We start from the raw sequence: 57,671 nt of genomic DNA, 5'->3' as shown, positions 1-57,671 counted from the left end.
CTGCTAAAATTTCAGGAAGTTTGTATTTCTTAATATCTATCGCATGCAAATAAGCCGTAAAAAATTCAGTTTTTAGATTGCCTATGCCCTTACCCATACCGGCTAAAGACACGTCGATATATTGCGCGCCATTACTTAAGGCAGCAAGAGCATTCGCTTGCGCTAAACCTAAATTATCGTGGGCATGAAATCCAAAAGGAATCGAGTATTGCTGTGTGTATTTTTTATAAATCGCTTGAATCCTAGAGGGCAACATACTGCCGTTTGAATCTGCAAAATAAATCATGCCAGGCTGATGCTTAGAAATTGCTTCGATTGCCTCATCAAGTTCTTTTTCTTTGTAATAAGACATGTGAATAAAATTCACGGAGGTGCCTAAATCTAACTCCTTGGCCAAAGCAAGAGTGGGATAAGCAGACTCCACCTCGCCTTTGGCAATGCAAATTCTTAAAAGATCCACTCCGCACTCTTTTAATTCTTCGAGATCAGCTTTGTTAACATTCTTAGGATGAGCCATTACCGCAATTTTTGCTTTATTTATCAGTGACTGACAAAGAAGAAGATAGTCTTTTTCGCAAAGCCCAGCTCTACCTAAATTTTCAATTGGGCGGATAGAACCATTACGATAACCAATTTCAATGTATTCAAGACCTGAATGATCTAATAATTGTAAAATTTCCTTTAGATCTTTATTTTTAAAGTGAAAATTTGTTCGATGACCACCATCTCTTAAGGAAACGTCGAGAACTTTAATTATGTCCATTACCTACCACCAGTGCACTTTCTAGATCTAATTAAGTTAGATTATATAAATAACTTAATATAAAGCCTAAAAAGATTGCTAAAACAAAACCCCTTATATAAAAATTAGCCCTTTTATTAGTATATAGCATAGCTAGATAAGAAAGAGGATGGCGGTAGATAAAACTGCGCATTATCTTTTTGCTAACTCGGTTAGGAGGCCCACTCATCGGTATTTCATGAATCTTGATACTGGGGCAATTATTCATTTCAATGATGACTCCCCTCGAGGCTTCAATAGGTATACTAATATCCTCACATTCAACATCAATTCCGACAATATTTAAATTCAATGCCTGCGCAGCACGAATCATTAAACAGCTATTCTGTTTACAAATTTTCTTCCCGAGTGATTTAAAAGTCCCTCCCCTAGTTGCATTGGAGGTGTAGGCTAAGAAAACTTGCTCATCTTGCTGGGGAATATAATCGATGTCGAGTTTTAATTCTTTCAATTTAATATGACATTCTTCATCAATAACTATATTACCTAGTGCATCATTCAGTTTTGCTCGTTGCAAATTAGTCGACTGCACCAATTGCGCCAGAGTCTGTTTGCCATCGCCTACCACCTGTGCAGGATATCTTTGAATAACACCTATTACTTGGCGTTTAAATACTAGGACTCGATAAGAGTTCAAATTTGCATGGAACTCTTCAATGGTGATGAATTCATAAAGGGTAAATGCATGGCTTAGATAGTTCTTTAATTGCTCAATTGTTTGTATATTACACAACACATCACGGCCACGAGAACCATTTCTGGTTGGTTTTGCCACCAAGGGAAATTTTAGCTCCGCTATTTTTTCTTCAACCCCCCCCTCTTCAAACTCACTGCAATGTATAGCAATTGCTTTAGGTACAGGGAGGCCTTGTGATTCTAAAATTTTATTCATGCAATATTTATTGAGGGCAATATTAGCGCTACAGCTATCATTAAAAGGTGTTTCACCCCCGCGAAAATAATAAGTTTTTTTTCCTAGTTTTAGAGCAAATCCATCAATATCATCGATTTGCTCGGCAGGGAGGAATAAATCCAATGAGCTTTTGTAGTAAAGCTCCGCATTCTTGTCTATGGTTACATCCTCTTGAGAATTTAATACACTCAAGATAATCCTAGCATATTTCAATCGCATAAAAAAAATCTTGATCTCGCATTTACAAGATCAAGATTTTAAACGCTTAATTGGCTGATTTTGCAGGCTCTTGGCTAGATTGGATTGGACCAGAGCAGGCAGCAGCAATCGAATCGATTTGATCATAATACTCTTTATCGGCCATGTTATTAGAACTTTTAAGAAGCGATACTAATTTAGGTTGTGAACAATCGCAAAAACTGGTTGCTATTTGCCTCGCTTGATCGTTCATTTTAGGATAAATGAGATTCCACGTATCCTGACAGAATTGGCTTACATCCTTATCGCTCGCTTTTTCTAAACCGATTTCCTCTTCTAAAGAATCCATGGTAGTACGCAATAAAGTACGAGACATACAGACCTGAATTGCTTTATCCACAGCGGCATCAGTGTCGAGTGGTTGAGTGAGGGCGCAAGCACAATATTTTTCACCAAAATGTTTATAAGCGGTCATATTGGCTATATTAGTTTCTCTTTTCATCCATGACGAAAGGCAGATGGCTTGAAACGACTCCGCCTGATTACTATCCATCATATTTCCAGGAGCAGAATTGGATTTATTAGTATCATCTGTAGTAGGAGTAGCGGGTTGTTTAGTCGTAGTATTATCCGTAGCTGCAGGAGCAGGATTCTGATTGGTGGTATCATTTGTAGTCGCAGGGGCAGAGTTTTGATTAGTCGTATTATTTGTAGTCCCGGGAGCAGAATTTTGATTAGTCGTATTATTTGTAGTCCCAGGAGCAGAATTTTGGTTGGTCGTATTATTCGAAGTTCCAGGAGGGGTAGTTTGTTGTGTCGTATCATCCATCGTTGCAGCAGGAGGGGGAGGTACTTGTTTATTAGAATCCGTAGCAGCGGCAGAAGCCATGAATGAAAAGGCGCTAAAAACTACCGCAGCTAGCACCATTTTTAATCGATTAAAATGCATAACTAAATCCCTCCGTTGGATAATGGTCTATCTTAAGAATCTCCTTTCTATTCAAATCATCATAGCTTAAAGAATACAAATAAGCTAATTCAGGTGATTAGGGGTTTAAGCATGATGCAACATTTTCAACTGAGCCACCATTTCACCATAACCAGATTCAATATTGATATAGTTTTTCCTCGCCAGATAATAAGATAGCGACCCATCGTCCTGTGCTTTAGTTGCTTGTAGTGCAACATTGAAATTGAGTCTTTTCAAACGCTCATAATCCTCTCTTTTAGTGACAAAATAGAAGTTTCTATAACTTGTCCTAGGTCGATAATGAATTTCTTTCGCATCACCCGCTAAGGAATGCTTAGGAAAATATTCTTTGATAGAATAATCCCGATTATTATGCACCGCGATTACTTTTCCTTTGGGTAATAGAAATATAATTTTTTGGGCCAGTTTTTTAACCTCTCGGTGGGCTGCACGAGAGTAGGGCCCGAATTTTTTCAAGGTCCGTTTTATTCCCTTATCTGTAAAAATCCGATTAGGATCAAACTCATAACGAACCCCTTTTAAGTAAAATCGGACATTACGTTGACCAGAGTGTTTGAGAGCAATTAGGGTACCCCCTTCTCTTTTGATAAAACATTTAGCCGCAGCGAACGCAGTAAATTCACTTTCATGCAAGTGAACAAAGGTTTTCCCTCGCCCTCTTTCTTTTAATATTTTTACTGGGGTATCTCCCAATTTAACGACATAAGTTTGGGCATGAACAAAGCTAGAAATTAAGCTGATTAGGATTAAAAATAAATATAAAAAATATCTCATAACTTATTTTTTTAATTGAAAATTGGATAATTATTATACTTCGCCAAGAAGAGTTTAGGCAAATTTTTATTGGTTATTTGTATTTTTTCAATAAGTTAAAGTAGCAGCTCTCTCTCTGACAGCCCTTTTTGGCAATAACTGTGCGGATTATACAGTGACGCAGAATTGTTAATGGATTTACCGTAACTATTTTTAAACCTGTTGAGTGAAAAATGTAATTAATGTATAATAATTTTCACATATTAGTCAAAAAAGTAGCATGATGTATAAAATTATTGATATATTTAGTGCGTTTAATGATATAAAAGATGACTCGTACGAAAAGATTCAAGATTCAGTTAAGGAACTTATTGATCGATATTCTCATGCGGTGAGATTTCGAGAGTTAGAATATTTCGATAGTTGGGTAGAAAGTCATAGAAAAGCTAATTATTACAATGTGTTATATGCTCATTTATTAGGTTATGAATATCAAGATAATCCTTTTTCTATTAAAAAATTAATTTATATACGTCCAATCTCCGGTGAGAAATTTGAGTTACCTGTAATTGATGATGAGATAAGTGAAACTGAACTCTCTGATCTAATAAACAAATTTCTAAGCTCTATCCCTAGTTTAGTGGAAGCAGATAAGGCACCCCAAATAATAGAAGATCTTAGCTCTATTATCGATGCTTCAAGTGATGAACGTACAAAAAAAAGAGCACATCACCGCATACAAGATTTTGCTCTTCCTTATAAAGACAGGTACGCAACACATCAGCTTTTAATTGCACAACTTAATGTAAAAATTAAAAAAGCGATAGATAATCCAAGGTGGGATACAATGGGGGTTGGTTTTTTTGGTTGTAAAACACCAACTACAATAGCCCAACTAAGAGCTTTATTTAGCGAGGTAGAGAAATCCGAAAATGAACTGATGGATGGAGCTGAAAGAATTTTGGAGGATAGTTTAAAACGAACTCCTATGTTTCGATCAACCGAAGCGGCATTCGTCTATAGAAATCTTCTGAACAGTATCTCAGATTTTAGAAAAAATTATAGTTTCGCACAAAAATCAGCAGAAAATAACGCTGCGAGTGAGAACAGGTTCTTTTCATTTTTTACTAGTTTTTACGAAACAAATATTCGGCCTTACTTTGAGTCTGACAAAAATCATCGACCTGAAACGACGCTCTAACAACACCCTTAAAGTTCTGTTCATTTGGTCATTAATTTGGCCTTCCTGAGGAACTGCCGGATGAAAATTGATTAGCTCGAAGCAAATAAAGATTCCAACTTCTCAAGAACAGCTTCCACCTGAACTAACTTCATCGTTTCTTCACCATGAGCATGAGTACCCCAGATATTGGTTTCAGCAGTCTTATTGAGAATGGTGGTTACCGCTTCAGGATAGCAATCTACCGCCAAATGTCTAAATGTATAAGGTCCGGAGACATTTGCACTGGTTACGGCATGTAAAGCCACAACTGGTGTACCTACTGCAGTTCCCATATGCGAAGGGCCCGTATCAGGACATAATACCGCTTGCGCATGATCAATAACGGCAAGGAGTTGCTTTGGCTTGGTTTTTCCTACTAAATCAGTGCATTCTACCTGCTCTAATATTTCATCAGCTAAAGTTCTGTCATAAGCACCTGGTCCACCTGTTAAAACCACTTGTACCTGCCAGCGTTTTTGCGCTTCTTTTATCACTGCAATATAACGCTCGCTGGGCCAGCTTCGCTCAGGTTTACTAGCAGCTGGATTAACCACTAAGATAGGTTTTGATGTTGGTAAATGAGTCTTTGCCCATTCATGATCAGCTTGGCTAATGGGCAAATCCCAGCGCAGATCTTTTTTTGGCAGCCCTAAAGCCGTAGCGAATTTTAAAAATCCATCCAAGGTGTGATCCTGTCCAGGCTGGATGGTTTCGTTCACCAACCAATTATGGCCATCTTTGGCACGAATCTTATCATAGCCAATCTTTCGCGGGGCAGGAATTAAAGGATAGAGTAAATTTGCGCGAAAACTCGCCTGCGACGCCAATAATACATCAAACTTTCGGCCTTTTAGTCGTCTTTTAAAACGCCAATAATCCATTATGCTGTTCGGTTTGTTGATGACAATAAACTCAACACCGTCCATTCCCTCAACAAGATCATAAGCCGGGCGAGAAATAACCCAAGTAATCGCTGCCTCAGGTAAATTAGCTTGCAGAGTGCGCACCAAGGGAACAAACATTAGCACATCGCCTAAAGCAGATAAGCGAACTACGCAAATTGATTTGATCATTCTAAAACAAACTCAGACCCACAATAAGGGCAAACTTCTGTACCGGTTTTTTCGATAGGTAAGTATACCTTTGGATGAGCATTCCACAAAATCATCTCATCAGTTGGACAACTTAAAGGTAAATCTTTATGATGCACGATATATTTTTTTTTAGTACATGCTGGTTCTTCAACTCTATTTTCCATCTGTTTGTTTCCCCTACGAATTTCTATTTTTTATGCGTTTTCTCGCGCGCTTTATCAGAAGCAGGCCTATTATCTAATATTTCCCTGATGAGTGCTATGATTTCCCCAAGAACAGCAGATTTTTCGCAAGGAAAAACCGATGCCTTTGGCCAAGAACGAAGCCAAGTTAATTGTCTCTTAGCGAGCTGGCGCGTCGCGACAACCCCTTTATGGCGCAACATTTCGTAATCATAATCCCCTGCTAAGTAGTCAATGACCTGACGATAACCTACACAACGCATAGCAGGACAAGTTAAGGGCAGATGCCATTTTTGCAGTAATTGAGCTACCTCGTAAACAAACCCCTGTTCCAACATTTGTTCAAACCGGGCTTCAATACGGGCATGTAACCAATTGCGATCCTCTGGAAATAGAGCAATATTAACAAAATGATAGTTCTGATTTTCTTTCTGTTCAGACCAAAATGAAGAAAGTGGTTTACCTGTTAAATGATAGACCTCTAAAGCACGTTGGATACGCTGAGTATCATTGGGATGAATTCTTAAAGCAGACTGTGGATCAACTTGTGCTAATTGTTCATGCATATAAGCCCAACCCAACAATTCTGCTTGTTGAGTAAGCACAGCACGTAAGGTGTCATCCGCCTGGGGTAAAGGAGACAACCCCTGTTGCAAAGCATGGAAATACATCATCGTCCCGCCCACTAATAAAGGGAATTTATGACGACGATAAATTGCTTCAACAAGCTTCACTGCATCCTCACAAAATTGCGCAGCTGAATAGCTTTCTGGAGGGTCGATTATATCGATCAAATGATGCGGGGTAGTTAAAAGTTCTTCGGGCCTAGGTTTTGCTGTCCCGATATTCATTTCTCGATAAATCATTGCCGAATCAACGCTAATGATTTCAAATGGAAATGATTTGATAAGCTCAGAGGCTAAAGCAGTTTTACCTGAGGCAGTTGGCCCCATTAAGCAAAAAATAGTTTTAGGCATTTAGCAAACCTCGGCAGGTTTCTTTGGATAAATGCTTGCACCAGATGTTTAGTTTATCACTACCTAAGGTCCGTAAATAGTCACTTAGTATGCCAATTTCCTCTTCCCTTGCAGATTGAGCATCAAAAGATTGGCAGAAAGTCAACAATTCAAACAGCTTGCTTACAGATAATGGCGGAGACTCAAAGACCATAGTTAGAAATTGTTTTAGATCCAAGTTTGGAATCACAAGGGGTAAACTACGAATTAACACTGTCTGCTCCGTTGCCAAATCGAAACCTATACCAATTTGGCTTAAACTTTGTCGATATTCATCAATCTGTTCAAGATTAGACTGCTTTACGGCATAACTGACTGGAACGAGTAAAGGACGACTGGCTAAAGGTAGGGCTTCCCCTGCGAGAATTGACAAAAGCCAATGGCGCTGTAAAGCAACGATATCGATTAAATAAGGTTGCTCCTGCAAAAAAATTAAAACATAGGAGGTATTTAAAGCTATCCAACTTTTTTTCTCTGGCGAATCAACCTTTTTTTTCATGAAAAGGGGCGGAGAATAGGGTTCACAAACCTGTAATTGGGGCAGGTCGGGAAGAGTTTCTTGGGAATAATTCCCTGCTTGCAAACTCGGTTTATGCAAGACTTGATGAATCTGAGAACTGATAAAATCATGAACTAATCGCGGCTGCTGAAATCGTACCTCATGCTTTGTAGGATGCACATTGACGTCCACTTCCGCAGGGTTAATCGTTAAATATAATAAACAGGCAGGATAACGCCCTGGATGCAATAAATCGTCATAGGCTTGTTTGATTGCATGATTTAATAATTTATCTTTCACCATGCGTTTATTGACGTAAATCCATTGTTTATCATTTTGAGAACGCTGATAATCAACCGTACTAATCCATCCATATAACCGCAGGCCGGCATGCTCGATATCGAAATAGCGTGCCTGATCAATAAAAGTTTTTCCCAATAATTTGCGAATACGCGCCAATTGCGTTTTATCACAATGAGCAGCCGGTAAATTGAATTGTTGCTTACCATTATGGCTTAGAGAAATCGCTATTTCGGGAGCACTCAAGGCAAAACGTCTAACAACCGTTTCAATGGCTTGGAATTCCATACGCTCGGATTTTAAAAATTTTTTCCTCACTGGCGCATTAAAAAAAATATCGCGCACATCAATGGTTGTGCCTTGATTGCGCGCACAAGGCGCTAGATGAATAACCTCCCCTCCTGCAGTGGAGAGCGACATTGCATGTTGTTGATTGGCTGATTTAGAGCTAATGGATAAACGCGATATTGAAGCAATACTTGCCAAAGCTTCGCCACGAAATCCCATACTGGCAATAGAATATAAATCCTGAAGCTGAGTAATTTTACTAGTGGCGTGTGCAGCGATTGCGAGAGGTAAGTCATCGGCCACAATACCAATACCATTGTCACTTATTTTAATTTGATTTAAGCCGCCATAACCAATCTCAATATTAATTAAACTAGCTCGTGCATCAAAGGCATTTTCCAATATCTCTTTGACCACCGAAGCAGGTCGTTCAATCACTTCACCGGCAGCAATTTGATTTGCTACGGCGATGGGCAGTTGGTGAATTCTCATGCCATTCTACAACCAATGGATACCATTCATCTTTTCCTCAAGTCACCGAAGACGGAATGATCAATTTTTGCCCGGCTCGCACTAGAGAGCCCGACAAATGATTTGCCGCTTGCAAAGCCGCAACAGTGACATGATATTGCTTAGCAATCTTGGGCAACGATTCTCCTCTTTGCACGAGATGGGTATTCGCTTTTTGCGTTTGTATCATATTATTGCCACCGCCTGCTAGCATTTCAACACGTGTACCATGAGGAGGATAATCCCAGAAATAACGTTTAAGCCCTTGAAAAATAGCTTGTGTGAGCTTAGTTTGATAAGCCGCGGAAGTCAGATTTTTTTCTTCACGAGGATTAGAAATGAATCCAGTTTCAATCAAAATGGAGGGGATATCTGGTGATTTAAGCACCATAAATCGAGCCTGCTCGACTTTGTTATTATGCAAGGTAGTAATTGCATCTAAATGGTGTAAAACCCTATCCCCCATATGCAGACTCGAGCCGATAGTAGCCGTTTGGGACAAATCAATTAAAACTGTGCGTACTAACCCACTCTGGTCATCCAAATCGGCTAAATTAACACCACCTAATTCTGAATAGTTTTCCTTCTCAGCTAACCAACGCGCCGCTTCACTGGTTGCCCCAGACTGAGATAAAGCAAAAACTGAAGCGCCGTTGGATTGTTGATTAATAAACGCATCCGCATGAATTGAAACAAAAACATCAGCATTATATTTTCTTGCGATAGTTAAGCGCTCACGTAAACCAATATAATAATCACCCTTACGCGTTAAAACTGCGCGCATACCAGGTTGCTTATCAATAATTTGCTTTAACTTTAAAGCAATCGCTAAGGTCACATCTTTTTCAATGGCATTTCTTGGCCCACTAGCCCCTGGATCTTTTCCTCCATGACCAGCATCTAAGACCACAACGACATCACGTAAATTTCGACCTGGAGCATGGCGAACCGAAACCGGCAGCGATGAGACAGGCTTAGTGGGTTCTGCTGATTTCGCGATCGATGCTAGCTTAACTGGCCTGCTGGGTTTAACTGGCGGCCCACCGTGAGCTGATAAATCAAGCGTAAATCCATGTTTGGCCGCAGCAGACTTTAGTGGATTTGTTGTTGTCTGGACTACTTGGCTCACTTCAAAAACCAAACGTAAGGTTTTTGGATTAGGATGACCGCTTCGAATATATTTAATCAACTGACTACCCAAATTAACATGATTCAGATCGACCGCTAAATTCGTATCATCAAAATCAATGACCACTCGATTCGGATTAGTGAGCGTGAATACCCTATGAGCTACTGCGCTATCCAATTTAAAAAGCACGGAGGGGTGACCTGATTCCTGCTTAATATCTATCGATAGCAGTTTTGCCGCCATAACAGTAGAGCAACAGGCCATCAACAAACCAAAACAAAACGTTCGTATACTCATTGTTTACCTTCAAGGCAAGACAAAATTGTTAGACCAGCGGCGCTTAATGCATGTACAGTTAGTAAGCGTCCGCCCCCACTGATAGCAAATGCAAAATTAATATCAACCTGTTCTAGACTATGATTCGCACGCTCCGGCCATTCAATACAGCAGACCGAATTCGACGAAAAATAATCTCTAAAACCAATATACTCCAGCTCCGTCTCATCATGAATACGATACAGATCAAAATGATGTATTTGCAAGCCCCCACATTGATAACTCTCAATCAATGAAAAAGTTGGACTTTTAATCGCTGATTTCACGCCTAAGGCGCGCAGCATAGCGCGAATAAATGTTGTTTTTCCTGCACCTATTTCACCGCTGAAAGTAAGCACTAAAGGCGTGGTTAAACAAGCTGCTAACTGAGTTGCAAGCTGCTCTGAACTGCGTTCATTCGGTAAATCGATGGAACTCAGAGCTGTCATTCGTTTACCCAGTTTACTAAGCGGTGAAGCTGAGGCATGAGATCACTAGCAAGTAAACCTCTCTCCCCTTTCTTTGCAGCGGCGGCATCGCCGGCCGTCGCATGCAACCAAACACCTAATTTAGCAGCCTCAGAAAGCAGTAATCCTTGTGCGGCTAAACCTGCAATGATGCCACTCAAGGCATCACCCATCCCAGCACTAGCCATTCCTGGATTTCCCGCATTGCAGAGGTAAACTTCCGATTCATCGGTTGCTACCAGCGAGCCAGCACCTTTAAGTACAACATTACCCCCATATTGATCTTGTAAGCGAATCACTGCTTGATAGCGATCTTTCTGGATTTCAGCAGTCGTATCATCTAATAAATTCGCGGCCTCGCCGGGGTGAGGTGTGAGTATCCAATTATCATCATGTTGAGGGTTTTGGGCCAGAAGCCTAAGCGCTGAAGCATCGATGATCATTGGCAACTGTGAAGCAAGGGCAGCGGTAAATAAGGCTTTTGCCCATTCGTCTTCGCCTAAGCCCGGCCCAAGAATACAGACTGTTGCCTTGGCGATTAATGGAAGCAAATCAGCAATCTCATCAACTCCATGCAGCATGGCTTCTGGCAGCAGGGGTAAAACCTGCCTTGCATGTTCCGGCCGTGTGGCAACTGTGACTAAACCTGCTCCGACTCGCAAAGCAGCGTTTGTAGCCATGTAAACCGCTCCTGGCATACCATAATTTCCACCGATTACCAAAACATGACCAAATTTTCCTTTATGAGAATTTTTTAAACGAGGCGGCAGGAGTTGCTGTCTTAGTTGACCATCTAAAAGAAAGGCGACTGGTTGCACGGCAGCTAAGCATTTATCAAGCTGAAGATTATGACAAATAATTTGTCCGCAATGATCCGGCCCATCCAAAGTCATTAAGCCCAATTTATAACCAATAAAAGTCACTGTCGCAGTAGCTCGTACACAGACACCCATTACCTGTCCTGTGTCTGCATCCAAGCCAGAAGGCGTATCAATCGCTAAGATTGGCAGCTTGGAATCATTCATTTGATTAATAGCAGTCGCTATGGGTCCATGGACCTCGCCTTTTAAACCAATACCCAGCAAGGCATCCACAATTAGCTCGGCATCACTATCGATAGGATCATCTAAACATTGGCAAAGCACGCCTGCAGCCACCGCTTGCGAAGCAGCATGTCGAGCGGCAGGGGGTAAATTTTCAACGCTTTTATATTGATTAATAACAACAGAATAGCCTTTTTCCTGGGCAAGTCTTGCTAATACATAACCATCACCAGCATTATTGCCACTACCACAAAAAACGGCAATGGTTCTGACATCAGGATGCAACATTGTCAGAGTAGAAAAAGCGCTAGAACCCGCACGCTTCATCAATTCATCTTCAGGCAGACCCAAATCATCAATGGCCATTTTTTCACATGAACGAATTTGTGGAGTCTGATATAGGGCAATTTTTGCTGATGTCATCGCTTTAGTGCTCCCTTAGATAAGTGAAGCTTTAATAGTGAAAAGTTCAGAGGCAAAAATCAATGGGTTAGGTAACTTTGAGTTTTGATTTTCGCAGACGGACTAATCTGAGTTCATCATCAGGTTTGCCTGAGTACTTGCCATCAAGCCAAGATAGGATTTTTTCATCTTTAGCTCCGTTTGGGCTGAGGAGGTATTCACGCCGTCTCGAAACCTATTAGTTCCTGAAAACGTCGATACGGGCATGAATGCCTTCTAAGTCTGACCAGTCCGAACGGTTAATTAGCAACTATAACTTAGCTCGTCTTTCAACATCTATCCCATTGATCAAAGCATTTAATCTTTATTCTCTTTTTTCACCAGGGTTAATGCCGGTTTGTTTCGCCCTTTGCTAAAGGAGGTTTTTGGTGGGGGAGGTTCATCTCCATATTCTTCACCAAACTCCATCCCACGACCATTTTCTTTAGCGTAGATCGCAAGTACTGCTGCAGGGACAACAAAAATTTGCACACTTTGTCCAGAGAATCGCGCAGTAAAAACAATTCTATCATTCTCTAGATGCAAGCCTCGACAAGCTTTAGGTGAAATATTCAACACTATTCGACCACCATTAACATGTTCCTGCGGCACTTGAACATCGGGATAGTCTGTATTAACCAAAATATAAGGCGTTAAATCGTTATCCACTATCCAATCATAGATTGCACGAATCAGATAAGGCTTGTTGGAAGTCATGGTAGTCATCTTAGGCCGCTCTCAATTGTCTCTCAACGTCCGTTAAGCTCGCTTGGAATGAATCTCGTTTAAATAAACGCTGCATGTAAGCATTTAAACCTTTTAATTTCGTTGGAATGTCGATTCCTAATTGCGGCAATCGCCATAATAAAGGAGCAAGCGCACAATCCAGTAATGAGAATTCATCACTTAGAAAATAAGGTTTGTCAGCAAAAACAGGCTCAAGGCTTATCAAACTGTCGGCCAAATGCTGACGCGCTTCCTCAACTTCAATACCAGCTTTTATACGCTGTAATAATTGATACCAATCTTGCTCTACACGATACATCATTTTACGTGCTTCAGCACGAGCAACTGGATAAACAGGAAGCAATGGGGGATGAGGAAAACGTTCGTCTAAATACTCCATAATAATGCGCGCTTCATACAATACTAATTCGCGATCGAGAAGGGTTGGAACAGACCCATAAGGATTAATTGCATACAAATCGTCCGTAGCCTCCCCTTGCTTAGCGTGAAGGATTTCAACATTAACTCCTTTTTCCGCTAAAACTATTCGCACTTGATGACTATAAACATCATCATTGTCAGAATATAAAGACATGATCGTACGTTTTGCTACAATGGCCATCGTAACTCCTCTGAAAATCGATTAACTCATACTTTACAGTATGCCAAAAGGCACCATTCTATCACAACTTTAGAGGTCTGGTTGTCTCTCTTAGAATTTTTTCTATTCAACCTTGTGGGTAGAGTTTTGGCCTAACGGCGCTTCCTTAAAGATAAAATCCCTTCTGTCCACCTCCCGCGGCTTGTCCGGCGTTGTTGCAAACTCTACTCTCGTTCCTACCTACCGCGGCTTGTCGCGGGATCCAGGCGATCTTCTTTCATACTGAGATCTCTGGATCCCGTGAACAAGTCACGGGAGGTAGGGGTGGGTTAAAAGTAGTCAAAAAAACGCTTAAGGCAGCGCCATTTGGTCTTGGCTCAGCCATGTAAAATTTCATTTTTTCCAATAAAGTTTTTTAAGACTATAAGTAACCAATAAAAAAACACCTAAAAAGGCAAGCACTCCAATACCGATACGATAGCGGATTAATTGTGCCGGTTCACTCACATACACTAAAAAACCAACTAAATCTTCGAGTAGGTTATCAAACTGCTGTTGACTCATTTCACCTCTACCCTTAAGCAACAGATGAGGCTTTTGCTCGCCATTCTCTCTTACTAGAACCACCTCCCCTTCAAGAGGCGCTAGCACGTTAGGCATTGCTGCCTCAGGCACTAATAAATTATTAGTACCAAAGGGACGAGAGCTGTCTGCGTAAAAACTTTTTAAATAGGTATATAGCCAGGCTGCACCTCGTTCACGTGCAACTAACGATAAATCCGGTGGTACCAGTCCAAACCATTGTCGAGCATCCGTAGCTGGCATACTAATTTGAATAGGATCTTGAATTGTTGCCGTAGTAAAAATGAGATTGTTGATCAATAAATTCTTATCTAATTGCCCATCAAAGCTTAGCAAGCCTAAGTCTTTACCCATTCGGTTATAGCGTAAATAGCGCAAAGAATGGCAGCCCGAGCAATAATTCATAAAAATTTTTGCCCCTCGTTGAAGCCTTGCTTTGTCTTGAACTTCAACTTTGACTGGCAATAAACTCATTGGAGTACTCTGGGCAATTTTTAGCAGAAATATTGCCAACAAACCAATCAGAAATTTAATGAGCTGTTTATTCACCCTTTTATCCTCTCGGGCGGTTCTCGATAGCTTTCCCAATGACTATAAATCGGCATACATAGAAAATAAGCAAAATAGATGAATGCACAAGCGCGGGCTAAATACTGTTTTACCTGTGTCACATTAACGGTACCTAGGTAGCCTAAAATAAAGAAACAAAGCACAAATAAGCCCAACGCGTAGCGTGAATAATATCCTTTATAACGCATTGAGCGCACCGGGCTTCTATCCAACCAAGGCAATAAAAATAAAATTAGAATCGATAGCCCCATAGCAATAACGCCCAGCAATTTATCAGGAATTGCACGTAAAATGGCATAAAAGGGAGTCATATACCAAACAGGGGCAATATGCTCAGGAGTGATTAAAGGATTTGCCGGAGCGAAATTCTCATGTTCTAAAAAATAGCCTCCCATTTCTGGAAAAAAAAATACGACTGCAAAAAACGCAATTAAAAAAACGAGCACGGCCACAAAATCTTTAACGGTAAAATAAGGATGCAAAGGTAGGCCATCAAGCGGTTTACCCCGTTGGTTGAGCTGTTTTTTAATTTCAATGCCCTCAGGATTGTTCGAACCTACTTTATGTAAGGCAATAAGATGTAAAAAAACAAAAAATAGCAATAAAAGTGGAATAGCAATCACGTGGAGGGCAAAAAATCGTTGCAAAGTCGCATTTGCAACATTGTAATCTCCTCGTAGCCAAGTGACTAAATTATCACCGACATAAGGTATTGCAGACAGGAGAGAGGTAATCACCTGCGCCCCCCAATAGGACATTTGTCCCCAAGGGAGAAGGTAGCCAAAAAACGCTTCTGCTATTAACAAAATGAAGAGTACCACCCCTAAAAGCCAAATCAGTTCTCTCGGTTTTTGGTAGGAACCGTACAATAATGCTTTAAACAGATGTAAATAAACCACAATGAAAAAAGCAGAGGCGCCGGTAGAATGCATATAGCGCAGCAGCCAACCATAATTTACATCACGCATGATATATTCAATTGAGTTAAACGCTTGCTCTGCTGTTGGTACATAAAACATGGTTAGCCATAATCCAGTGATTAATTGAATAGCTAGGACAACCAAGGCCAAGGAGCCAAAAAAATAAAAAAAATTAAGATTTTTAGGAACATAATAGTCACTAAAATGTTCTTTCCAGGTACTTAACAGAGGAAAGCGCTCATCGATCCAATGGATTAATTTTTTCATGATGAAAACTCTTCTTCCTCTTCACCAATGACAATTGTACTGCTATTAATAAATCGATAAGGGGGAACTTCCAAATTAATCGGTGCCGGCACTCCTTTAAATACACGCCCAGCAAGATCAAAAGTTGAGCCGTGACAAGGACAATAAAATCCACCAGGCCAATGTGGGCCAAATTCATTTGCGGCCGGTCTATATTTGGGAGCACAACCTAAATGTGTACAAATGCCAATTAAAACTAAATATTCAGGATTGATTGAACGGTATTGATTTTTTGCGTAAGCCGGTTGTTGTTCAACGAGCGACTGAGGATCGCGCAATTGCGCGTCATGACCTACGAGTTGCGCTAGCATTTTCTTTGTTCGCCGTATTATCCAAACAGGTTTTCCTTGCCATTCCACAGTGACTTGCTGACCCGGTTCTAAGCGGCTAAGGTCCACTTGTACAGGAGCGCCTTCTGCTTGAGCTTTAGCACTGGGTAACCAAGATGAAATGAAAGGAGTTAAAGCACAAGCTGCACCAATCCCACCTAAAACACCCGTTGTGACTAACAAAAATCGCCGTCTTTGTTCATCAACTGTTTCAGTATCAGGATTATCCTCTTGGCTAGAATGTTTCTTATCAATTTGGGTCATTGCAAAATCTTACTCATGGAACTAGCGAGTCCAGGGAAAAATAGGCTCTGTTATAGCAAAGAATTAGTCTTTTGCAAACGTTTGATTCTTTACGAGGCCTTGATTATAGCTTGATTTAAAGGGTTGATGGGTGCCCGACGAATTAGGACAGCATCCCTCATTTAATAATTTATCTTCATTCCAGGGAATTTGTTCTCAAAAATATTTTTTAATTCAGATTTATCAGCATTGCCTAAATAATAAATAGAATCGCAAAGACTATTATCCATATGTCTGTAAAAAAAACGTGGTAGCTTATCTAAATTATCAACAATAAGGCGAAATACTATCTCTGAATCAGGTATTAGGGGATTATAGGCATCAATCGCTTGCTGTAAAATATTTTTTCCGTCCTTATCCTCCATAATCAAATATTTCCTTAATACAGGACTTGTGAAATACTCAGTCACGGTTTCGGTGTTACTGTTTTTTATTGCTTTTTGAAGAGTAGAACCATACGGTGAGACAAAAAGCCTTAGCTCGTCTTTTAGAACAAACCCACTCATCGCTAGAAAATGTTCAGCATTCCTATTGCCACTCACTCCGCTCAATTTTACATGAAATTTTCTTAGGTCTACGTCAGCTTGTTTTAATAACCTTAATACATTTAAGAACTCTTGAACTGTAGATTTATAATGACCAGTCTCATTAGAAAGATAAATAATTTTTCCTTGATCGACACGAATCGTTCCGAAAAATAAGCCAGGTTTTCCACTGAAAAAAGTTGAGTGATTATAACCATTTCCCACATTTTCAAGGCAATTGCTTACAAATATTCTACCATCTGCACTTATTGCTAATAATAATTCCTTATCAGCAATATGAGCTTCACTATAATAAGTATTCATACTGCATAATTTTTCATTACCATCAAGACAAAATAGTAATCCTTCTTTGACAAAAACTTCATAATTATTAGGATTTGTGAAATAAACCTTATTTAAATCATTCCATTTTCCAAGAACTGCCTTGTTTGTTCTTAGCTCTTGAAAAGTTACAATTGTTTTGGCAAATGCCCCCTCTTCCAATACCCAGCTTTTTAGCGATAAAAATCCATGAGTCCAAAATTCATCCCAGTATTCTGGACGAAGATTACGAAGTCCTGAATAACCATCTTGTACTAGCAGGTTCTTTATACGAGCCCATCTGATTAATGCCAAATTATCTGGAGTTAATTCTAGGGATTGCAACTCAGAATCAAGATTATTTTGTAAATTTAAAAGAGACGCTGCATTTTTTTGTATAGCAAGGACTAATAAAGCTTGATTAAGTTGAGCAGGATAAATACTAGAGTTAACAAGCGGTGATGGAAGGCCAGCTAAGTCTAATAATGCATTCCAATCTTTGCGCTGCTCAATTGAGATATTTAAAAAAAAAGCCTCACATTCGTCAACAATTAGGACTAAATTAGTGAACGTTTTTGCATTTTGAAATCTTCTTAAGCCAATTAGTATATTTTCTACTAATACTCTCTGTTTGCTATCCGTTTGATTTCGATTTTTGATATCAAACATTTCTTCTAATTCATTGTGAATATCTTCAATTGTTTTGCTATACATATCCTACACAAAGCATAATTGTAAATTACTCGGTCAATTATACCTATTTTTAGCCAAAGAAACAATTTTAAATCAAATTCTCCCTTATGAATGAGAAACTCTGATTACGCTGCCCCCCCATCAAGGCTACACTTACATGTTAGGAACCCGCTTTATGCATCTAGAATGACTCAACATGAGATTAAAGCTGCTCTTTATGCACCATTAAGACTTATAGACTTATTATCTATGTTGATAAGCCTAATAATGTAACTGTTGAATATGATTTACCTTCCACTCTTTTTGGGCAATTTAAGAATGAGCAACTGACTAAAGTAGCACTAGAGTTTGATCAAAAATTATTGAATTTAGTAAACAATACCTATAATACCTAACTAACAAAGAAGGTAATCGCTTATTTTATAGGAGATTTATGGAAGAGTTTGTAGGTTCATCCGATTTAGCTTTTAGTTTCTTTAGAGAAAAGATAAACCTTCACAATAGTTTCTCTTTCATCAAGACTACGCAAATCATCTGAACTTCTATGTCAACTCGAAAACGCATAAAAAAACCCCACTGGAGTGGGGTTGAATAAATTAACGCTTGGAGTACTGGGTTGCACGACGTGCTTTGTGCAAACCAACTTTTTTCCTTTCTACGCGTCGTGAATCGCGAGTCAACAAGCCGCGAGCACGTAATTTTCTACGATAAGATTCTGGATTTGGTTCAGCATCTTCTGCCAAGTCATGCTCGTCATAAGAAACAAGAGCACGAGCGATACCTAAGCGTACTGCACCAGCTTGCCCAGAAATTCCGCCGCCAACTACAGTAGCGTAAACATCAAACTTTCCGATTACATCAACAGTTTCTAAAGGTTGACGCACGATCATGCAAGAAGTTTCACGACCAAAATAATCTTCTAAAGCACGGTTATTAACCTTAATTTCGCCCTTACCAGGACGTAAAAACACTCTTGCCGTTGAACTTTTTCTACGACCGGTGCCATAGTATTGCTGTTTCTCAGCCATAATACTTATTCCTCAATCTCAAGTTGCTTTGGTTGTTGTGCAGTATGTGGATGCTCATTACCAGCATAAACTTTTAACTTGCGGTACATTTCTCTGCCCAATGGATTTTTGGGAAGCATTCCTTTTACTGCCAACTCGATAATACGCACAGGATTTTTTGCCTGTAACTTATCGAAAGAAACCGATTTAATCCCACCAGGGAACCCAGTGTGATGATGGTACATCTTCTCTTTAAATTTCCGGCCTGTAACAGTCACCTTTTCCGCGTTGGTTACAATGATGTAATCACCTGTATCCACGTGAGGGGTATACTCAGCCTTATGTTTGCCGCGTAAACGTCGGGCAATCTCAGTAGCAAGACGACCTAAAACTTTGTCGCTAGCATCGATCACATACCAGTCACGTTTGACTTCATGTGTCTTGGCGCTAAATGTTTTCATTAAATTAACTCCGTACCGCCTTTATTGGTAATCTTTCAATCAGACGGGCGATTTTAACTAAAACTGGGATAACCTACAAGTAAAAATGTTATAAATTCTTGCAATTATCTACTAATTGGGGATCAGCAACCGTTCTACAGTCTCACCAGCTATAAGATGGCTGTCTATTATTTCATCAATATCAGCCTCAGTGGCGTAAGTATACCATACGCCCTCAGGATAAATCACGATGCAGGGGCCTTCGCTACAGCGGCCAAGACAAGCAGATTTAGAGACTCTAATTTTGCCAGGCCCATGCAATTCGAGCTCTGACAATTTAGCTTTCATATGATTAAAAAAAGGCTCACCACCAGAACTAGCACAGCATTTTTTTCCAGCTATTTTCTGGTTTGTACATAAAAAAACATGCTTAGTATAATGGGTCAACAGCTTATTTATCCCGTTCTTCGATTTTAGTCTTTAATTTAAGGCCAGGCTTAAACGTTACCACTCGCCTTGCCACTACAGGAATTTCTTCTCCTGTTTTAGGATTTCTTCCTGGTCGTTGCGCTTTATCACGCAGAGTAAAATTACCAAATCCCGACAATTTTATGTGTTCGCCACTCTCCAAAGCGTATCTTAAAGACTCATAAAATTGTTCTACCATTTCCTTTGCATCAGGTTTGGTAAGATTTAGCTCGTTACACAAGGTTTCCGCAATCATTGCTTTACTTAGCGCATTCACGATTAGTCCCTCAATATTATGGAAAATTCCTCTTTTAATTTCTTGATTATAGCACTAATTATTGTATTGATCTCGTTATCAATCATTGTACGTGTATTGTCTTGTAAGGTAAGGGCAATTGCTAGGCTTTTCTTGCCCTGAGGAATCGATTCGCCAGTGTAAACATCAAATACATCAAAGGCTTTAAGCCAATTCCCATCGACTACTTGACGCACGGCTGCCTCAATTTGCGCCGCACTCACCCTATTATCGACCAGCATTGATAAATCGCGGCGTATTTGCGGGAATTTGGAAATTTGTTGATAGCGTACGGCTGTTTCATTAATTAACGAAGCTAATTTTAATTCAAATAAGATAACTTCCTCATTTAAATCAAGTTCGGCAGCGATCCGTGGGTGCAAGACGCCACACCAACCTGCGTGCTGACCGTCAATCATCATTTTTGCTGATTTACCTGGGTGCAAAGCGGGATGTTCAGCACTCTCAAAACTTACGTTATTGAGATTTAAAAAGCTAAACAGCGCTTCTAAATCCCCTTTTAAATCATAAAAATCGAATTTCCTTGTTTTTTCACTCCAATTCATAGTCCCGTGTTCACCTGCTAATAAACCGGCCACTGAGGGGTGCTCTTGCAGAGAACCTGTTTGTAAATCGAAAACCACTCCGTTTTCAAAAATTTTAATGGCTGTTTGCTGCCGGTGGGTATTATGAACCATTGAGGCAAGTAACCCTGGCCACATACCCACTCGCATTTGCGAGAGCTCAGAAGAGATTGGATTGAGAAGCTGCATCGCTTCCTGCTCAGGATAAAGTGCTTGCTGTAATTCGGGATCAACGAAGCTATAACTAATTGTTTCATGATAGCCTCTAGCAGTAAATAAGCGCGCAATCCGCATAGCTTGTGCTTCAAAAGGATTTAAAGTACCAGCTTGCACGGTAGTCATCATTTTTTCGCCAGACATTTTATCGTAACCATAGAGCCGAATAATTTCTTCAACCAAATCGGCTTCGAGGCGAATATCAAAGCGATGGGAAGGAATTTCTACCTTCCATAAATCCGCTTTTTTATCAACGAGCATTCCAAGACCTTGAAGCATCGCTGACATCTCTTCTTCAGCGACAGCCATACCGGTGATTCGTTTGACGGACTCAGGATTAAATTCTACAGTCACTTTTTGAGGTAAAGCACTAGGCTCCGATGCTAAACACACTGGACCAGCTTGCCCGCCAACGATTTCAAGCAACAGTGCGGTAGCTCGTTCTAAGGCTAAAACTTGTAAATTGGGATCCACACCACGCTCAAACCGCTGAGAAGAGTCGCTAGTAAGGCCATAGCTTCTCGCAACACCGGCAATTGTCAGAGGATTAAAGTAGGCGCTTTCAAGAAAAACATCTTTGGTGTGTTCCTGAACAGCAGACTCTTCACCGCCCATTACTCCAGCCAGCGCTAATGGCTTTTCATCATCAGCAATGACCAATACTTTATTGTTCAAAGTGATTTGTTGGCCGTCAAGTAGCTCAAGTGTTTCATTATCATTAGCAAAACGAACAATAATAGACCCTTTAATCGTTTCCAAATCAAAGGCATGCATAGGCTGCCCTAACTCAAGCATGACGTAATTGGTCACATCTACAACTGGGTGGATGGCGCGCAAACCGGCACGACGCAAACGCTCACTCATCCAACTTGGAGTCCGGGCTTGAGAATTAATACCACGAATAATACGTCCAGCATATTGAGAACAGGCTTCTTTTGCTTGTAATTGAATACTTAGCGACTCATCAATTGCTGGTTGGATCACTTGTTGTGGAAGGGATTTAAGCGGGAGTTTAGTCAGCGCTGATAATTCACGCGCGACCCCAAGGACACTGAAGCAATCTGCGCGATTAGGCGTTAAATCAATATCAAGGACATGATCATTAAGAGCCAGATATCTGCGTAAATCCGCTCCTATAGGCGCATCTTCTTCAAGCTCCATGATACCATCAGAGGACTCTGCTAAACCTAGCTCAGACACTGAGCAAAGCATACCCTGCGACAATTCGCCGCGTAAAGTCGACTCTTTAATCACCAAGCCGCCAGGGAGATTAGCACCGACCTGAGCCAACGCGACCTTAAGGCCAGCGCGAACATTCGCAGCGCCGCAGACTACTTTCAATGGAGTAGCACTACCTGTATTTACATCACATAAAGTTAATTTGTCAGCCTGTGGATGAGCTTTAGTACTTATTATCTGAGCAACAATCACTTGATCAAAAGCACCAGCAACGGGATTCAGAGCATCAACCTCTAAACCAGCCATAGTTAAGAGTGAAGCAAGTTGCTGCTCATTTAAAGAAGGATTTACCCATTCACGTAACCACAATTCACTAACTTTCATTTAAATATCCGCCTAATATCACTTAGAACTGTCTTAAAAAGGTCAAATCATTCTCAAACATTGTCCGCAAATCATCAATGCCAAAATACAGCATTGCCAGTCTATCGATGCCCATACCAAATGCCCATCCTTGGTATTCTGCAGGTGAAATATTGACAGCAGTTAGTACGTTAGGATGAACCATACCACAGCCTAATACCTCTAACCATCCGGTGAATTTACAAGAGCGACAGCCCTTACCAGCACATTGGGTGCATTCAATATCTACCTCAGCAGAAGGCTCTGTAAAAGGAAAATAAGAAGCTCTAAAACGTAGAGCTAGCTCTCGCCCAAAGAAATGGGCAAACAAATCTTGCAGTAATCCTTTTAACCCAGCTAGGGTGGCCTGCTTGTCAATTAATAAGCCCTCAACCTGATGAAACATAGGTGTGTGTGTCACATCTGAATCACAACGATATACTCGGCCTGGGGCAATTAAACGTAACGGCGGTTTTCGCTTTTCCATGGTTCTAATTTGTACCGGAGAGGTATGGGTACGCAATAAATGCCCATCGCCAAAATAAAAGGTATCATGCATCGCGCGAGCAGGATGATGCCCAGGGATATTCAGGGCTTCAAAATTATAAAATTCGGTTTCAATTTCCGGGCCTTCGACAATATCAAAACCTAAGCGGCTAAAATAATCGTTGATCCAATGTTTAACTTGTGTAACGGGATGTAAGGAGCCTGACTTTTGATGGCGTCCCGGGAGAGTCACATCGATGCGCTCAGCCGATAATTTTTTTTGCAACTGCACCTCTTTAAGATGCGTCATTTTCTCTTCGATTAATTTGCTGATTTCAACCTTAGCCTGATTGACTAATTGACCTACTTTAGGTTTTTCTTCCGCAGATAACCCTGCCAATCCTTTGAGAATTTCAGTCAATTGCCCCTTTTTTCCCAGGTAATCCACACGAATTGCTTCTAAGGCGGTAACGTCTTGGGCTTGGGAAATTGCATCAGCAGCTTTTTGCCGTAACAGGATAATATCTTGCATGATTAAACCCACATGTAAAAAAGGAGGCTATAGCCTCCTCAATAATTTATTACTACAGAAATCACTAGGCATTGTTATCAATTCTACTAACTTGTTCCTTAGGCCACAAGTTAGCGAATTGGCAACAAAACTTTAAGCAAGTGCTGCTTTTGCTTTTTCAGCTAATGCTGCAAAAGCTTGTTTATCATATACGGCCATATCAGCCAATATTTTGCGATCAAGCTCAATTGCAGCTTTCTTTAATCCAGCGATTAAGCGGCTATAGGACATACCGCATTCACGCGCTTGAGCATTAATACGAGTAATCCACAATGCACGAAACTGACGCTTTTTCTGACGTCGGTCACGATAGGCATATTGGCCAGCTTTAATAACCGCTTGTTTAGCAACTCGGTAAGTCCGACTACGGGCACCGTAATACCCTTTGGCTTGATCTAAAATTTTCTTATGACGTGCTTTAGCCGTCACTCCACGTTTAACTCTTGGCATCTCTTATCCTCCCCTTAACTACCATGCAACATACGTTTTGCTAAACGCGCATCGCATGCTTTTAAAGTCCCCGAAGCAACGCGTAATTGTCGTTTTTGCTTAGGCGACTTTTTAGTGAGGATATGGTTTCGATAAGCGCCACGACGCTTAACTCTACCGCTCGCTGTCTTTCGGAAGCGTTTTGCAGCTCCACGATGTGACTTTAATTTTGGCATAACTAAATACTCCGCATTCATTAATACTTATAATGATGTAGCGTTTTCAATCAACTCTTTTTACCGACTCTATGGAATCTAGCAGGAGCGAAGATTTAAACAACCACCTAGGGCCGATATAAAATCATCCTATCACCACAGGATTAGGTGTGGCTAAAAAATGGGTTTTAATTCGCCCTTTACTTTTTCTTTGGCGCTAACACCATCAATAATTGACGACCTTCACGTTTTGCTTGCTGCTCCAGAACCGCAAATTCAGCAGTATCTTGTTGCAAACGCTCCATGATTTTCATGCCAATTTCTTGATGAGCCATCTCTCTACCGCGAAAACGCAGTGTGATTTTGACTTTGTCGCCATGATTCAGGAAACGGATCAGGTTGCGTAGCTTGACCTGATAATCTCCCTCTTCCGTTGTTGGACGGAATTTGAGCTCTTTGACCTGAGTTTGCTTCTGCTTTTTCTTAGCTTCAGCTTGTTTTTTACTCACTTCAAAGAGGAATTTACCATAATCCATAATACGGCATACAGGAGGTCTAGCTGTTGGCGATATTTCAACCAAATCAAAACCACCTTCTTCTGCTGCGCGTAGGGCTTCTCGCGTTGATACAATTCCCACTTGATTGCCATCTACATCAATTAAGCGTACCTCAGGTACATTGATTTGTTCATTAATCCTCGCGCGATCACTGTCACGCTTATTTGATGCACTAATAGTCCAGTCCTCCAAGTAGGTTATTCATCTTTCTGGCAGCCTTTTGCAGCAATTTCTTGATGCAAGCGCTCGCAAATTGTATCAATACTCATAACACCCAAATCGGTTCCTTCACGGGTTCGTACCGCAACTGAGTCGGATTCGACTTCTTTATCACCAACCACGAGCAAATAAGGAACCTTTTGCATAGTGTGCTCGCGGATTTTAAAGCCAATCTTCTCATTTCTCAAGTCAAAATTTGCACGAATACCCTGCTTTTGTAAAATATTAGTGATTTTCCTCACAAAATCATGTTGTTTTTCACTAATTGGGAGCACCGCTACTTGTGATGGAGCCAACCAAAGAGGTAAGCGTCCAGCGTAATGCTCGATTAAAATTCCCATAAAACGTTCAAAAGAACCTAAGATAGCACGGTGCAACATCACAGGGATCTGTTTTGATCCATCCTCAGCAACATATTGAGCCCCTAAGCGCTCAGGCATCGAAAAATCAACTTGAATAGTACCGCACTGCCAAATTCGCCCTAAACAATCCGCAAGAGAGCATTCGATTTTAGGACCATAAAAGGCTCCTTCACCAGGTGCATCTATCCAGTTAATATTGTGACTATTCATCGCCTCTTTTAATGCGTTTTCAGCCTTATCCCAAATTTCATCGCTACCTACTCGTTTCTCTGGCCGCAAGGCTAAGCGGTATTTAATTTCTGTGAAACCAAAATCAGTATATACTGATTTAACTAATTCAAGCATCATTGCTACTTCGGATTGAATTTGCTCTTCCGTACAGAAAATATGTGCGTCATCTTGCACCATATTACGAACACGCATCAAACCATGTAGGGCTCCCGAAGGTTCGCAGCGATGGCAATTACCAAACTCAGAGAGTCTCATTGGTAACTCGCGATAACTTCTTAATCCTTGATTATAAACTTGCACATGGCAAGGACAATTCATTGGTTTGACCGCATACTGACGATTTTCGGTCTCAGTAACAAACATTTCTTCGCGGAAATTTTCCCAATGACCTGATTTTTCCCATAAAACCTTATCAACTAATTGAGGAGTCTTAATTTCTTGGTATCCGAAATCCTTTAAGCGACTACGCATATATTGCTCAAGCAATTGGTAGACGATCCAACCATTTGGATGCCAAAAGACCATACCTGGTGCAATATCTTGAAAATGAAAGAAATCGAGAGCCTTTCCGAGCTTGCGGTGATCACGTTTTTCTGCTTCTTCGAGTCGGTGTAAATACTCGGCCAAAGCTTTCTTATCCCCCCAGGCTGTACCGTAAATTCGCTGTAGCATTTCGTTACGAGCATCTCCACGCCAGTAAGCACCGGCTACTTTAGTCAGTTTAAATGCTTTTAAGCGGCCTGTGGATGGCACATGAGGACCTCGACAAAGATCTTCAAAATCACCTTGCCGATATAGAGAAATTATTTCTCCTGAAGGAATATCAGCAATAATCTTCGCTTTATACTCCTCACCCATATTGCGAAAATAATCAATCGCCTCATCACGCGGCATTTCACGACGTACTACTGGATAATCAGCTTTCGCTAATTGCTGCATTTTTTCTTCTATTTGCTCTAAATCTTCTGGAGTGAAAGGTCTGCCGAAGGCAAAATCATAATAGAACCCATCTTCAATAACAGGGCCGATTGTAACTTGTGCGCTAGGAAACAAACTTTTAACTGCTTGTGCCAATAAGTGTGCGGTAGAGTGGCGAATAACCTCCAAACTTTCTTTTTCTTGTTTTTCAGTAATAATCATCAGCTCAGCGTCTTGAGAAATAGGATAGCTCGTATCGACTAATTTACCATCTACCTTGCCAGCCAAAGCAGCTTTAGCCAACCCAGGGCTGATACTCTGCGCCACATCATGAACAGTTATAGGGTGTTCAAAGTGTTTGACACTTCCATCAGGCAATTTAATGTTCGGCATCTTGTTGTCCCTCCATTCCCCAGGCACACGTCAATGTTTCAATGAGAAAAAAAAACCCTGCACAGCAGGGTTAGTTTGGTAGGCACGAGTGGGATCGAACCACCGACCACCACCATGTCAAGGTGGTGCTCTACCACTGAGCTACGTGCCTATTATTCGCTCTAGCATATCAAAGTGGCGATGATTATATAAAAGCTGGAATCACAAAGCAATAATTACTTGGATGATTACTCTGGCAAATCTCTCTTCTGTACAAATAAAGCTTATTTTGTTGTTGTAATGTACAATTCCTCTTCTAGTTCCGCGCGGACGCAAGGTCTGTCTGGCTGGGTCTTTTGTAAGCCTTTGAAGTACCGCTTGAGCTTCGAGAGCGCCATAGATTGCTCATACGCGTGCTTACAAAAGCCCCCTACCAAGACAGACCTTGCTTATTACCTTCGGTACGAGGGAAAGTTTTCTGAGGGGTTATTTCTTTGTTTTTTACGATAATTAAAACTACGGGTTTTTTTATCGTTGAAAACTTATTAGATTAAGGCACAACTTTTTTCATCCAAATAAATAGGGAATCAAATGAAAATATCTTTCAAACAGCAAGCTATAGAAAAAAAGAATAGTGAAACCTGCTCTGTGACTGAATACGCTTTAAATCATGAAATGCTTGACGTGGCAATTGCCACAGTCTCCGGTCGTTATCCTGTTGAGCGCCGAACAGTGAATGAGCAATGTGATGAATTAGCCTATGTGTTTGAAGGTCATGGTAGAATAGTGATCAATCATGAGGAATATGCCTTGTCAACCGGCGATGTTGTTTTGATTGAAGCAGGTGAAAAATACTTTTGGGAAGGCAACATGAAACTTTTTCTATCTTGCAGACCTGCGTGGAAGATAGAACAACATAAATTAGTTGATTAACCCTCTTTGCTTCAGACATCTGCTCTAAAAGAGAGGCTTGAATGGATTGACATCGATTCAAGCCACAAAATTTCGCGAGGTTAACTGCTATGGTTAAACCACTCTTTCCTTAATTTGGACTTATCTGTAAAACAAATTTCCGTAGGTTATACAGTGTTTAGACTCTAGTTCGAAACTGATCCCTAAGTTTCGCAATAATTATTACACAGCAATTCTCTTATTGCAACAATAAATTTCCAAAAGAAACCAAAAGTTTCCTTTTGATATAAATTTGCAGTTCATGAAACTTTTTGTTACTATCTATTCATGTATCAATGAGTTTATTGCCTCTATGGAAAAAGTTGACTTAACAAAACAGTTTGCTTGTCGCCTGCGTGATGCAATGATCGCTGCTGGATTTAACTCTCAACGCTCCACTTCTGGGGTTTGCATTCACAAATTAGCCGAAATTACTGGTTATTCAGTGCAAATCTGCCGCAAGTATCTTCGTGGGGAGGCGATTCCCGAACCTGTGAAATTAGTTGAAATTGCAACAAAATTGCAGGTTTCTCCAGGCTGGTTGTTGTTTGGCGATGATTATAGCGATCCGATCACTTCGAAAGATAAAATTACCATCTCTAAGAATTTACTTCGTTATACTCTGACGCGTGCTGCAAGCCTATATAATAGCCCTCATTTAGAAAATGATGTACCTGGGTTTCTGCTCGATTTAATCAATGATGTAAGTCAAATCAACGCTAGTGAAGAGCAATCCCAAAAAATTATTGACTTGGCTTTATCCTCAATAAAGCACTTTAATGCTTAATACGGAGCGTATTTGAGAGCTACTCATGGAACTATTAGATAAGTGCATGAAAGATTTTAGCTCAGCAATATCGAGCACAAGAAACTCTATCAGGTTATCAGTCTTTAGGAAGAAAAACCGCGGTTAATTATTCACTACCAGAACCCCGTATTTAATTAGGGCGTAACGCAATATGTTATTAATTAAAAGAAAGGAAGCTTTCTTCGATCCTGATTATCTAATCAGGATCGCTAGTTACTTATACAGTAACAGTTTCTTTATGAAACTCTGGAATGTTGATTTGAGATGTGCTGTGATGATCAAGCATGTGACAAGAATTTTGTCGTTTTACAGGATCTTTTTCCTTTGCACATTGCTCGAGGAAATTGTCAGTGGTTTGGCTGCTGGGAACGTTGCTAGCAAATGATAATACTGGAATTAACAAAGCCATTACTAGAGCTATCTTTTTCATTAAATACCCTTTTTAGTTGTTAAGTTAGGACTTAATCATCTAAAGAAAAAACTAAGCTTATTATCTTCTTTAAATGCGCTTCATACTATTTCCCTGTCTAGTTTTTAGAGCATTTTGGTCAGGCATTGCCTACTTTACACCATCCTCTGGAGTCTTTATAGATACGAGACCTCTCTATCAACTGGCGAATTATAACACAATAATACCTTTTTTCTCAAATGAGAAGAGGCTCTCTAATCTTGTTATCAGTCTTTTTTTTACGGTTGAAGAGAATAGTCTATACCTCTATTTGCGACTTAATTGGTTTAATTCTAATTGTAATTCTATGAGTGATAATAATTTCTATGCCTCAGTTGAAAACAACAACAAAGCTGCTATGGCAAAAAACATCCCTAATCCTTGCCGTAAAGTTATTCCTTGCTTAAGAAAGATAATGCACAAAATTAGGGTAATAAGCGGATACATTGACGTGATCAACACGACAGGCATTGCAGGGCCTTTACGTAGGGCTAGGATGAAAAAAATGCAAGCGATACCACTAGCTAATCCATTAAGCAAACCATAGACACTCCCTTTAGCAGAAAGCTCCGGTTTAAAATCAAGGAGTGCCAAAGCGAAGATTCCAGCAATTAAAACACCTAAACTTGAGTAAAAGGTAATTGAGAGCGGATTGATAAAACTCGATGCTCTCGCCCCCCAATATCCCCACGCGCCATAAAGCAAAAGTGCGATAATAGAAGGAAAATACCAGGTATTAATAGTCATTGTTAAATTCCGATTTTCCTGATTTTCAGGTTAATCTCACTTAAAAGTTCAGAGAGAATAACTTTCAGATAAGAAAAATAAAACCATTTTCAATGAAAACAGCTAAATATACTAATATTTTTGCGCAGAAAATTGGGGAACTGCTTTTATTGCTAGACTAATTTAGAAAGGGTATATATTAAACAACGAGTAGCAAGATGACAGTGTTATTTTCGCGCAACCTGCGCCAAATACAGCTGCTCGTTAAATAGGGCCCGATCGCTTAAAATTCATCTCTGATTTTGGTGACCTTTTCGAGACTTTGTTGAAAAGTCTCAAGTAAAGCATCTAAACCTTCTCGATTCATTTCCACGAATTGGCTATAACTTACACCCTCTTCAAGCACCATATTCACTAAATTTTTTATCCCATCAAGGGCCTTACTAACGTCCTCGGCCAAGAGCGATAATTGATTTTTTCGCTCCTCTTTGTACTCCAACTCATCCTCATCAATAGTTTCAATTTTTACGTTAATTTCAGTTAAAAAGCCTTTCAATTTTTGATTTAAGCGCAGAATATTATCATGCAATTCTTGATCGACTGCGTGAATAAATACTGATGGTTTAAGTTGCTCTTTAACCATTTGCTTCCTCCGAACATCATGCTACAGCGTGTTTACTATAATGCTAGCGCTTTCCTAGCTATTTCGCCAGCACTGCAATCAGTGATATAATTGACATTTTTTGAGCACAAAGAAAAATTATGTTACTCCATTATTTATTCATTTTAGGCATTTGTGTGGAAGCTATGACAGGCGCTATTGCAGCAGGTCGAAAGAAAATGGATTTTTTTGGAGTTATGTTAATCGCATCTATTGCTGCTTTGGGTGGCGGTACGGTACGCGATACCCTTTTAAATACCTATCCTCTTACTTGGGTAGTCCATCCTGAATACCTTTTATATACCTCAGTTTGTGCTTTTGTAACTATTTTTATTGCTCATTCTTTAGTAAGAATTAGGAAGGTTTTTTTAATCCTTGATGCATTGGGTTTGTCTACTTTTGTAATTGCTGGCACTCAAAAAAGTCTCAGTAATGGGCTCTCACCAAGTATTGCCATTCTTAGCGGGATGATTACCGGTATTTGCGGGGGAATGTTACGGGATATACTTTGTAATGATATTCCCTTAGTTCTTCGCAAAGAATTATATGCAGTGATCGCACTTGCTGGTGCTTTATTGTTTATTGTTTTAGCTTATTTTCAAGTTACAGATGAACTGAATATAATGATCACTCTAATCACCATCTTTTCGACTCGCTTATTAGCTATTTTATTTCATATTGAGATTCCTAAATTCGACTATTCAGCTAGTTTACGGAAACGGAGTAATAAATAAGTTGATAGGATTGCATGATTGAATTTGTTGGGCCGGCCAAGGCCCAACCTACATTACCCTTCGCAGTGATGAGGCGTTTACGCCGTCTCGAAGTCTTACGAGCTCAACCCAAGCAACAAGCAATTGGCTCTAAATCTGAGTAAGGAACTTTGGGTAAAAAGTCATTGGTGTAGCATTCCGACAGGTTAAAGTGTTTATCAATAATATTTAGATGTTGGGTATAACGTCCTACCTTATTCCAATCTCTTTCTACATTGAGTAATGAACGTGAAAAAAAAGGTAAGCTGTGCGTAAATATCTTTTGATACATTGAAGTACGTAATTGTGGTTTGGCTTGACACAATAATTCGTAAGCTTCTTCTGGATTTTCTGTGGTAAACAATGCTCCTCGTTGAGTTGCCTTGAGAAACCCTTGAACCAATTCAGGTTGTTCTAAAGTTTGTTTGGGTACTATAAATTGAATCGAACAAAAGCAACAACAGCCAAGTCCAGCTAACTGGTCAAGACGTAAGAATACAGTTTCGCCTTTTCGTTGTTCTAACTCAATGCGTTGAAAATTAATAAATCCAATGCCTGTATCAATTAGATCGCGACAAATTGCATCAGTTACATTCATCCCAATTCGGATTGTCTGATAGCTATTTGGATCAATACCAGCAAGCTGTGCCAGATCATCAATAATTTTCTTACCAAACTCACCGATGTACCCGACACGTTTGCCAACAATATCATGAAACGAATTAATGCCACTTGATTTTAATGCAAGCAGGCCAGTAGGTGGCTCATCAACTAAAGTTCCAATCGAAGTAACAGGATAACCCTTCGCCCTGGCTGCAACGGTATGAATCATGGCTTTTACACCAAAATTTACAGCTCCTAAACCCACCAATTCTGTCACATCACTAGGATCTGCAGGTTCTAAAATAGCAAGTTTTATATTTTCTTGTGAATAAAAACCAAGTTGTTGCGCTACGAAAATAGGGGCGTGGTAAGGATTTGCATACCAATTTAATAACAAACTAACCCGGGATTTTAATGAATGCATGGCCATAACTCCTTTGTGATTGTAATAATTTGGAGATGGCAAAAGGGATCCAGCCGTATAAAAATAAAGCATGGATTTATTGAAGGCGTCCTTACGCTGATATGACTCAGATCAAGTTCTACGGGTGACTCTCAGTCGGTTTCCCGACACCCCGCGCCATCTAACAAACAGGATTATGCTATATTTTAATTTTTAATTTGTCAAAATAGGTAAGATGGGGATTCATCCATCAAGTAGAAAACAATATGCTCATTAAAAAATTGATGAATCGTTCAAAAAGGTGACGATACCTCAGGCAAGAATTAAATAGACTGTTTAGTTCATTGATCGTTTTGTTTATCCCGTTCGCACTGGCGAAGCGCGCAGCGCTGTCTCGAAGTGTCGCAAATGCCCCCCCTTCGAGAGCCTCAGGGCAGGCCTTCGAAGAGCTTCAAGACAAGCCCCTTCGAGAGCCTCAGGACAGGCTTCGAGACGCACGCCATGCGTGCTCCTCAGGCTGAACGGGATTAATACAAATTCCTTAGATCCTCATTTCGTGGGGATATCTCAGAGCCCGGATGGATCGAGGTAAATTTAAACAAAAATCCTTAACTTAATGGCAGCGCCACGAACGGCAGGGTCCATAACTCGCCATTCGCTTTTACTACACTTCCTTAATTTCGTGAATAGTAACCTCTTCTACTGGCACATCTGCATGCCCTTTATGTTGGCCTGTTTTGACTTTAGCAATGGCATCGACAACGTCCATTCCTTCAACAACTTCCCCAAATACACAGTAACCATAACCCTGCGCATGTTCACCACTGAAATTAAGGAACGCATTATCAGCAACGTTAATAAAAAATTGGGCTGTCGCTGAATGAGGATCCATAGTTCTTGCCATAGCTATCGTTCCGCGCTTATTGGGTTTCGCTTGTTTTGCTTCGTTTTTTATAGGGGTTTCAGTTGCTTTCTGATCCATATCTGCAGTTAGGCCGCCACCTTGAATCATAAATCCATCAATCACGCGATGAAAAATTGTATTATTATAAAATCCATTACGGACATAATTTAGAAAATTCTCCACAGTGTTTGGCGCATTCTCTTCGTGCATCTCTAAACGAATGTCACCCTTTGAGGTGTTAATTAAAATCATTGAGCTCTCCTGGTTCTTTCTTTAAAAAATTAAGGCTAAGAATTAAGTATAAGGTCGCGCATTTTAGCACAAACTTCATGCATTACATGGATATTGTGAATAGTCGCCAGCGCTGTAAACAGATTGGTTTTTTGTTTGCTTAAATGATGCAAAAATGCACGAGAATGATGCTGGCAAGTATAGCAAGTACAGCTAGACATAATGGGTGAAAAATCATTGGCGAAACAGGCTTTTTTTATCTGAATACGTTCGTTTTCATAAGGACTAGCAAATCTTAACCAGTTGCCTTCTTTTACAACCTCTCCACAATATAAAGCGCCATGCCGAGCATTACGTGTGGGCGCTACGCAATCAAACATATCAATACCTTCAGCGACGACATCCAGCAAATCTTGAGGCGACATGCCTACCCCCATGGTGTAGCGTGGCTTATTTTCAGGTAGATAGTCTTTTACCCAGCGAATGATATTGACCGTCATTTTCATATCAAAACCGACAGTCTCCCCGCCAATGGCAATACCATCTGTATCCATTGAAGCAACAAATTCTGCACTTTCTTGGCGTAAATCTTGGTAAATACCACCCTGCACGATTCCGAATAAAGCTTGGTTTGCACCATAGCGTGAGCTAGGGTATTGCTGATGATAATTAATCGATTGTTTCAGCCAGCGGTGGGTACGCGTCATGATGTGCTGCACTTCCTCACGAGAACAATTATCCGGAGTGCATTGATCAAAGGCCATGATAATATCGGCGCCAATAATTTTCTGCGTTTCCAGTGACATTTCGGGAGTCATATGAATTAAACGAGTTGTGCCTGGTAGACGAAAATGCGCCCCTTCTTCATCAATCGTACATATTTCTTTATTTTTCGATAAGCTAAAAACCTGGAATCCACCACTATCCGTCAGCATTGGTCCATGCCAACCCATAAATGGGTGCATACCCCCTGCTTTTTCGATGACCTCCATACCAGGTGCACAAAGCATATGATAAGTATTGCCTCCCAGAATAATCTGGCTACCTGCGGCAAGGAGCTCTCGCGGCGTCATATTATTCACTCCGGCGCGAGTTCCCACTGGCATAAATACCGGCGTTATAAAGTCACCATGTGGTGTGCTTACTCGTGTTACACGTGCTTTAGTAAAAGCATGATTCTTAATAAGCTCAAAATGAAACTTTTTCATATCGAGTGAATTGATTATTGCAATGGTTGGCGATGATAGCTAATGGGCCGCTTATTTACCAGCTTATTTAACGACGCTCTGATGACAGGCCATACATCCATAACCGGAATTAAACATAATTGTCTTATCAGGAGCTAAAAATTCTTTTTGGAAATTAGCAACATTTTGCTGCGCATTAATAATGCGTTTTTCCAACATTTCTCGATAAGGCCACTGCGAATAATTTTTATCAAGCTTGGCATTGTTATAGATGATAACGGCCTTTTTCCAATCACCCGCTTTAACAAGCATATCCCCCATATTCATAAAAAATCCTTCGAAACCAAAGGGGGCAATCCAAGAATTCCAGCAAACACGTTTATCACCGTCTTTGGCTTGATCTTGGGCAGGAGAATAGACAGGATTATTGCGATCGACTTTCTGTCCTGAGCATAAATCCAGCGTTTTCCATTGCCAGTCTAAAGCTTCTTGGAATAATTTAGAATCGGACGGCAGGCTTGTCATTGGATAACCCGCAGTAAAATAGTTAAACTCTGGCCAATTGTGAATTGCAGTCTTTAACTTAAAATAGGCTTTTATCTCTTCCCTCTCGTCATGAAAAATTTTGCCCTCGATTAATTGAGCATCGCCGGCAAATCCTTGATAGATTGGATTTTTGGGATCCAACTGCAACGCATCAGAGAGATATTTTTTTGATAATATTATTTCATTAACCATGGTAGGAGGTATCGTTTTATCACGATGACGCTCGGTGATCTTCCAGAGATGGAGCAGTCCAATATGAGCAGCCAGAGTGGGATCATTGGGATTTTCTAAATAAGCCGCCATCAACAGGTAATCTGCCTGAGGGATATCCTGATAATTGCCATGGTGCAAGGTTTCCCAGAAATAATTTTGTGCTTTGGTAGCAAGCTCACTGTTTGAAACAATAGCTTGTTTCTTTGGCGTGGATGAAACAGTAATTCGCTCACAGGCAGTTAATCCACAAATTGTGATACTTAAACCAAGCGCATAAAATAACCGCATGATATCCTTCTTAGCGGGAGAGTGTTTTTTTTTATATAGCATTTGCAAGTCAAGATAGCAACTTAGCTTGGTTTTCTCAGCGTTATATAAGCCTTAATAATTGTCGACGCAACATCCAAAAAACAGGGATGGCGGCCACTAATAAGAAGAGAAAATATAACGCAGCCCAGGCCGGCATTGATAATCCCAACCATTGCCAAGAAATTTCAGCACAATCACCAGTGCCCCACAAAAGAGTATGCATCACATCCTGCCAAGGAAAATAACGAATCAATACATCTAAACCTGGCATGCAACTGGGAGCTTGCCCGGCTGGTAGGGATTGTAGCCAAAGTTGGCGACTGGCAAAAAATAAACCACAGCCAGCAACAAAAAATTGTAAGCAAGCGATAAACTTAGCTCCCTTTAAACTGCGAATATTTACCCCAATAAAGCAAATCATAAATAGCAACAGTACACACAGGCGCTGCATTAAGCATAAAGGGCAAGGGGGTAATCCTTTTACATATTGAAAGTAAAACGAACTAGCCAACACGAAAAAACTTAAAAAGGTCAGTAAAATCTGCCAGCGTTTATAGGTGAATTTAGTCATGATTGTGGCAACATGTACTGTATAGCATTTTTAATCTCCTCGTCACTGCATTGCATGCAGGTACCTCTCATTGGCATGGCATTTATTCCTTTGATCGCTGAAGTAACAAGACCATCCAAGGCTTGTTTATCTAAACGTGGCTGCCAATCTTCTTTCACTCGAAATTTAGGCGCACCGGCTAATCCATCACGATGACAAGTGGAACAATATTGCTCATAGGTCGCTTGACCCGCGTCATTAGTAGAACTAGTTTCTGGCGAATTTGGTACAGATGTTGAAGCGGATGGGCTAGCTTGCGTGGCTAAACGTACTTGGCCAATCGGTCTGATACGCTCTTCTATCTGCTGTTTATCTGGAACCTCCAGAGCAAAAATTTTGAGTGATAAAGCCACAATTAAGAAGAAAAAACTAAACCGCATGATCAAACCCTCTACTACGAATTCAAAAATGATACCGACAAGCAGGTCGTATTTCCAGCTTGTCTTCATTTTTTATCTGATCTGCTATAGTTTTTTAATCTAGCAATTTGCTCATCTAGAACCCGATTTGGCAGTGATTTCTTATAAAAATCAAGCAAATTGGTCTTATTTAACCGTCAATTATGAGTAAGAGCAGCTAAGCTGACCGAACCGTTCGTTCTGAGGAGAACTTAGCCCGTCTCGAAGGATAAACACAGTGCTACCCCCTTCGAGATAGCTACTTTGGCTGCTATTCAGGGCGAACAGATCGATCTAAAACTGGATTGCTAATCTTTCTTATCCGAAACTGACGTTTTTTAAGTCTTGAAGGAGTAGAATTTTTTTAAACTTGTTAAGGCTTGCCCTGCAACTTAAGCCTATAAGGAGATCTGTTTAATGAAACCTATGACAGCTACCGCTAAAAAACTTGCTATCCAATTTCCTATTATTCAGGCTCCTATGGCAGGCTCTGCAACTCCTCTTTTGGCCGCTGCCGTGTCAAATGCTGGCGGTTTAGGTTCGCTAGGCGGCGCGTATATGCAAGCCGAAGTACTCCGAAATTCCATTCGAAAAATTCGCGAATTAACTGATAAGCCCTTTTCTATTAACCTTTTTATACCGAATGAACATCCTGCTTCAGCAACACAAGAGCAAATTCAGCAAGCTTGCAAATTGATAGAACAAGTAAGTCCTGAATTAAATTATAAAACGCAACCAGTTCCTAAACCCTATTCTCCTGATTTTGAAGAGCAAATGCAGGTGATTATTGAGGAAAAAGTTCCTGTTTTTAGTTTTATTTTTGGATTACTCTCCGAAACTTGGCTCAGTAAACTAAAGAAAAATAAAACGATAATAATCGGTACGGCAACCAATGTTTCCGAGGCAATTTTACTTGAAAAATCAGGGGCCGATATGATTGTCGCACAAGGAAGCGAGGCGGGTGGGCATCGCGGTACTTTTATCGGTGATAAGGAAGCAGGTTTAATTGGCTTATTCAGCCTATTGCCGCAACTGGTTGAACAGCTGAAAATCCCGGTTATTGCGGCTGGTGGTATAATGAATGGACAAGGGATAGCGGCAACCCATTTGCTAGGTGCTTCTGCGGTACAAATGGGAACAGCTTTTTTAACCTGTACAGAATCGGAAATTTCTCCAAAATATAAGCAAATCCTACTCGCCGCTAAAAAAGATAACACCGTATTAACTTCGGCATTCTCAGGAAAATTTGCTCGTGGTATAAGAAACAAATTTATTGAGCGCATGTCCGGTCATAAAGAGCAGATACTCCCTTTTCCTATCCAAAATGCGATGACGCGAGGACTGCGTAACGAAGCTGAAAAGCAAAACTGTACTGATTTTATGTCCTTGTGGGCAGGACAAGCAGCTAATTTATGTAGGGAACTTTCTGTCGCTAAATTAATGAGGGAATTAGTTGATGAATGCAGTCGATTTAACTGTCTGTAAACCAAGCTAGCTCGCAAGAGGATTTAGTTAATCACAGCCTTTATCTTTGCAATTAAAAATACTCGAAAATTTATCTAATAATTATGGTAAAATCGCTGCTCTGACTGAAGAGTTTAATCTAAGAATTTACCAAAAAGGAGGCGTTTGTGAGCTTTAGCAATATTGAAGAGCGTTTAAGTGCTATTGAAGCACGCCTTTCTATGATGGAAAACCAATTAGCGTTAAATGCTCAAGACAAACTCACTACGCAAACACCAAAACTGTTGCAGCAATCATTAACCGATAAACCCCAGCCTGCTAGAGCAGGCAACTGGCTTGGTATAGTTGCTGTGGTCTGCTTTATTCTTGCTGCAGGTTTTATTATTAAGCTTTCTATCCAATCCGGTTGGCTAACTCCACAAAAACAGTTAGCTTTTGCAATTTTATTTGGCCTTGCTCTTATCACAACAGGCATTAAATTGTTTGAATACGACCTGACTTATGCTAGCTTGTTACCTGCAGCGGGAGCTATTATTTTGTATCTTACCGTTTTTGCTGGGTACACCTTTTATTATCTCATTTCATTTCAAACGGCCATTGCACTGACAAGTTTTATTTCTGGATTTTGTATTTGGCTTTACGTAAAGATAAAACACGATCTTTATGCCATTATTGCCGCATTAGGCGCCTTTCTTGGTCCCCTACTTTTAGCATTCGATTCTAATGCCGTTTTTTCCTTGTATTATTTCATTATTTGTTCGTTTACCTTCGCAACACTTTCCATCTGGGTTCAAACACGCACCTTAACAGTAATTTCTGCCTATTTGGCTATCGCAGTTACCTCTTATATTGGATTTCAACTCAATCAAGATGGGTTAATTGCCGTCGTTCTCGCAATCTATTATTTGATCTTTTCACTGGGGACCTATTTTCATACTCAGCTCACTCATAAGCAAATGACTGAGAAAGAAGCTTGGAGTTTCTTGCCGGTTTTACTGATCTTTTATGCAATGGAATATTATTTTATTGATCGCATTCAGCCAGTACTTGCCCCATGGATTTCATTAGGGTTTGCAGCGCTTCTAATCTGGCTTTATTTATCGGCGACAAGATGGTTTTCCGAGAGACTTTATAATAGCCGTTTAGTGATTTTAACCTTTTCGACTATTGTTGGTTTTCACTCCATTTACCTTGAGCTTTTACCGCTAACATTTCGACCCTGGTTATTTATCATCATTGTCTTTGGATATAGTCTTTATGTGAAGTTCGCGTCCTTTAAATTTACTCGCGTTTTCCTTATTCCTTTGACCGCTTTGATTATTATATTGGGAATTGAGTATATTAATATCTTGTCTCATCTCGCAGGGAAATTTAGCGTACCCTGGTTTATTGTTGGATTTGCTGCTTTTGCAAGTATCTGGACAGCTCTGCTCCTTCATCATGATTACTTTACTTTAAAAGATGAATACAGCTATTATTTTGTTCTGGTTGCAGCACATTTACTTGGAATAGCCTGGCTTTATCAACTCACTAATGATTTTGGCTCTCTTGCTGTCTCAGCATCTTGGCTTTTCTATGCCATGTGCGTAATCGGTTTTGCCTTTATTCGCCAAGATAAGATTATGGCTAAATCAGCCCTCTTTATCTTAAGTTTTGCAGCGATTAAAGCACTATTTTATGACGCTTCATCGACACCAACAATTGTACGTATTTTAAGCTTGATACTTACTGGTATTGTTCTTTATGGGTCAGGATTTCTGATTAGAAAAATGACAGAGTGGAAACACTAGAGTTTTGCTAGCTCGATTGGTATACCCAGAAGTGATAAGGCAAAGGAATGGCTAAGTACGATGAGCGAAATGCGCTCACTCACAAGGAGTCTAAGGTATCCTCTAGCAAAATAAGAGCTAAACTCCCTTTTTTTATTCATCAAGCTATGCAGCAATATTTTGATGTACGAATCAAACAATCCTGGCAAGACAAGCATATTCTCAAAGGAAAAATACCCACAGCGAACTCATTGATTTTTTCTAGTAATGATTATCTGCATATTAGCAATCATCCTAAGCTGATCCATGCACAAATTAAGGCCATAAAAAAACATGGAAATGGTCAGATGCAATCACCCGTCTTTTTAAGCGATGAGAGTTTGCTCTCTGCTTGCGAACAACAATTTGCTCAATTTATTCATTACCCTGCTGTCTTGCTCACTCAGTCGGGCTGGTGTGCCAACATTGGTTTAATCCAGGCCCTTGCTTCACCTAATTTACCGGTTTATTTAGATTTTTATGCGCACATGTCATTTTGGGAAGGGGTCAAGGTAGCGAATGCTAAACCAATTCCTTTTCAACATAATTCTGTAGAATCTTTGCGCAATCGCCTGGCACGTTATGGTTCAGGAATTATCGCTGTCGACTCTATTTACAGCTCAACTGGAACAATCAGCCCTCTACATGAATATGTCCAACTCGCTAAAGAATTTGATTGCCTACTCATCGTCGACGAATCTCATTCCTTAGGAACACATGGACCACAAGGTAGTGGTTTAGTCGCAGAGCTAGGTTTATCCTCTGAAGTGGATATCATCACAGCGAGTCTTGCTAAAGCCTTCTCTGGTCGAGGAGGCTTAGTCGCAGCAAATCATGATTTGATCGAGCTGATTCGCTATACTTCTTTACCCACCATCTTTAGTTCAGCATTGGTTCCTCATGATTTAGCTGGGTTTGGCGCTGCACTTGCTATTATTATTAATGAAGAGTGGCGACGCGACAAACTACATAATAATGCATCCTTTTTACGTAATAAGCTTTTAGAACTTGGTTTTTATATAGGCGAAAGTAATTCGCAGATTATTCCACTTATTACGGGCAGTGAAACCAATACAATTTGGCTGCGCAATGAGCTTGAAAAAGAAGATCTTCACGGCGCAGTATTCTGTGCACCAGCAACACCTAAAAATAAAGCCTTAATTCGATTATCTATCTCTGCTGATCATTGCCATGAGGAGTTGGCTAAAGTCGTTGATTGTTTGGCAAAACTGGATAGAAAAAAATATCAATTGCCTTTGTTTGGAGTATAGGGTTGAATCAAAAGTAATAGTTCGCCCTTCCCAGCACATCCACAATTGCGAGCCTAGCGAAGGAGCCTCGTGACTTGGATTGTTATCATTCGAAGATCCCCCGCTACACGAGCCCATGACGTACAGGACTCAAGATAACTTACGAGCCATGATGTCGTAGGGGGCCAACTACACTAACAGCAACTCCTCTGCATCGAGTTCTTCCAAATGGCGATGATAGGAAAGAATTTTCTCTTGCTGAACATCGAAGAGTGCTGGGCCACGCACATAGGCATAAAAATAGGTTTCATCATTAGAATTAAATTTCTGTGCTGGAACAAGCCAGCTCGACCAATCACTCCACTTTGGTGCTTGCGTTTGGGCTTGCCAGAAACAAGGGATTTTTTCCCCTCTTGCAAGTTGATCAAGCACTTCTCCACTCGCGCCATTATCTAAAGCCAAATCATAATGTAAGCGCAGATCAGCTTCGTTTCTTACAATCAGAAAACTAGGATTAGCATCATCATCAAGCAACAAAAAGCTACCTGAATTATCAGCCAAATAATGTTCAACAATGCGTTTCTCATGGCGAAGTTGATGAAAAAATTCACCAAATTTTTTATCGCGCAAACAGCTAGGTGAGGCCACGGATAACATTCTCACAATCATATCTGACATTGCTTGGAAATATTGCATTTGCAAATCATAGACACTTTTAGTGATCAATTCAGCGACATTAGGATCACTTTTTTGAATATAACGATGGATTAATCCCTCGTTAAACGCTTCAATTGCCAACTTTTCGTCAGCTTGCCCTGTCAAGAGAATTTTTTTGATTTTAGTGTTTTCAATGCGTCGACAAAACTCTAAACCATCCATTCCCGGCATCGCATAATCCACAACGACAACAGAAATTTCTGAGAAACGCCGAGCATTATATATTTCAGCATGAATCGCAGCTAAATTAAGATTAATTGTATGATTAGTTATGGGACAATTCTTTGCTTCTGTGTATTCGCTTAAACAACGTTGGCTTAGCAAATCTAATTCACAGCGCTTTTTATGAATACAATCAAGTGCATCGAATGGAGAATCAAAAATTCGATACGCCAAACCCTCATCTAATTGCAGCACAAAATTTAACAAAAAATCACGGCTATCATCAATAAATAAAGCCGTGCTTGGAAAGTAGCAGGTAGGTATAGAAGAGTATTGCATGGCTCCTCCTGAGCGAGCGTTCCTATCACTAATTAATGCTAAGTTTGTAAAAGTTTCAGAATTCTATTTATCTGAGCCCTTACCCAATCTTCAGCTTAGATAGCTAAATAAAAGCCATCAAACAGCATTACCTAATGAAGACTTACAAATTGCAAATAAAAATAACACGACTATTTTATTTTTCCAAATAAAATAAAAGAAACTACGCGTAAATATTAGGTAAAATCTTCATCATTTTGTCAACTCAAATTGCAGGAAAAGAAAGCATAAACTGCGTATAACATCCTTCTTTTGCATCACAGCGGATATCTCCTCCAAAGCGATTCATCACCAGCTTGCAAAAAGATAAACCAATCCCAGTGCCCATAAAAGTAGTTGTATAAAAATGATTAAATATTCTTGCCAGTTGCTGAGAGGACATACCAATAGAAGAATCTTTAAAATAAAGCGTATTAAATTTATCCCTTTTTTCAGTCCAAATATTGATCTCTCCTTTTTGCGCAGTTGCAATCACATATAAGGCATTTTTTAAGAGATTGAAAAGCACATGCTGCATCAATAATTTTGAACCTGTGAATGCAAAATCACCTTGCCAAGTAACTAGTGAACGTTCTTCAGAAGTTTTGAAAGGATATCGTGCTATTGCAGCCGCTAAACAATCTGCCATAGAGCATGATTCCAGAACACAATTTTGCAAGAAATTTTCACGTCCTGCCTTGATTAATAACATATCAATAATGGTGTTTGCATAATCAATTTCACAGATAATTCTGTCGCTTACTTCTTCAAGTTGTTGCATGCGTAAGTCTCTTAAAGTATTGCCTAAAAGCCCCTGTTCTTTTGCAAGTTGATAAGCTTGAAACAATTGTGGCGAATACCGCGACATTGCTTTCGCCCCACTTTTAATTCCTAACAAAGGTGTTCTTAATTCGTGCGCTATCATTCCTGCTGCGGCGGCCATGCCTTCTAAACGCTGCTGTTGCAGCATAGTCGCTTTATAATTGACAGTTGAACCAGTAACAATGACAAACAATAAAACAAGAGCAGTTTCAATATGCTCTACGCCAAAATAAAGCTCAGGAGCAAATAAACAGTAGCAAATCAAAGCCATTCCCCAGCCTAGCAGCAGTAAAATGGTTAAACTTAGCAAATCAACGAGCAAAACTAACAAAAACACTGAACAAAGCAGAGACATAGCTGAAATGACGCTAGCATTATTCATAAAAAAGGAAAAAGCGAAAAAAAACGATAGAGTGTAAAGAATTGACAAAAACCAATACCAAGGCAGATATGCCCTTGTTGAATTTGGCCAATAGGGGCTTAGCATTAAGCCAAGTCCAAGAAAACTTCCTATAATTCTCAGCCAAAATGTTTCATAAGACTGGGGAAACCATTCTGTCCAGATCAAATAAAATAAAGGAAAACCCAAAAAGGCAATTGCCCCTACTGCAACTAATTGATGTCCAGCATTAGACAAACTACGTTGCATAGAATGATCGAGATTACTCACTATTTTCTTAAAGTTTTGCATGCGACCAAATTTCTTTCCCTAGAAACACTCTAGATTTGTCTACCTCTTCAATAAAGTCAAGTCATTAATGAACAGCAGGTGTCTAATATTATTCCAGTCTTACACTCAAAGAGTCACTTCGCTATTAAAAATTTCTTTTTGTTTATTTTTTGATAAAAAAGAGTATTAATTTTTATCAAACTGTTTTATGCTGGAATAGTCACTACAGGTCTAGGGTACTTAGCTTTTGGTTTTTATACCTTTGTATGGGCGATTCGAGTTGTTTATTTATTAAACTAACAAGGAAAAAATCGTGAAACCAAAAATCATAACGCGCATTATCACGCAAGGGGATAGTCTTACTGATCGTGGCACTGCCAATCGGCGCTTAATATTGCGTTATCTCTCTGACTTGCATAATAAATCATCTAGAGGCAGATTTACCAACGGGTATACTTGGAGTGATCATATTAGCGCCCGTTTTATCAGCGACTTTTTAATCAGTCACTTTAAAAGGCAGGGATTAAAAGCTACGGATATTTCAGACGCAATTCTAACTGGTGATGCGAAAATGGAAAATCTCATTCACCAAAGCTACAGCTTAGATAATGACCTTTATGTTAAATATAAAGGCCATGAATTTGTAAGAACCTATGATGAGGGAGGCTTAACATCTCATGATTATAGTTGGTCATTAAGCTATAGCATCTCTCGCTTTTTTACTCGTTTAATTCTGTCTACTTTAGAATCAAAACGCGAAAAATTACTCGCCTACGATCGGGAGCAAAACATCTCAGCTGCCCATAAAGAACAAACTCTTATTGTTGAATGGTCTGGAGCAAATGACTTAATTACTGTGAATGCTCGACCTTCCCATACGGAAGTGGACCGTGCAATAAAAGCGCGAATTAAAAATGCAGAAATATTAATCAAAAATGGCTACCGCCACTTCGTACTATTCAATTTACCCGATCTTTCCTTATCCCCGCGATACCAAGCCTTAGGTGGTTTTGAGCTTGACAATGCCCATGAATGCAGTACTTATTTTAACGAGCAGTTAGTGAAGGCTGCTAATGAACTTGCTGAAATGTACCCGCATTGTTCAATCACTGTTTTTGATACCGCTAAACATTTCAAAGAAATTTATGATAATCCAGAAAAATACCATTTTGAGAAAAAGAAACGTGATGTGCCCTACACGACTTCGCCTTATTTCAAAATTAGAGATGACGGTACCTCACCGGCAGATGGTTTTCTATTCTGGGATGCTATTCATCCAAGCGCAGATACACATGCTTTATTGGCTGAATTTTTTTATGAAAAATTTGCCCGCAAATATCATTTCTCTCCGCCTGATATAGAGATTTTAGAAAATCAAGAAATTGATATTAGCGTAGAGCAATTACAAAACGCGTTTATAAAAAAATACAGTTCTTTATTAAACGATAAAACCCTTAATCTGCAACCGGATATTCATTTCAAAGAGGCAACTTTGGAAGAAATATTTCGCAAGGGATTACAGGAAGATACTCTCACTCGTCATGTGATTACCGAACTTCAATGGATTGATAAGCGCGGCCGTTTGAAGTTGAACATTCCTGCTTTGAAAATTGCTATGGAGCAGGTAATGATGGATGAGGGAGAAAAAGAGCTGGTGTTCTTTAATTGATGATACTGTAAGGATTGATTGCGGTTAATCTTGCGGACTGAGGTATCCCCACGAAATGAGTATCTAAGGGATTTGTATTCATTTTATCCCGTTCTGCCTGAGGAGTACGCATGGCGTGCGTCTCGAAGCCTGTCCTGAGGGGCTCCCAAATAGGCTTGTTCTGAGGCTCTGGGAGCCTTTAGCGACACTTCGAGACAGCGCTGCGCGCTTCCTCAGTGCGAACGGGATAAACAAAATAATCAATGAACTAAATAGCCTATTTAATTTCGTGGGGATAGTTCAGAATCCGAACGGATGCCCCACATTCAGCAACAACCCTTTCTTAAAAAGGCTTACAAGAAAAACTAATCCTGTGTATTATGGCAATAAAAAATTGTGTAAGAAAAAATAATGGTCATTCAAGTTTTGCGGATAGCAACACGAAAAAGTCCTCTTGCTCTGTGGCAGGCAAATCACATTGGTGAAAAAATTAATCAATACTGGCCCTCACTTAGAATAGAGTTAGTTCCTATGAGCACTACAGGAGACAAATTTCTACGAGATAAGTTGCAATCAATTGGCGGTAAAGGACTTTTTGTCAAAGAATTAGAAGAAGCTCTTTTAGCTAATAGAGCGGATATAGCAGTTCACTCGATGAAAGATGTTCCTGCAACATTTCCCGAGGGTTTGGCGCTCACTACGATTTGTGATAGACATAATCCCTTAGACGCATTCATTGCTAACAACCACCGTAAACTAAGCGAGCTTCCTCCAAAAAGCGTTGTAGGAACTGCAAGCCTACGCCGTCAGGCCCAGCTTTTAGCCCTGCGTCCGGATCTTGAAATAAAACCTCTACGTGGAAATATCAATACGCGATTAAATAAGCTACACGCGGGGGAATATGATGCCATTATTCTTGCCGTCGCTGGTCTTGAACGCATGGAGTTTCAGAATTCGATTAATGAAATTTTAAACGAGGATTTAATGCTTCCCGCCTGTGGTCAGGGGGCTCTAGGTATAGAATGCCGTCAAGATGATCGAGCAATCCAAGACCTTTTAGCTCCTTTAAATGATTCCTTCACTGCGCTATGTGTAAGTGCTGAACGTCAGGTGAATGCTTTACTAGGCGGTAACTGCCATGCGCCTCTAGCCGTATACTGCAGAGCTGCGAGAAAAGACCAATTAGAGCTGCGCGCCAAAGTACTCTCTATTGACGGCAAGAAAGTGATTAGTGATACTCGAACGGGTCATCAATCCCAGGCACAAGATTTAGCAGAGGCTTGCGCTAAGGCCTTATATGCTAAAGGAGCAGCAGAGCTATTAGCCCAATCATGAGTTTACTCAACGGCCTGCGTGTCTTAAATACTCGCCCTCTTGAACAGGGTAAAAACTTAAGCCAGATGATCAATGCAGCTGGTGGTGTGGCTCTTGAATGTCCGGCCATCACCATTGAACCAACGCCCAATGATTGGCTAAGCTCCTTACCGCCACTGGATACCGTTAAAAAAGCTATCTTCGTGAGCACGAATGCAGTGAAACATTGCTTTAGTGTTCTAACGAAAAACTGGCCAAAAACGATCCGAGTTATAGCCGTTGGGCAGGCAACAGCTGCTGCTTTGAAAAATTATGGTATCCAAGTCGATCTGATTCCCGCGATTGCTGACAGTGAGCATTTGCTAGAACTTAAGGCTTTACAGCAGGTCAGCAACGAAACCATTTTGCTCTTTAAAGGCGAAAAAGGAAGACCCCTTATTGAAGAAACACTAACTAGCCGTGGCGCCAATTTATTGATCTTTCAGGTCTACAAACAGCTTCTGCCGCAAGCAAACTCAGAACTGCTTCATTCCTTGTGGCACAATCAAGCTGTGGATATTATACTGTTTACAAGTCAACAAGCGATGCATAATATTTTTCTTTTGTTTGGTGAAGGGGCAAAAGACTGGCTTCGTAGTTTACCCTGTATTGTGATTAGCGAACGTTTGGCGAAAGAAGCCACATTATTGGGTATGCAAACCATTATAGTCAGTACCCCAGAAACACTATTAGATGCATTACACGAATTCAACCAAGGACTAAGTCATGGCCAATAACAACGAAGAACAGACCAAGTCTTCCAAACCGGCTGATAAACCTTCTCAGTTAGATAAAATTCAAAACAAATCCGCCACTAAAGCGGGGCCCTCCTCTAAACCATTAGCTCGGAGGATACCCCTGCTCTCCAGCGCCTTGGCTCTTCTTGCACTTCTAGTCGCTTTTTATGCCATCTATGCTGCTAAACAATCGCAGGAACGCAATCAGCAACAAACACAAACAATCAATCGTACAATCGAAGAGATCAAACAACAGCAATCGGATACCCAAAATAATCTTAATACAGTTAAAACAACGACTCACCAATCACAAACCAACATGCAAAACCAAATGCAAGCCATGCATGAAAATCTAGAATCTGCGCTGCAACAGCGTCTTTTTCAAACGCAAGATTGGCTATTATTAAAAGCACGTTATTATTTGGAGCTGGCACAAATTAATGCTCATTGGAGTGATGACCAAGGAGCGACTATTAGCCTCTTACAACAAGCGGATGCCTTATTACGTAATATTCCTGATCAGCAATTATTTAATATACGGCAAGCCATTGCACAAGAAATAGTCCAACTGCAATCGCTTCCTAAAATAGATGTTGCAGGACTTTTAAGTCAATTGGATGCCGCTGAAAATGCGATCGACAATTTACCCATTAAACAGCCTTTAGATAATTCGCAGCTTAATCAGGCAAGCAATAAAGAAAATCCTGGTTGGCGCCAAAAATTCAAAGAAAGCATCTACGTTTTGGAAAAGCTTGTTGTTGTTCGTCGTAATGATGAAGACATTCAACCTTTACTCTCACCGCTTCATCAAACCTTACTACGTGATAGCATCCGTTTTAATTTGCAAGAAGCACAATGGGCACTGTTACACAATAATTCTAAAATCTACCAATTAGCGCTCTCGCAGGCTTTAAAAAATATCAAGCGCGCTTTCAATGAAAATGCCTTAGCAACACAAACTTTAATCAAACAATTACAGTCCTTGCAACAAGAAAAATTAGAAACAGTAAGACCTACTATCGATCAATCGCTTATTCTTCTCAATCAGTTGATTGCTTCTAAACAAACGCAGTCGATGGATACCTCTACTACGGAAGGGGGTAAAGCCCAATGATTCGCTTATTGATAATTTTTCTTGTCTTATTAATTTCAGTCTATGTAGGAATTCAATTAAGCCATGATCCGGGCTATTTACTGGTTACTATCAATCACTGGAGTGTAGAAACCACGCTTTGGTTTGCTATTTTTGCATTGATTATTGCTTTTTTTGTATTGCATGGGATTCTATTGGTACTTGGTAAACTAGGCAGAAGTCCTGCGACTTTTCGCAATTGGCAAGCAAAACGACGGATCCAAAAAGCACAGGCTAAAACTCAGCAAGGTTTAATTGAATTCAGCGAAGGCCACTGGTCGCAAGCTAAGAATCATTTAATCAAAGCGCTGCCAGATACAGAAAGCCCTTTACTCAACTATTTAACGGCAGCTCGAGCTGCCCAAGAGATGGGTGACAATCAACTGCGTGACAATTATCTGCGTGAAGCACAGCAATCCATGCCAGATGCCAAAATAGCAGTGGAACTCACTCAAGCGCAGCTGCAGCTTGCTAATCAGCAATGGGAGCAAGCCTTAGCCACTTTGCGTCATTTGCAAGATTTGGCTCCACGACATCCTTATGTGTTAAAACTGCTCATGCGTCTTTATATGGAAGTTAAAGATTGGCCGCAACTTATTACTCTTCTTCCTGAATTAAAGAAATATCATGTTGTCACCGGCAATGCGTTTGACCGATTACAGCAGCAAACTTATTTGCAAGCGATTTCAGATGCAACAAAATATTCCCAGTTTGAAAATTTAACTCGGTTAATCGACCGACTACCTAAAAATCTTGCTCATGACCCCGACTTGATGGCTAAATACTGTCGTTTTTTAATTGCTCATAAAGAACATCAAAAAGCGGAATCTGTTTTACGTCATTGTCTGCGTCGACAATATGACCATAATTTAATTAACTTATATGGCAAAGTGAGAACGAATGATAAGCAGCTTCTATTCGCTGAGTCCTTACTGAAAAAACAACCTGATTCAGCTGAGTTATATCTTTGCCTGGGCCGCTTATGTGTGCAAAATCATTTATGGGGTAAAGCAAAAACTTATTTAGAAAAAAGCATTAACCTCGCAACATCTGCCGAAGCTTATGAAGAATTAGGTCACTTACTTGAACACTTAAACGACCAGCCAGGTGCTTATATTGCCTTTCGTGAGGGATTAGTGTTGGCAATCGAAGATAAGAATGCATAATGTCATTCCGCGAAAGCTGGGATCACATTATAACAACTGTCGACAGCTCAGAGCCCAAGATTTCTCCCAAGCCTTTAGCACAAGGTCGGTGTACAAGCATCCGCACAGAACGATAAATCACGTTCAACCTGAATAGTCGCATGATGGATATTATGCTTATCATGTAAGCGCTTTACTAAATTCTGTCGCGCTTCATCACTTAAAACCAAATCTGGCATGTAAAGGTGCACTGAGAGTGCATTTTCTTGGGTGCTAATTGCCCAAATATGTAGATCATGAACTTCTTTGACCCCAGGCTCGGCCTGTAACGATTCCCGCACTTCATTCCAGGATATCCCTCGAGGAACGCCATCAATAATGAGGCGAAAGCTATCTGTGAACAGCGTCCAAGTGCCTTTAATAATTAAAATCGAGATTAATAAACCAACAACCGGGTCAATCCACAACCAATGTGTCCAATACAAAAGTGCGGCGGAAAGCACAACACCGATTGAGATAACTGCATCATATAATAAATGCAGAAAAGCAGCGCGAATATTTAAATCATCCGCACCACGCAAAAATAAGGCCGCAGTTGCACCATTCACTAGAATTCCTACGCTTGCGACGACCATCACTGGAATGGCCTGGATTTCCGATGGTGAAAATAATTTATACACTGCCTCAGTTGCAATAATTCCACAGGTAAATACGAGTAAAACCCCATTTGCTAAGGCAGCTAAAATGGAGGTTTTTTTCATACCATAGGTAGTCAGTTGGGTGGGATTTCGCTTTAGTAAACCATTGGCAATCCAAGCAAGAATCAAACTTAAGACATCGCCAAGATTATGAATTGCATCCGCTAATAAGCTGGTAGAATTTGCAATATAAGCATAAATAATTTGGCAAATCACAAACAAACCATTCGCTATAATGGCAATCAAGAACGCCCGATTATATTCCTTAGGTCCATGGTGATGACCATGATGATGATCGTGAGAGTGCCCCTGATGGTCATGCTTTTCTTCTTCATATTCATGAAAAATCATCGCTACTCTCCTTTAATTTTCTTTTGTGTCTGATCCTTGCTGCTCTTGCTCGGTCCCATAATAATTGATACCAATCTTTATCCGCTCACGTGTGTTCTGTTTGCGCCAAGCATTAGTATCCCGCAAAGAATATACACAGCCGCAATATTCCTGTTTATAAAAATTTTCCCTTTTCGCGATTTCATACATCCTTGCCGCACCACCATTTTTGCGCCAGTTGTAGGTCCAATACTCTAGCTGAGGATAACGACTGGCGGCACGTATTCCAGCCTCATTAATTTGATTCATATCCTTCCAGCGAGAAATACCCAGTGAACTACTTATAACTGTAAAACCATGCTCATAAGCATAAAGCGCTGTACGTTCAAAACGCATATCAAAGCAGGCTGTACAGCGTTTTCCACGTTCTGGTTCCCATTCAAGGCCCTTCACTCGTGTAAACCAATTATCTTTATCATAATCTGCATCGATAAAGGGAATATTATGTTTTTCTGCGAAAACTATATTTTCATTCTTTCTAATTTCGTATTCTTGTACAGGATGTATATTCGGATTATAGAAAAAAATAGAAAAGTTTATCTTTGAAAATAATAAGGCTTCCATGACCTCGCCTGAGCAGGGTGCGCAGCAGGAATGCAATAACAGTTTATCGGCTTCATTAGGCAGAATAAGTTCTTCGCGCTCAATCATAATTAGTATCCGCTAAATTAATAAAATGTTGACGATAATAAGCCAGCTCGGCAATCGAGTCTTTGATATCATCTAATGCTAAATGTTTTGATTCTTTTATCACTCCATGAAGCAATTTTGGTCTCCAGCGTTTTACTAATTCTTTTAGAGTAGTTACATCCAAATTGCGATAATGAAAATAGGCGGCCAAGTCGGGCATATAGTTATACAAAAAGCGTCTATCGAGGCAAATACTATTACCACACATTGGTGATTTGCCTTGATCGATATAATTTTTGAGAAAATCGATTGTTTGACGCTCTGCTTCGGCTTCGGTCACTATTGATTCTAATACCCGCTTAACTAAGCCAGAATGATTATGCTGCCGCGTGTTCCATTCATCCATTCCTGCAAGCAAAGCTTCATCTTGATGAATAGCAAACACCGGGCCCTCAGCTAAAATATTGAGCTGTGCGTCGGTAACAATCGTTGCCATTTCAATGATACGATCTTTTTCTGGCAGAAGACCCGTCATTTCCAGATCAATCCAAATTAAATTATTGCTGTTTTTCATGTTGTTTCCACGAATTTGAAATAAGATCGGCGCAAGCTACACGCCGTTGATGTAATGCTTCCTTAATTGCTGCTCCTTGAAAGCCCTGCTCTATTAGATTTTGAGCAGTCACTTTAGCACATTCCATAAGGATATAGCGCCAAGATAAGCCTTGCTGATAGTTAAGTTTATGACCTCCGCACCCCTGGGCATCGGCTTCGCAAGCCAATAACAGTTTTTCAAATAATTGAGGGCGGCGAAAAGCATCCGTTTGCTCAAGAATTTTCACTATTGTGCTTGCTCGTAATTCAAATAAACGATGAATATTTAAATGAAACCGAGCAACCATTACCGCAAATTTACGATAGTCAGCGGGAATCCGCAAACGCTCGCATAAGGGCTTAATGATTTCGACGCCACGTTCTTCATGCCCATAATGTTTAGGCCATTCTGTCATTGGCGTTGCTGCTTTACCTAAATCATGAACTAAAGCTGCAAAACGCACCAGAGGATCAGATGATAATTCAACAGCAGCCTGCAGGCTCATCAATGAATGCACTCCACTATCGACTTCAGGGTGATATTGTCTTGGATTGGGAACACCAAATAAAGCCTCAATTTCCGGTAAAACCACTTTAAGCGCACCACAGCCCCTTAATATCTGAATAAAAACTTCGGGATTTTTTTCTTCAAGACTTCGTTGCCATTCCTGCCAAACTCGTTCTGCAACCAAATGTTTTAATTCACCGCGAGTTACCATAGCATACATTAACGCACGAGTTTCATCTGCTAATTTAAAGCCCAAATGCGCATAACGAGCCGCAAAACGTGCTACACGAAGGACTCGAACGGGATCTTCTGCAAACGCAGGAGAGACATGTCGTAAGATTTTGGCCTTAAGATCTTTTTGTCCATGATAGGGATCAATAAGTTGACCTGCCTCGTCTTTTGCCATCGCATTAATGGTTAAATCACGCCGTAACAAATCATCTTCTAGCGTCACCTTTTTATTGTAATCACAAGTGAACCCATAATAACCTGGTCCTGACTTGCGCTCTGTTCTAGCTAAAGCATATTCTTCCCGCGTGGAAGGATGCAGAAATACTGGAAAATCACGACCAACTTGTTGATAGCCTTGCTCTCGCATTCGCTCAGGAGTGGCGCCGACTACTACCCAGTCGCGCTCTTTTACTGGATATCCCAATAGCTGATCGCGAACAGCTCCTCCAACTAAATAAACTTTCATTCCAATTAAAGACCTTGTGATTTTTAAAAAATATGGCACCGAGTCAGTTAGCATTTTAGATTTTGCCAGCTATTCAGGTTCATATGGTTTATAATGCTGTCAATTATAGACTATGTTTAAACCATGAGTAAAAGACGAATTAGCAAACAGCAAACTGCGCGTATTCAAAAAATACAAGCCACTTATCGGCAAAAAATCGAAACCGACGAACCCCTATCCACACAAGAAGGTTTAGTGCTTTCCCGTTTTAGCCGTCATGCCATTATTGAAACCGATCAAAACAACCGCATTCATTGCTCTATTCGACCTAATATTGACTCCTTGGTCGCAGGCGACCGAGTGATATGGCAAACAGAGGGGCAAGGTGGCGTCGTGGTTAGCCGTTTCCCTCGTGAATCCATGTTAAGCCGTCCTGATAAGCGAGGAGAGTTTAAACCCATCGCCGCAAATATCACTCAAGTTATTGTGGTAGTAGCGACAAAACCCGAACTGACTTGGTCATTGCTTGATAGCTATCTTGTCATGATTGAACATCTTGGTCTTAAAGTCTGTATTGTTCTAAATAAAATTGATCTTCCTAGCACTAGTTTGCAAGACGAACTACTAGCCTTCTATGAACCGCTTGGCTATCCTATTTTGTTTACTTCTAGTCAAGATAATCAAGGCTATGATTTACTCAAGGAAACACTCAACCATCAAACTTCCGTGTTTGTTGGGCAGTCTGGCGTTGGAAAATCGTCATTGATTGCAGGAATTCTTCCCCATGAGGATAATATTCAAACTGCAGCAATCTCTGTTGGCTCCGAGTTAGGTTGTCATACAACAAGCAACTCACGTCTATATCATTTACCCTCGGGTGGGAATTTAATTGATTCTCCGGGCGTTCGCGAATTTGGTTTATGGCATATGCCTGTCTCAGAGATTACTCAAGGCTATCGAGAATTCAAGCCCTTGACTTCTCAGTGCAAATTTCGCAATTGCAACCACCGTGATAGCCCTGGTTGTGCAATCATTGCAGCCGTGGATGAAGGTAAACTGGCTCAGCGGCGCTATGATAGTTTTCTTAAAATCACGACGCAATTTGCGAAATCATAAAATAAAAGTTAGTGCGGGCTGGACAACTTTAACCCAATGATAGCGATAATGATTAAAGCAATGCAGCTAAGCCGTATCAAGGTAGCCGGTTCTCCAAGAAAATAAATCCCATAAAGAACAGCACCAACAGCTCCAATACCTGTCCAAACAGCATAGGCTGTTCCAATAGGTAGTATTTTTAATGATTGGGCGAGTAAGAGAAAGCTTAGCAGCATCGCTAAAATCGTCGCTAATGAAGGATAAAGCTTTGAAAAACCTTCTGTATACTTTAAGCCTACTGCCCATACGATTTCAAAGAGGCCTGCAAAAAATAAATAAATCCATGCCATAAATTTGTCCTAGTGATCTCGGGAAAAAACGCGGAATTCGTTTGATTATAGACAGTAGATCTTGTTGTCTCAACGTTTATGGTTGAAGTCCATTCCTACATCGCGTGACTTGTTCGCGGGATCCAGAGTTCTCAGTATGAAAAAAGATCGACTGGATACTTTGGACAAGCTGCGGTACGTAGGCAGGAACATTAACAATCTAATAATTCTTCTAGGAAAGTTAATAAAAAAAATTAATAAAATAAGACAAAAAAAGCAAATAAAAAAAGCGGCATAAAAGCCGCTTTCTATAATAAAGCCCTGGCGATGACCTACTTTCACATGGGGACACCCCACACTATCATTGGCGCAGGTCTGTTTCACTTCTGAGTTCGAGATGGATTCAGGTGGTTCCAAACCGCTATAGTCGCCAGGAAAACTGGGCACTGCTTGGTGTTAACCAAACAGTCTGGTAAAGAGTTGAGGTAACACAAGTTTATTATCAGGACTAAGAATGAATGAGTTTATTATTCACACCTAATCACTTCCTATTTTACTATTCATTTATTGTCACTTGCTTTAACAACCTGAAGCGATTCAGGTTATATGGTCAAGACAATCAGCCAATTAGTACGAGTTAGCTTCACGCATTACTACGCTTCCACACCTCGCCTATCAACGTCGTAGTCTTCAACGGGCTTCATGGGAAAACTCATCTTGAGGGAGGCTTCCCGCTTAGATGCTTTCAGCGGTTATCCCGTCCGAACTTAGCTACCCGGCAATGCGACTGGCGTCACAACCGGTACACCAGAGGTTCGTCCACTCCGGTCCTCTCGTACTAGGAGCAGCTCCTCTCAATTTTCCTACGCCCACGGCAGATAGGGACCGAACTGTCTCACGACGTTCTAAACCCAGCTCGCGTACCACTTTAAATGGCGAACAGCCATACCCTTGGGACCTGCTTCAGCCCCAGGATGTGATGAGCCGACATCGAGGTGCCAAACACCGCCGTCGATATGAACTCTTGGGCGGTATCAGCCTGTTATCCCCGGAGTACCTTTTATCCGTTGAGCGATGGCCCTTCCATTCAGAACCACCGGATCACTAAGACCAACTTTCGTTCCTGCTCGAGCCGTCACTCTCGCAGTCAAGCACCCTTTTGCCTTTACACTCTTGGTACGATGTCCGACCGTACCGAGGGTACCTTTGTGCTCCTCCGTTACTCTTTGGGAGGAGACCGCCCCAGTCAAACTACCCATCATACACTGTCCTCAACCAGGATTACTGGTCCAAGTTAGAACCTCAATAATAACAGGGTGGTATTTCAAGGTCGGCTCCATACAAACTAGCGTTCATACTTCTTAGCCTCCCACCTATCCTACACAGTCATCATCAAAGTCCAGTGCAAAACTATAGTAAAGGTTCACGGGGTCTTTCCGTCTAGCCGCGGGTACACTGCATCTTCACAGCGATTTCAATTTCACTGAGTCTCGGGTGGAGACAGTGTGGCCATCGTTACGCCATTCGTGCAGGTCGGAACTTACCCGACAAGGAATTTCGCTACCTTAGGACCGTTATAGTTACGGCCGCCGTTTACCGGGGCTTCGATCAAGAGCTTCTCCGAAGATAACCCCATCAATTAACCTTCCGGCACCGGGCAGGCGTCACACCCTATACGTCTTCTTACGAATTTGCAGAGTGCTGTGTTTTTAATAAACAGTCGCAGCCACCTGGTCTCTGCGGCCCTCTTCAGCTCATTAAGCGTGTTAACTCACCAAAAAGGGCGTACCTTCTCCCGAAGTTACGGTACCATTTTGCCTAGTTCCTTCACCCGAGTTCTCTCAAGCGCCTTAGTATTCTCTACTTGTCCACCTGTGTCGGTTTGCGGTACGGTTCTCTATAAGTTATGGCTAGCAGCTTTTCCTGGAAGCATGGCATCAATGACTTCTTCGTACACCGAAATGTCGAAACCACTTCGCACCTCCGCTTTAAGGAACTGGATTTGCCTCGCTCCTCAGCCTACATGCAAGTACCGGGACAACCATCGCCCGGCTCATCTAGCCTTCTTCGTCCCCACTTCACCACTTATAAAAAGTCCAGGAATATTAACCTGGTTCCCATCGACTACGCATTTCTGCCTCATCTTAGGGGCCGACTCACCCTGCTCCGATTAACGTCGTGCAGGAAACCTGGGACTTCCGGCGAGAGGGCTTTTCACCCTCTTTATCGTTACTCATGTCAGCATTCGCACTTCTGATACCTCCAGCACACTTCTCAATGCACCTTCTTCAGCTTACAGAACGCTCCCCTACCACGTGCACTTAGTGCACATCCGCAGCTTCGGTGTATGGTTTAGCCCCGTTACATCTTCCGCGCAGGCCGACTCGACCAGTGAGCTATTACGCTTTCTTTAAAGGGTGGCTGCTTCTAAGCCAACCTCCTGGCTGTCTGGGCCTTCCCACATCGTTTCCCACTTAACCATAACTTGGGGACCTTAGCTGGCGGTCTGGGTTGTTTCCCTCTTCACGACGGACGTTAGCACCCGCCGTGTGTCTCCCGTGATTCAATTAGCCGGTATTCGGAGTTTGCATCGGTTTGGTAAGCCATGACAGCCCCCTAGCCGAAACAGTGCTCTACCCCCAGCAATCATTCACGAGGCGCTACCTAAATAGCTTTCGGGGAGAACCAGCTATCTCCGGGCTTGATTAGCCTTTCACTCCTAGCCACACGTCATCCGATAATTTTTC

At 40.7% G+C, this 57,671-nt stretch carries 56 protein-coding genes, 1 tRNA gene, 2 rRNA genes and 1 riboswitch (2 of these 60 only partly in view); of the genes, 13 read left to right on the top strand and 46 right to left on the bottom strand.

The genetic code is table 11. The features are described 5' to 3' along the window. The 4 genes from Lnau_RS15130 to Lnau_RS15115 form a co-directional block, all read right to left on the bottom strand. On the bottom strand, nucleotides 1-763 hold the 5' portion of the coding sequence (locus Lnau_RS15130; protein WP_058505949.1) for a beta/alpha barrel domain-containing protein. It extends 125 nt beyond the left edge of the window; only the first 763 of its 888 coding nucleotides appear in the window; its start codon is at nucleotides 761-763; its stop codon lies off the left edge, out of view. Nucleotides 764-794: 31 nt separating this feature from the next. After that, a complete protein-coding gene (locus Lnau_RS15125) occupies nucleotides 795-1,934 on the bottom strand; it encodes a UDP-N-acetylmuramyl peptide synthase (protein ID WP_133134906.1) in 1,140 nt (379 codons plus the stop codon). Nucleotides 1,935-1,980: 46 nt separating this feature from the next. Beyond that, nucleotides 1,981-2,862: a hypothetical protein gene (locus tag Lnau_RS15120; protein WP_058505948.1), complete on the bottom strand. Its 882-nt coding sequence runs from the start codon at nucleotides 2,860-2,862 to the stop codon at nucleotides 1,981-1,983. 105 nt (nucleotides 2,863-2,967) lie between these two features. Further along, nucleotides 2,968-3,678, bottom strand: a complete 711-nt coding sequence (locus Lnau_RS15115; RefSeq protein ID WP_058505947.1) for a hypothetical protein — start codon at nucleotides 3,676-3,678, stop codon at nucleotides 2,968-2,970. Between the two features lie 259 nt (nucleotides 3,679-3,937). Between Lnau_RS15115 and Lnau_RS15110 the strand changes: the two genes are divergently transcribed. Then, entirely contained in the window at nucleotides 3,938-4,858 is a 921-nt protein-coding gene (locus Lnau_RS15110; RefSeq protein WP_133134907.1) for a hypothetical protein, read from the top strand. A 71-nt stretch (nucleotides 4,859-4,929) separates the two neighbouring features. Here Lnau_RS15110 and Lnau_RS15105 read toward each other — a convergent pair whose 3' ends face one another. The 24 genes from Lnau_RS15105 to Lnau_RS14990 all read right to left on the bottom strand — a co-directional run bounded on the left by Lnau_RS15105 (nucleotide 4,930) and on the right by Lnau_RS14990 (nucleotide 27,161). Further along, nucleotides 4,930-5,952: a glycosyltransferase family 9 protein gene (locus Lnau_RS15105; protein WP_058505945.1), complete on the bottom strand. Its 1,023-nt coding sequence runs from the start codon at nucleotides 5,950-5,952 to the stop codon at nucleotides 4,930-4,932. Continuing rightward, nucleotides 5,949-6,137 carry a zinc-finger domain-containing protein gene (locus tag Lnau_RS15100; RefSeq protein WP_058505944.1) on the bottom strand — a complete coding sequence of 63 codons (189 nt, stop codon included), beginning with the start codon at nucleotides 6,135-6,137 and terminating at the stop codon, nucleotides 5,949-5,951. Before Lnau_RS15100 ends, Lnau_RS15105 begins: the two co-directional genes overlap by 4 nt. A gap of 23 nt (nucleotides 6,138-6,160) precedes the next feature. Beyond that, nucleotides 6,161-7,132 (bottom strand): tRNA (adenosine(37)-N6)-dimethylallyltransferase MiaA, encoded by a 972-nt coding sequence (gene miaA, locus Lnau_RS15095; protein WP_058505943.1) that lies wholly within the window; start codon nucleotides 7,130-7,132, stop codon nucleotides 6,161-6,163. Continuing rightward, nucleotides 7,125-8,750 (bottom strand): DNA mismatch repair endonuclease MutL, encoded by a 1,626-nt coding sequence (mutL, locus tag Lnau_RS15090; protein ID WP_058505942.1) that lies wholly within the window; start codon nucleotides 8,748-8,750, stop codon nucleotides 7,125-7,127. Before mutL ends, miaA begins: the two co-directional genes overlap by 8 nt. 37 nt (nucleotides 8,751-8,787) lie before the next feature. Then, a complete protein-coding gene (locus Lnau_RS15085; RefSeq protein WP_058505941.1) occupies nucleotides 8,788-10,194 on the bottom strand; it encodes an N-acetylmuramoyl-L-alanine amidase in 1,407 nt (468 codons plus the stop codon). Then, complete coding sequence (gene tsaE, locus Lnau_RS15080; RefSeq protein ID WP_058505940.1) at nucleotides 10,191-10,661, bottom strand: tRNA (adenosine(37)-N6)-threonylcarbamoyltransferase complex ATPase subunit type 1 TsaE; 471 nt, start codon at nucleotides 10,659-10,661, stop codon at nucleotides 10,191-10,193. The genes Lnau_RS15085 and tsaE overlap by 4 nt, the downstream gene beginning before the upstream one ends. Then, entirely contained in the window at nucleotides 10,658-12,145 is a 1,488-nt protein-coding gene (locus tag Lnau_RS15075; protein WP_058505939.1) for an NAD(P)H-hydrate dehydratase, read from the bottom strand. Before Lnau_RS15075 ends, tsaE begins: the two co-directional genes overlap by 4 nt. A gap of 336 nt (nucleotides 12,146-12,481) precedes the next feature. Beyond that, the gene (locus tag Lnau_RS15070) at nucleotides 12,482-12,880 is read right to left on the bottom strand and encodes a ClpXP protease specificity-enhancing factor (protein WP_193786827.1); all 399 of its coding nucleotides are present in this window, start codon (nucleotides 12,878-12,880) and stop codon (nucleotides 12,482-12,484) included. 10 nt (nucleotides 12,881-12,890) lie between these two features. Then, a complete protein-coding gene (gene sspA / locus Lnau_RS15065; protein WP_058505937.1) occupies nucleotides 12,891-13,511 on the bottom strand; it encodes a stringent starvation protein SspA in 621 nt (206 codons plus the stop codon). 372 nt (nucleotides 13,512-13,883) lie between these two features. Further along, complete coding sequence (locus Lnau_RS15060) at nucleotides 13,884-14,546, bottom strand: cytochrome c1 (RefSeq protein ID WP_083503864.1); 663 nt, start codon at nucleotides 14,544-14,546, stop codon at nucleotides 13,884-13,886. Between the two features lie 71 nt (nucleotides 14,547-14,617). Continuing rightward, nucleotides 14,618-15,829 (bottom strand): cytochrome b, encoded by a 1,212-nt coding sequence (locus Lnau_RS15055; protein ID WP_058505935.1) that lies wholly within the window; start codon nucleotides 15,827-15,829, stop codon nucleotides 14,618-14,620. Beyond that, nucleotides 15,826-16,461 carry a ubiquinol-cytochrome c reductase iron-sulfur subunit gene (gene petA, locus Lnau_RS15050; protein WP_058505934.1) on the bottom strand — a complete coding sequence of 212 codons (636 nt, stop codon included), beginning with the start codon at nucleotides 16,459-16,461 and terminating at the stop codon, nucleotides 15,826-15,828. Before petA ends, Lnau_RS15055 begins: the two co-directional genes overlap by 4 nt. Nucleotides 16,462-16,622: 161 nt before the next feature. Next, nucleotides 16,623-18,059, bottom strand: a complete 1,437-nt coding sequence (locus Lnau_RS15045) for a hypothetical protein (RefSeq protein WP_058505933.1) — start codon at nucleotides 18,057-18,059, stop codon at nucleotides 16,623-16,625. A 575-nt stretch (nucleotides 18,060-18,634) separates the two neighbouring features. Further along, nucleotides 18,635-19,066 (bottom strand): 30S ribosomal protein S9, encoded by a 432-nt coding sequence (gene rpsI, locus Lnau_RS15040; RefSeq protein ID WP_058505932.1) that lies wholly within the window; start codon nucleotides 19,064-19,066, stop codon nucleotides 18,635-18,637. A 5-nt stretch (nucleotides 19,067-19,071) separates the two neighbouring features. Then, nucleotides 19,072-19,506: a 50S ribosomal protein L13 gene (gene rplM / locus Lnau_RS15035; protein WP_058505931.1), complete on the bottom strand. Its 435-nt coding sequence runs from the start codon at nucleotides 19,504-19,506 to the stop codon at nucleotides 19,072-19,074. A 111-nt stretch (nucleotides 19,507-19,617) separates the two neighbouring features. Continuing rightward, nucleotides 19,618-19,935 carry a (2Fe-2S) ferredoxin domain-containing protein gene (locus tag Lnau_RS15030; protein ID WP_193786826.1) on the bottom strand — a complete coding sequence of 106 codons (318 nt, stop codon included), beginning with the start codon at nucleotides 19,933-19,935 and terminating at the stop codon, nucleotides 19,618-19,620. Nucleotide 19,936: 1 nt separating this feature from the next. Further along, a complete protein-coding gene (locus tag Lnau_RS15025; RefSeq protein ID WP_058495319.1) occupies nucleotides 19,937-20,230 on the bottom strand; it encodes an integration host factor subunit alpha in 294 nt (97 codons plus the stop codon). A 2-nt stretch (nucleotides 20,231-20,232) separates the two neighbouring features. Next, a complete protein-coding gene (gene pheT / locus Lnau_RS15020; protein WP_058505929.1) occupies nucleotides 20,233-22,611 on the bottom strand; it encodes a phenylalanine--tRNA ligase subunit beta in 2,379 nt (792 codons plus the stop codon). Between the two features lie 22 nt (nucleotides 22,612-22,633). Next, complete coding sequence (locus Lnau_RS15015) at nucleotides 22,634-23,647, bottom strand: phenylalanine--tRNA ligase subunit alpha (protein WP_058505928.1); 1,014 nt, start codon at nucleotides 23,645-23,647, stop codon at nucleotides 22,634-22,636. Nucleotides 23,648-23,779: 132 nt separating this feature from the next. Then, nucleotides 23,780-24,136 carry a 50S ribosomal protein L20 gene (rplT, locus tag Lnau_RS15010; RefSeq protein WP_058505927.1) on the bottom strand — a complete coding sequence of 119 codons (357 nt, stop codon included), beginning with the start codon at nucleotides 24,134-24,136 and terminating at the stop codon, nucleotides 23,780-23,782. Nucleotides 24,137-24,150: 14 nt separating this feature from the next. Further along, entirely contained in the window at nucleotides 24,151-24,351 is a 201-nt protein-coding gene (gene rpmI, locus Lnau_RS15005; protein WP_058506029.1) for a 50S ribosomal protein L35, read from the bottom strand. 179 nt (nucleotides 24,352-24,530) lie between these two features. After that, nucleotides 24,531-25,064 (bottom strand): translation initiation factor IF-3, encoded by a 534-nt coding sequence (gene infC, locus Lnau_RS15000; protein WP_083503863.1) that lies wholly within the window; start codon nucleotides 25,062-25,064, stop codon nucleotides 24,531-24,533. A 20-nt stretch (nucleotides 25,065-25,084) separates the two neighbouring features. Further along, complete coding sequence (thrS, locus tag Lnau_RS14995) at nucleotides 25,085-27,010, bottom strand: threonine--tRNA ligase (protein WP_058505925.1); 1,926 nt, start codon at nucleotides 27,008-27,010, stop codon at nucleotides 25,085-25,087. A gap of 76 nt (nucleotides 27,011-27,086) precedes the next feature. Next, nucleotides 27,087-27,161: transfer RNA gene (locus Lnau_RS14990), tRNA-Val, on the bottom strand. A gap of 419 nt (nucleotides 27,162-27,580) precedes the next feature. Between Lnau_RS14990 and Lnau_RS14985 the strand changes: the two genes are divergently transcribed. Next, on the top strand, nucleotides 27,581-27,922 hold the full coding sequence (locus Lnau_RS14985; protein WP_058505924.1) for a cupin domain-containing protein: 342 nt from the start codon (nucleotides 27,581-27,583) through the stop codon (nucleotides 27,920-27,922). Nucleotides 27,923-28,253: 331 nt separating this feature from the next. Next, complete coding sequence (locus tag Lnau_RS14980; RefSeq protein ID WP_058506028.1) at nucleotides 28,254-28,727, top strand: helix-turn-helix domain-containing protein; 474 nt, start codon at nucleotides 28,254-28,256, stop codon at nucleotides 28,725-28,727. A gap of 238 nt (nucleotides 28,728-28,965) precedes the next feature. On the opposite strand, the gene Lnau_RS14975 is transcribed toward Lnau_RS14980, so the two are convergent. The 3 genes from Lnau_RS14975 to Lnau_RS14965 all read right to left on the bottom strand — a co-directional run bounded on the left by Lnau_RS14975 (nucleotide 28,966) and on the right by Lnau_RS14965 (nucleotide 30,565). After that, nucleotides 28,966-29,178: a hypothetical protein gene (locus Lnau_RS14975; RefSeq protein ID WP_058505923.1), complete on the bottom strand. Its 213-nt coding sequence runs from the start codon at nucleotides 29,176-29,178 to the stop codon at nucleotides 28,966-28,968. Nucleotides 29,179-29,520: 342 nt separating this feature from the next. Further along, nucleotides 29,521-29,943 carry an EamA family transporter gene (locus tag Lnau_RS14970; RefSeq protein ID WP_058505922.1) on the bottom strand — a complete coding sequence of 141 codons (423 nt, stop codon included), beginning with the start codon at nucleotides 29,941-29,943 and terminating at the stop codon, nucleotides 29,521-29,523. Nucleotides 29,944-30,205: 262 nt separating this feature from the next. Then, nucleotides 30,206-30,565, bottom strand: coding sequence for a hypothetical protein (locus Lnau_RS14965; protein ID WP_058505921.1), 360 nt, complete (start codon nucleotides 30,563-30,565; stop codon nucleotides 30,206-30,208). Nucleotides 30,566-30,684: 119 nt separating this feature from the next. On the opposite strand from Lnau_RS14965, the gene Lnau_RS14960 reads away from it, so the two are divergent. Continuing rightward, entirely contained in the window at nucleotides 30,685-31,317 is a 633-nt protein-coding gene (locus Lnau_RS14960; RefSeq protein WP_058505920.1) for a trimeric intracellular cation channel family protein, read from the top strand. Nucleotides 31,318-31,420: 103 nt separating this feature from the next. Here Lnau_RS14960 and Lnau_RS14955 read toward each other — a convergent pair whose 3' ends face one another. From Lnau_RS14955 to Lnau_RS14930, 6 genes are all read right to left on the bottom strand, one after another. Then, on the bottom strand, nucleotides 31,421-32,362 hold the full coding sequence (locus tag Lnau_RS14955) for an ABC transporter substrate-binding protein (protein ID WP_058505919.1): 942 nt from the start codon (nucleotides 32,360-32,362) through the stop codon (nucleotides 31,421-31,423). 71 nt (nucleotides 32,363-32,433) lie between these two features. Beyond that, nucleotides 32,434-32,526: riboswitch (TPP riboswitch) on the bottom strand. Between the two features lie 479 nt (nucleotides 32,527-33,005). Then, nucleotides 33,006-33,497 (bottom strand): peptidylprolyl isomerase, encoded by a 492-nt coding sequence (locus Lnau_RS14950; protein WP_058505918.1) that lies wholly within the window; start codon nucleotides 33,495-33,497, stop codon nucleotides 33,006-33,008. A gap of 35 nt (nucleotides 33,498-33,532) precedes the next feature. Further along, nucleotides 33,533-34,684: a tRNA guanosine(34) transglycosylase Tgt gene (gene tgt, locus Lnau_RS14945; RefSeq protein WP_058505917.1), complete on the bottom strand. Its 1,152-nt coding sequence runs from the start codon at nucleotides 34,682-34,684 to the stop codon at nucleotides 33,533-33,535. 63 nt (nucleotides 34,685-34,747) lie between these two features. Next, nucleotides 34,748-35,710, bottom strand: a complete 963-nt coding sequence (locus tag Lnau_RS14940; RefSeq protein WP_058505916.1) for a hypothetical protein — start codon at nucleotides 35,708-35,710, stop codon at nucleotides 34,748-34,750. 82 nt (nucleotides 35,711-35,792) lie between these two features. Continuing rightward, complete coding sequence (locus Lnau_RS14935; protein ID WP_058505915.1) at nucleotides 35,793-36,302, bottom strand: disulfide bond formation protein B; 510 nt, start codon at nucleotides 36,300-36,302, stop codon at nucleotides 35,793-35,795. Next, nucleotides 36,299-36,790, bottom strand: a complete 492-nt coding sequence (locus tag Lnau_RS14930) for a c-type cytochrome (RefSeq protein ID WP_238585990.1) — start codon at nucleotides 36,788-36,790, stop codon at nucleotides 36,299-36,301. Before Lnau_RS14930 ends, Lnau_RS14935 begins: the two co-directional genes overlap by 4 nt. A 366-nt stretch (nucleotides 36,791-37,156) precedes the next feature. On the opposite strand from Lnau_RS14930, the gene Lnau_RS14925 reads away from it, so the two are divergent. The 3 genes from Lnau_RS14925 to cqsA all read left to right on the top strand — a co-directional run bounded on the left by Lnau_RS14925 (nucleotide 37,157) and on the right by cqsA (nucleotide 41,282). After that, nucleotides 37,157-38,224 carry an NAD(P)H-dependent flavin oxidoreductase gene (locus Lnau_RS14925; RefSeq protein ID WP_058505914.1) on the top strand — a complete coding sequence of 356 codons (1,068 nt, stop codon included), beginning with the start codon at nucleotides 37,157-37,159 and terminating at the stop codon, nucleotides 38,222-38,224. Between the two features lie 146 nt (nucleotides 38,225-38,370). Further along, complete coding sequence (locus Lnau_RS14920) at nucleotides 38,371-39,993, top strand: DUF2339 domain-containing protein (protein ID WP_133134909.1); 1,623 nt, start codon at nucleotides 38,371-38,373, stop codon at nucleotides 39,991-39,993. A 47-nt stretch (nucleotides 39,994-40,040) separates the two neighbouring features. Then, entirely contained in the window at nucleotides 40,041-41,282 is a 1,242-nt protein-coding gene (cqsA, locus tag Lnau_RS14915; RefSeq protein ID WP_058505913.1) for an alpha-hydroxyketone-type quorum-sensing autoinducer synthase, read from the top strand. Nucleotides 41,283-41,450: 168 nt separating this feature from the next. Here cqsA and Lnau_RS14910 read toward each other — a convergent pair whose 3' ends face one another. Both Lnau_RS14910 and Lnau_RS14905 read right to left on the bottom strand, forming a co-directional pair. Continuing rightward, nucleotides 41,451-42,479, bottom strand: a complete 1,029-nt coding sequence (locus Lnau_RS14910) for a response regulator (protein WP_058505912.1) — start codon at nucleotides 42,477-42,479, stop codon at nucleotides 41,451-41,453. 244 nt (nucleotides 42,480-42,723) lie between these two features. After that, entirely contained in the window at nucleotides 42,724-44,010 is a 1,287-nt protein-coding gene (locus tag Lnau_RS14905; protein WP_058505911.1) for a sensor histidine kinase, read from the bottom strand. A gap of 292 nt (nucleotides 44,011-44,302) precedes the next feature. Here Lnau_RS14905 and Lnau_RS14900 point away from each other — a divergent pair, with 292 nt between their 5' ends. The 5 genes from Lnau_RS14900 (at nucleotide 44,303) to Lnau_RS14875 (ending at nucleotide 50,025) form a co-directional block, all read left to right on the top strand. Beyond that, nucleotides 44,303-45,658, top strand: coding sequence for an SGNH/GDSL hydrolase family protein (locus tag Lnau_RS14900; RefSeq protein ID WP_058505910.1), 1,356 nt, complete (start codon nucleotides 44,303-44,305; stop codon nucleotides 45,656-45,658). 390 nt (nucleotides 45,659-46,048) lie between these two features. Then, nucleotides 46,049-46,972 carry a hydroxymethylbilane synthase gene (hemC, locus tag Lnau_RS14890; RefSeq protein ID WP_058505908.1) on the top strand — a complete coding sequence of 308 codons (924 nt, stop codon included), beginning with the start codon at nucleotides 46,049-46,051 and terminating at the stop codon, nucleotides 46,970-46,972. Continuing rightward, nucleotides 46,969-47,727: a uroporphyrinogen-III synthase gene (locus tag Lnau_RS14885; RefSeq protein ID WP_058505907.1), complete on the top strand. Its 759-nt coding sequence runs from the start codon at nucleotides 46,969-46,971 to the stop codon at nucleotides 47,725-47,727. Before hemC ends, Lnau_RS14885 begins: the two co-directional genes overlap by 4 nt. Beyond that, on the top strand, nucleotides 47,717-48,841 hold the full coding sequence (locus Lnau_RS14880) for a uroporphyrinogen-III C-methyltransferase (RefSeq protein ID WP_058505906.1): 1,125 nt from the start codon (nucleotides 47,717-47,719) through the stop codon (nucleotides 48,839-48,841). Before Lnau_RS14885 ends, Lnau_RS14880 begins: the two co-directional genes overlap by 11 nt. Continuing rightward, nucleotides 48,838-50,025 (top strand): heme biosynthesis HemY N-terminal domain-containing protein, encoded by a 1,188-nt coding sequence (locus Lnau_RS14875; protein ID WP_058505905.1) that lies wholly within the window; start codon nucleotides 48,838-48,840, stop codon nucleotides 50,023-50,025. Before Lnau_RS14880 ends, Lnau_RS14875 begins: the two co-directional genes overlap by 4 nt. Before the next feature lie 74 nt (nucleotides 50,026-50,099). Here Lnau_RS14875 and Lnau_RS14870 read toward each other — a convergent pair whose 3' ends face one another. The 4 genes from Lnau_RS14870 to Lnau_RS14855 are packed head-to-tail and all read right to left on the bottom strand — an operon-like array spanning nucleotide 50,100 to nucleotide 53,521. After that, nucleotides 50,100-51,053, bottom strand: coding sequence for a cation diffusion facilitator family transporter (locus Lnau_RS14870; protein WP_058505904.1), 954 nt, complete (start codon nucleotides 51,051-51,053; stop codon nucleotides 50,100-50,102). A gap of 12 nt (nucleotides 51,054-51,065) precedes the next feature. Next, nucleotides 51,066-51,743 carry an epoxyqueuosine reductase QueH gene (locus Lnau_RS14865; protein WP_058505903.1) on the bottom strand — a complete coding sequence of 226 codons (678 nt, stop codon included), beginning with the start codon at nucleotides 51,741-51,743 and terminating at the stop codon, nucleotides 51,066-51,068. Continuing rightward, the gene (gene orn / locus Lnau_RS14860) at nucleotides 51,736-52,296 is read right to left on the bottom strand and encodes an oligoribonuclease (RefSeq protein WP_058505902.1); all 561 of its coding nucleotides are present in this window, start codon (nucleotides 52,294-52,296) and stop codon (nucleotides 51,736-51,738) included. Before orn ends, Lnau_RS14865 begins: the two co-directional genes overlap by 8 nt. Then, entirely contained in the window at nucleotides 52,280-53,521 is a 1,242-nt protein-coding gene (locus tag Lnau_RS14855) for a multifunctional CCA addition/repair protein (RefSeq protein ID WP_058505901.1), read from the bottom strand. The genes orn and Lnau_RS14855 overlap by 17 nt, the downstream gene beginning before the upstream one ends. A 123-nt stretch (nucleotides 53,522-53,644) precedes the next feature. On the opposite strand from Lnau_RS14855, the gene rsgA reads away from it, so the two are divergent. Continuing rightward, nucleotides 53,645-54,616 (top strand): small ribosomal subunit biogenesis GTPase RsgA, encoded by a 972-nt coding sequence (gene rsgA / locus Lnau_RS14850; protein WP_058505900.1) that lies wholly within the window; start codon nucleotides 53,645-53,647, stop codon nucleotides 54,614-54,616. Nucleotides 54,617-54,624: 8 nt separating this feature from the next. Here the strand turns inward: rsgA and sugE are convergent, their stop codons facing one another. The 3 genes from sugE to Lnau_RS14835 form a co-directional block, all read right to left on the bottom strand. Beyond that, on the bottom strand, nucleotides 54,625-54,945 hold the full coding sequence (gene sugE / locus Lnau_RS14845) for a quaternary ammonium compound efflux SMR transporter SugE (protein ID WP_058505899.1): 321 nt from the start codon (nucleotides 54,943-54,945) through the stop codon (nucleotides 54,625-54,627). A gap of 298 nt (nucleotides 54,946-55,243) precedes the next feature. Further along, nucleotides 55,244-55,359: ribosomal RNA gene (gene rrf, locus Lnau_RS14840) — 5S ribosomal RNA — on the bottom strand. A gap of 171 nt (nucleotides 55,360-55,530) precedes the next feature. After that, a 23S ribosomal RNA gene (locus Lnau_RS14835) occupies nucleotides 55,531-57,671 on the bottom strand (it continues 755 nt past the right edge of the window).

The sequence above is a fragment of the Legionella nautarum genome (assembly GCF_001467895.1).
Classification (GTDB): Bacteria; Pseudomonadota; Gammaproteobacteria; order Legionellales; family Legionellaceae; genus Tatlockia; species Tatlockia nautarum.
This window is presented reverse-complemented; position numbering and strand designations above follow the sequence as displayed.

Bases quoted from the DNA above. Each gene is read 5' to 3' on its own strand.
- Lnau_RS15125 (WP_133134906.1), bottom strand. From the start codon at position 1,934: ATGCGATTGAAATATGCTAGGATTATCTTGAGTGTATTAAATTCTCAA.
- Lnau_RS15120 (WP_058505948.1), bottom strand. From the start codon at position 2,862: ATGCATTTTAATCGATTAAAAATGGTGCTAGCTGCGGTAGTTTTTAGC.
- Lnau_RS15115 (WP_058505947.1), bottom strand. From the start codon at position 3,678: ATGAGATATTTTTTATATTTATTTTTAATCCTAATCAGCTTAATTTCT.
- Lnau_RS15110 (WP_133134907.1), top strand. From the start codon at position 3,938: ATGATGTATAAAATTATTGATATATTTAGTGCGTTTAATGATATAAAA.
- Lnau_RS15105 (WP_058505945.1), bottom strand. From the start codon at position 5,952: ATGATCAAATCAATTTGCGTAGTTCGCTTATCTGCTTTAGGCGATGTG.
- Lnau_RS15100 (WP_058505944.1), bottom strand. From the start codon at position 6,137: ATGGAAAATAGAGTTGAAGAACCAGCATGTACTAAAAAAAAATATATC.
- miaA (WP_058505943.1), bottom strand. From the start codon at position 7,132: ATGCCTAAAACTATTTTTTGCTTAATGGGGCCAACTGCCTCAGGTAAA.
- mutL (WP_058505942.1), bottom strand. From the start codon at position 8,750: ATGAGAATTCACCAACTGCCCATCGCCGTAGCAAATCAAATTGCTGCC.
- Lnau_RS15085 (WP_058505941.1), bottom strand. From the start codon at position 10,194: ATGAGTATACGAACGTTTTGTTTTGGTTTGTTGATGGCCTGTTGCTCT.
- tsaE (WP_058505940.1), bottom strand. From the start codon at position 10,661: ATGACAGCTCTGAGTTCCATCGATTTACCGAATGAACGCAGTTCAGAG.
- Lnau_RS15075 (WP_058505939.1), bottom strand. From the start codon at position 12,145: ATGACATCAGCAAAAATTGCCCTATATCAGACTCCACAAATTCGTTCA.
- Lnau_RS15070 (WP_193786827.1), bottom strand. From the start codon at position 12,880: ATGACTTCCAACAAGCCTTATCTGATTCGTGCAATCTATGATTGGATA.
- sspA (WP_058505937.1), bottom strand. From the start codon at position 13,511: ATGGCCATTGTAGCAAAACGTACGATCATGTCTTTATATTCTGACAAT.
- Lnau_RS15060 (WP_083503864.1), bottom strand. From the start codon at position 14,546: ATGAGTTTATTGCCAGTCAAAGTTGAAGTTCAAGACAAAGCAAGGCTT.
- Lnau_RS15055 (WP_058505935.1), bottom strand. From the start codon at position 15,829: ATGAAAAAATTAATCCATTGGATCGATGAGCGCTTTCCTCTGTTAAGT.
- petA (WP_058505934.1), bottom strand. From the start codon at position 16,461: ATGACCCAAATTGATAAGAAACATTCTAGCCAAGAGGATAATCCTGAT.
- Lnau_RS15045 (WP_058505933.1), bottom strand. From the start codon at position 18,059: ATGTATAGCAAAACAATTGAAGATATTCACAATGAATTAGAAGAAATG.
- rpsI (WP_058505932.1), bottom strand. From the start codon at position 19,066: ATGGCTGAGAAACAGCAATACTATGGCACCGGTCGTAGAAAAAGTTCA.
- rplM (WP_058505931.1), bottom strand. From the start codon at position 19,506: ATGAAAACATTTAGCGCCAAGACACATGAAGTCAAACGTGACTGGTAT.
- pheT (WP_058505929.1), bottom strand. From the start codon at position 22,611: ATGAAAGTTAGTGAATTGTGGTTACGTGAATGGGTAAATCCTTCTTTA.
- Lnau_RS15015 (WP_058505928.1), bottom strand. From the start codon at position 23,647: ATGCAAGATATTATCCTGTTACGGCAAAAAGCTGCTGATGCAATTTCC.
- rplT (WP_058505927.1), bottom strand. From the start codon at position 24,136: ATGCCAAGAGTTAAACGTGGAGTGACGGCTAAAGCACGTCATAAGAAA.
- rpmI (WP_058506029.1), bottom strand. From the start codon at position 24,351: ATGCCAAAATTAAAGTCACATCGTGGAGCTGCAAAACGCTTCCGAAAG.
- thrS (WP_058505925.1), bottom strand. From the start codon at position 27,010: ATGCCGAACATTAAATTGCCTGATGGAAGTGTCAAACACTTTGAACAC.
- Lnau_RS14985 (WP_058505924.1), top strand. From the start codon at position 27,581: ATGAAAATATCTTTCAAACAGCAAGCTATAGAAAAAAAGAATAGTGAA.
- Lnau_RS14980 (WP_058506028.1), top strand. From the start codon at position 28,254: ATGGAAAAAGTTGACTTAACAAAACAGTTTGCTTGTCGCCTGCGTGAT.
- Lnau_RS14975 (WP_058505923.1), bottom strand. From the start codon at position 29,178: ATGAAAAAGATAGCTCTAGTAATGGCTTTGTTAATTCCAGTATTATCA.
- Lnau_RS14970 (WP_058505922.1), bottom strand. From the start codon at position 29,943: ATGACTATTAATACCTGGTATTTTCCTTCTATTATCGCACTTTTGCTT.
- Lnau_RS14965 (WP_058505921.1), bottom strand. From the start codon at position 30,565: ATGGTTAAAGAGCAACTTAAACCATCAGTATTTATTCACGCAGTCGAT.
- Lnau_RS14960 (WP_058505920.1), top strand. From the start codon at position 30,685: ATGTTACTCCATTATTTATTCATTTTAGGCATTTGTGTGGAAGCTATG.
- Lnau_RS14955 (WP_058505919.1), bottom strand. From the start codon at position 32,362: ATGCATTCATTAAAATCCCGGGTTAGTTTGTTATTAAATTGGTATGCA.
- Lnau_RS14950 (WP_058505918.1), bottom strand. From the start codon at position 33,497: ATGATTTTAATTAACACCTCAAAGGGTGACATTCGTTTAGAGATGCAC.
- tgt (WP_058505917.1), bottom strand. From the start codon at position 34,684: ATGAAAAAGTTTCATTTTGAGCTTATTAAGAATCATGCTTTTACTAAA.
- Lnau_RS14940 (WP_058505916.1), bottom strand. From the start codon at position 35,710: ATGCGGTTATTTTATGCGCTTGGTTTAAGTATCACAATTTGTGGATTA.
- Lnau_RS14935 (WP_058505915.1), bottom strand. From the start codon at position 36,302: ATGACTAAATTCACCTATAAACGCTGGCAGATTTTACTGACCTTTTTA.
- Lnau_RS14930 (WP_238585990.1), bottom strand. From the start codon at position 36,790: ATGAAGACAAGCTGGAAATACGACCTGCTTGTCGGTATCATTTTTGAA.
- Lnau_RS14925 (WP_058505914.1), top strand. From the start codon at position 37,157: ATGAAACCTATGACAGCTACCGCTAAAAAACTTGCTATCCAATTTCCT.
- cqsA (WP_058505913.1), top strand. From the start codon at position 40,041: ATGGCTAAGTACGATGAGCGAAATGCGCTCACTCACAAGGAGTCTAAG.
- Lnau_RS14910 (WP_058505912.1), bottom strand. From the start codon at position 42,479: ATGCAATACTCTTCTATACCTACCTGCTACTTTCCAAGCACGGCTTTA.
- Lnau_RS14905 (WP_058505911.1), bottom strand. From the start codon at position 44,010: ATGCAAAACTTTAAGAAAATAGTGAGTAATCTCGATCATTCTATGCAA.
- hemC (WP_058505908.1), top strand. From the start codon at position 46,049: ATGGTCATTCAAGTTTTGCGGATAGCAACACGAAAAAGTCCTCTTGCT.
- Lnau_RS14885 (WP_058505907.1), top strand. From the start codon at position 46,969: ATGAGTTTACTCAACGGCCTGCGTGTCTTAAATACTCGCCCTCTTGAA.
- Lnau_RS14880 (WP_058505906.1), top strand. From the start codon at position 47,717: ATGGCCAATAACAACGAAGAACAGACCAAGTCTTCCAAACCGGCTGAT.
- Lnau_RS14875 (WP_058505905.1), top strand. From the start codon at position 48,838: ATGATTCGCTTATTGATAATTTTTCTTGTCTTATTAATTTCAGTCTAT.
- Lnau_RS14870 (WP_058505904.1), bottom strand. From the start codon at position 51,053: ATGATTTTTCATGAATATGAAGAAGAAAAGCATGACCATCAGGGGCAC.
- Lnau_RS14865 (WP_058505903.1), bottom strand. From the start codon at position 51,743: ATGATTGAGCGCGAAGAACTTATTCTGCCTAATGAAGCCGATAAACTG.
- orn (WP_058505902.1), bottom strand. From the start codon at position 52,296: ATGAAAAACAGCAATAATTTAATTTGGATTGATCTGGAAATGACGGGT.
- Lnau_RS14855 (WP_058505901.1), bottom strand. From the start codon at position 53,521: ATGAAAGTTTATTTAGTTGGAGGAGCTGTTCGCGATCAGCTATTGGGA.
- rsgA (WP_058505900.1), top strand. From the start codon at position 53,645: ATGAGTAAAAGACGAATTAGCAAACAGCAAACTGCGCGTATTCAAAAA.
- sugE (WP_058505899.1), bottom strand. From the start codon at position 54,945: ATGGCATGGATTTATTTATTTTTTGCAGGCCTCTTTGAAATCGTATGG.